Genomic DNA, 45900 nt, shown 5'->3' on the forward strand with positions numbered 1-45900 from the left:
GATGCTGACCATATAGCCGCGATCGGTCGCGATGGTGAGATATGCGGCAAGGCAACCGATGTGATGGCTGTCGGCGATTGCGATCGTCGCCGTGCCGTAGGTCGCCGCACGCTCGCAGGCAAGCTTCACCGCCTCCGATGTCAGCCAGGCACCGGGCAGGCGCTGCCCCTGCCACGCAATGGCCGGCCCGCGGTCGGAGACCACCTCCGGCAGACCTTCGCGCTTCATCACGCCATCGGCGATACTTTGGAGATACCAGCCGGCCAATGCCAAACCATGCGTCGTGTGTCCCATCAGATCGGCTTCGAGGAGATAGTGGGCGACGGCGGCCGCTTTCTCCTCCTCGAGCCCGGCAGCGGCAAACACCGCCCGTGCAAATTGGCGCAGCCTATCTGGCGCGTAGCGGATGTCGGATGTCTCGCCCATGGCTTACTCCATTATTTGCCGGCACCGGGCCGCCGGGTCAGCGCGCCAGAAAGCGCGGGTGAAGCGTCACACCGTCGAGCGCGGCAAGCACGTTCTCGGCCGACATGATGGAAACGGCGCGTTTCGCGTCGAGCGTCACGCCCGCGACATGTGGCGTGACGAGCGTGTTCGAAAGCTCTAACAGGGGATTGTCGATGCCCGGCGGCTCGACGGCGAAACTGTCGAGACCGGCTCCGGCGAGGTGCCCATCTTCGAGGGCAGCGACCAATGCCTTCTCATCGACGACTTCGCCCCGCGCCGTGTTGATCAGGAACGCACCTTGTTTCATCAGGCCGATGCGGCGGGCGTCGATCAGGTCTTGCGTCTCAGGTGTCAACGGACAGTGCAAACTGACGATATCGGAGTCCGCAAGAAGCGTATCGAGATCTGTTTCGCGGCTGACCTCATCGCCAAAGGCGCTGTCCGGCGCGTGCGGATCGAAGGCTGAGACGGTCATGCCGATCGCGCCGGCCATTTTCGCCAGCGTCTGGCCGATGAAGCCGAAACCGACGAGGCCAAGCCGCTGGCCGCGCAGCTCGCGTCCCTTGTACTGGTTCTTGTCCCAGATGCCGTCCCGGATCAGCGCGTCCTGGCGCGGCAGATCCTTGACCAGCGCCATGATCAGCGCGAGCGCATGCTCGGCAACGGAGTGCCCGTTGCTGCCCGTAGCCATCGACACCGGAATGCCGAGCGCAGTGGCTGCCTTCACATCGATGTCATTCGTCCCGACGCCGTGCTTGGCGATGTGCCGGAGCTTTCCGCCCGCCTGCATTTCCTCCGAACTAAGAAGATCGGCCAGCAATCGCACGATGACGGCATCCGGTCGGTGGGCCTTCATTGTTTCGATAACGGCTTGCCGGTCGATATAGGGCGGTGTGGCAATGACGCTTGCTCCGGCCTCTTCCAGAAGCGAGCGACCTTCCGGCGCCAGTTCGCCACCGAGAATGACAACAGTCTTTTCCATCGCTCATTTCCTCCAACGAGCAAAGCGGCAGGCGGCGCAACGCTGCGCCGCTGACAATGCAACAAGCACCCGAAGCGTTAAGCCGCCCGTCGGCGTGGAGACCGCGCCATCAGCCGCGCATAGGCAATGGCCGAGAGCATATTCACGTGGTTGGCCTTGCCCGTTCCGGCAATATCGAAGGCCGTCCCGTGGTCGACCGACACGCGATCGATCGGCAAGCCGAGCGAGACGTTGACCGCCGTGTCGAAGGCAATGAGCTTGATCGGGATATGGCCTTGATCGTGATACTGCGCGATGACGAGATCGAAGGCGCCGTTATAGGCACGGGCAAAGACCGTATCCGCCGAGATCGGACCAACGACATCGATCCCCTTCGCCTGCGCCAGCTCGACGGCCGGGGCTAGGAACTCGGTATCCTCGGTGCCAAACAGACCGTTTTCGCCGCAGTGCGGATTGAGGCCCGCGACCGCAATGCGCGCCTTCTTGCCAAGGCGCATGAAGTGGTTGTGGCCTGCCTCGATCGTCGCCAGCACGCGCTCGGTCCTCGCGCGCTCGATCGCGCCCTTCAGCGAAATATGGGTCGAGACATGGATGGTGTTCAGCCGCTCCGAGGCGAGCAGCATGAACGAGCTCTTGGAGCCCGTCAGGTGCGCCAGCAGGCCGGTGTGACCATCATAGTGGTGGCCAGCAAGGTTCATTGCTTCCTTATTGATCGGCGCGGTGACGATGACATCGGCGTCGCCCGACATCGCAAGATCGACCGCGCGGCTGATGTAGCGAACCGAGGCATCGCCCGCCACGGGGCTCACCTTGCCGATCTCCGGTAACGGTGCGCCGAGGTCCACCTCGTCGACGGCAATCTTGCCGGCGACCGCTGCATCCGCCGGCGCAAAGGAAAGTCCGGTTGCTGCCGTTCGATTGGCGCGCTCGAGCGCCTCCGTGTTACCGACGATGACGAAATCGCGCCGCTCCTGTTCCGGCATCGTGGCGAGCGCCTTGACGATCACCTCGGGGCCGACGCCCGCCGGATCGCCGAGCGTCACGGCGACTTTCGCATTTCTGTCCATCACTCACGGTCCTCTTTGAATGGAAGCGCGCCTTAGAAGGCGGCTTCGTAGATCGAGCGGATATCGGCGCGCGACAGGTCGCGCGGATTATTGTCGAGCAGGCGGCGGATGGCAAAGGCATCCTCGGCCATCGCATCCAGATCGCTTTCCGGAACGCCGAGGCAGGAGAGTTTCATCTCAATCCCGAGTTCGGCGCAGAAGGAGTAGGCGGCATCGAACACCGACGCGATCTCGTCGGAGGTCTCGCGACCAAGCGCGTCCATGACGGCACGGGTCTTTGCGGGCACGGCCGGGGTGTTGAATGCGAGAACATGCGGAAAGATCAGGGCGTTTGCCGCGCCATGCGCGACATGCCAGCGTGTACCGAGCGGATAGGCGAGTGCATGGCCGCCAGCCGTATTGACCGGGCCAAGACAGAAGCCGCCATAGAGCGAGGCAAGCGACAGGCCCGCACGCGCCTCGGCGTCGGATCCGTCCTTGACCGCCCGCGCGAGATACTTTCCGACCAACCGCGTACCCTCGATGGCGTAGAGATCAATCATCGGATGCGCCTTGCGATTGGTGAATGCCTCGACACAATGTGCCATGGCATCGACGCCCGTCGCTGCGGTCGTGCGCGCAGGCACGCTGAAGGTAAGCGCCGGGTCGACAACCGCGATATCGGCCAACATGTGCATGCTTTCGACGGCGAGCTTCGCCATCGTCTTCGGGTCTGTGACCAGAGCTCTGATGCCGGCCTCGCTTCCCGTGCCTGATGTGGTCGGCACCTGCGCCAGAGCAACGCGGCGCGGTCCGTGGACCTTGTTCGGTCCTACGACGTCATGAAGCGTTTGCGATGAGCCGGCGAGAACAGCTGCGAGCTTGGCAAGATCCATGGCGCTCCCGCCGCCGAAGCCGACCACAAGCTGCGCATCCGCCGCGTTCGCCGCCGCCAGCACCTTGTCGAGATTGGTAATGTCGGGCTCGGGCGTCACATCGGCAAACACCGTGACCTCACCCTTGAGGGCAAGCGCATCGACCCGCGTCGCATTGAAGGCGTCGGAAATGACGAGAGTCCGGCGATAACCCTTCTCGCCGGCCCACTTGCCGAGCCGCTCCGCCGTACCGACACCGAACTCGATCAGATGCGGCCGAACGATTGTGATAGGCGAATCCAAGCTAACCACCGGACCAGTCCTCCCCTGCAAGTGCTAGCGACACATCAGGTCGCAAAAGATGTAAATTTGTTATACAATGATCGTGTATTTGGCAAGCGACACATTCGATAGTGTCGAAATAAATCGCATTTCTCCTCGAAACCATCGCAGGAAAGAAGATCCATTGCATAAGCTAACATATTGAAATTGATTATAACACTCATGCGATCCGTTGTTTGGCGGCGCCGAGAGAGCCAGCACCGAATCGTCGGAAGTAGGGCGCAAAAGTTGTCAAAAACAAACACGCAATCCAACGCGTTTCATGCTCTGATGAAGCCGGGTCGGATCGATGAGGTTCACAACTGACAACCTGTGAAGGCGTCAGGCAATCATATCCGCCGAAAGCCGGACGTATTTGATGGCTCGGCGATAGTAGGTATAGGCGATGTGCACGGCGCCATCTGGTCCCTGGACAATCGAAGGGTAGGAAAACTCGCGATTCACCGAGTCCTTCGAGTTGTTGCTCAGGCAATATCCATCGCCGGTATCGAGGTCGATACGACGTGGGAAGCTTGCGCCGCCGTCGTTGGAGAAGGCGAGACTGAGCGGGGCGCGGGGAACGCCCCAGACGGCCTTGCGGCGCTCGATCGCCGGTGCTGACGCCGCCTTGATCTCATCGTCACCTTCGATCTCATCGTAGAGCGAAAGGCGCCGAGCGTCCGACATCGACGCATTGGAATGGTTATAAACCATTGCTATCACGCCGTTTTTGAGCTTTGTCGCCTGAATTGACGAGTTGTTGTTCGGCAGATCGATCGGCTGCGGCACACTCCAATGCTCGCCGCCATCACTCGAGCGACTGCACAAGACGGATTCGGCGAACCGATTTCGATAGAAGGCGACAAGGTTGCCATCGTCTGTCGGAACGATGTTCATATGGACCGCCCCAATGCTATCAGGGACCTCGGTCATAGCCCAACTCTCACCTTGGTCGCGGGAGATCAGCACGCCTGCCGTGTCCACGTCGCCAGTCCAGCGCTCGCCGGGCAATCCGATGCAGCGAAAGACCGGCAGGAGCCAAGCGCCGGCCTTGTTGACGATGATCGGCTGGCGAACAAAGGTGCCTGGGATGTCGCAGAGAAGGCGGACCTCTCCGAAGGTTTTGCCGCCATCCTCGGAGGTCCGACATTTGACAACAGAACCATCCTGATTCCCCGAGGTCTGCGAGGTGTAAAGCAGCCAGACTTTTCGATCTGGAGCCGTGAAAATCAGCGGATTCTGCTCGGATTTGGTCGGGTCGTCGGACATTTTCTCCGGCTGCGACCAAACATTGGCATCCGGGGCAAGCCGCGACATGTAAATGGAAATGTCGCCCATCCCCTCCATCGTGCCGCCAAACCAAACGCAGGTGAGCGTCCCGCCAGGCAGAAAGGCGAGGTTGGCGGCATGGTTCTGGATGCAAGGGGAGGGCAGATAGGCATCTGCGCGCCCCCTTTCGTTCGCGTTCGCGACGATCTCTCCGGTCATCAGCGCCGGAACGGCCTCGGCTGGCAAAGCTGTGGAACTCATGGTCGCGCTCCCTACGGCAGCTTGGCGTAGGCTTCGGAAAGCGCGACGTAGTCGGCATCGCTGATCGGCATCAGCGGCGCGCGCGTGCGCTTCCAGGCAGCGTTGCCGGTCTTCAGCCCGACCATGGCCTTGATGGTCGGGATCTGCACGTAGGAATTGGAAAGCGTTCTATAGGCGTTGATGCGAGCCTGGGCGGCCTCGACGGCGCCGGCCTGCGTCTCGTCATGCACCTTGTCGTATACGGTTCGCAGCGAATTCGCGACGAGATTGGAGGTTGCCGTGATGCAGCCCGCACCTCCGGCCTTCAGCAGCGGCAAGAGCAGCGGATCGGCGCCCGCCAACACGGAGAAGCCCGGATAAGCTCCGATGATCGCCTGCATGTTATTGAAATCGCCGGCCGATTCCTTGATCCCGACGACCGTGTCGGGGAAGGCTTCTATCAATCGGCCGATCAGCGGAATCGAAAGCGGAACGCCCGAAACCTGCGGGATATGGTAGAGAATGACCTGCAGCCGGGCGTCGGCGATCTTTTCCAGGACCTGCGAGTAGGCGGCGAATAATCCGTCGTCGGAGACTCCCTTGTAGTAGAAGGGCGGCAGCATCACGACCTTCGTCACGCCGAGCGAAAGGGCGTGCTTGGTCAATTCGACGGTTTCAGGAATGGCAACGACACCCGTCCCCGGGAGCAGCTTGTCGGCCGGCACGCCCGCCTTGAGCGCTGCCTCGAGAATTGCACGGCGCTCGCTGGAGGAGAAAGAGTTTGCTTCCCCCGTCGTGCCCAGCAGGGCGATGCCGTGGCACCCTTCCTGCAACAGTCGCTGGCAGTGCTCGGTGAAAAGGCTGAGATCCGGGCTGCCATCCGCATTGAGTGGCGTCGCGGCCGCGCTAAATACGCCTGTAATCTTGTGATTGCTCATATCGTCCTCCTCGGATGAACGCCGCGAAAAAAGCGGCAGCGACCGGAAATCCGGCCCGCAAGATGGCGTTTTCTTCATCCCCTGAAGCTTTGTTGTCAATATGACAATACAGAGAGCGTCAGTTGTGATTTTTTAACATGTTGAAAAAACTAAAGAAAATATTTCGTTCGTTTTGCCGAGAGCGCCATCGATTAATTTATGTTGACATATTTACATTATCGAGCGAGTGTCTGCGCCATGTCGTGACGCACTTTCGGGAACAGAGTGAAAGTGGTGCCGTCACTGATTTTGTCATGGGAGGACACGATGACTGATCGGAATGAAGGGAATATTGCGCAGAAAGCGCAGATGTCGCGTCGCGACGCGTTGAAGCTTGGCCTCGCCGCCGGCGTCGGCCTCACAATCTTCGGCATGAATGCTCGCATCGTGCTGGCCGATGACGGTCAGGTGTTGAAGGTTGCCAATCCGGCCTTCAACCAGGATTGGTCGCCGTTGCGCGGTGGCGGCGTTCCGTTCCGCTGGAACTCGATCTGGTGGGCCTCGCCGATGTATTTCGACAGCGAAGGCAAGATCAAGCCATACGTCTTCACCAGCTGGGAGTCGCCAGACAACAAGGTCTGGACCTTCAAGATCGATCCCAAGGCTGTCTTCTCGGATGGCAGCAAGATCACCTCGGCTGATGTCAAGGGATCCTGGGAAGTGGCCTCCATGCCCAACACCAAGAGCCAGCGTGCCGACCAGGTACTGAGCAAGGTTCAGGGTTACAAGGAAATCGGCGCCGGTTCCGGCAACGAACTGACGGGCGTCGCCACGCCTGACGAAGGCACCGTCGTTGTGACGCTGGCGGAAGCCGACCCGATCTTCTTCATGCGCCTTGCCAACCATATCGCACCGATCACCAAGGCCGCGCAGTCTCGTGGTAGTGACGGCGAGGAAGTGGCGGACTGGTACAAGCCCGACAGCAGCGCCGTCTATTCCGGCCCGTTCAAGCTGACGAGCATCGACATCGACGCCGGCAAGCTGGTGTTCGAGCCGAACGAGAACTTCTTCGGGCCTAAGCCGAAGCTCGCGCGCATCGAAATCACCTCGATCGAAGACAACGTCACCGCGACGTCGCTCATCAAGTCCGGCGAGTTCAACGCACATACGGAACTGGTCACCTCGACGATTATCCAGGACCTCGGCCCCGAATTCTCCGCCGGTCCGCTGATCCCGACCAGCCAGCACTTCTGGTTCAACGTCACCCGCGCACCGATGGACGATCCGAAGGTTCGCCAGGCATTGATCATGGCGATCGATCGCGACGGCCTCTTCAAGGCTTCCTATCCTGACGGTCCGCACAAGAAGGCCGACCAGATCCTGAATTCCGTTCCCGGCGCCGAAAATTCCGGCTTCGAGCCCTATCCGTACGATCCGGCCGCGGCAAAGAAGCTGCTTGCCGAATCGACCTACGGTGGTCCGGAGCGCCTGCCGAAGATCCTCTTCGTCGGCATTTCCGCCCCGGCTATCGAGGCTGCGGCCCAGTTCATTGCCGAGCAGTGGCGCCAGAACCTCGGCATCACGGCCGTCGACATGAAGCCGCAGCAGGACTCCTATGCCGGTCCGGACCAGAACGCCGTCCAGATCTTCCGCGACGACGTCGGCACTCGTGTTCCCGATGCCGTTTCCTATCTCGCCGGCTGCATCGCCTCGACCTCGTCGAACGCGCAGAACAAGCTTGGCGGCTACAAGAACGACAAGGTCGATGCGGCACTTGCCGAAGCGGCAACGAAAGCCGTCGATGATCCGCAGCGCGTCAAGCTCGCCCAGGATGCCCAGAAGGCATTCCGCGACGATTGGGCATTCATTCCGTGGTATTCTCAGGCGATGTCCCGCTGGGCCACCAAAGAGGTCAAGGGAATGGAGAAGAACCTCGACTGGCAGGTCGTGGCGCCCTGGGACATTTCGATCGGCTGAGCCGGCACGAAACTCTGAAACAGATAGCCCTCGGGCACATTAGCAACCGCGCGAAGACCGCAAGGCCTTCGCGCAAGTTTCAAGAAGACATCGCATGTCCGCCTTGACGCGGAAGGTGTCTGCCAACCGGTGGGAGATGACCTTGTTACGCTATGTGCTGACCCGGTTTGCCATCTGGATTCCGTCCGTGCTGATCGTAATGCTGGCCGTCTACGCGCTGGCTTTCTACGGCGCCGGCGATCCGATCAAGTTGATCTTTCTGCGCGCACCCGGCGACGTCGCCTACAATCCGCAGCGCATCGAAGCCATCCGCGAAAGTGCCGGCCTGAACAGGCCCTTCATCGAACAGTTCGCCCTTTACATCTGGAACCTGCTGCATGGCCAGTTCGGCAATTCGCTGACATCCGGCCGCTCGGTCTGGGCGATGGTGTCGGCCGCAGCCCCCGTTTCTTTCAAGCTTGCGCTCTGTTCCATCATCCTGACGACTGTTATCGCCATTCCGCTTGGCATGATCGCCGCGATGAACCAGAACAGCCGCCTCGATTATACGATCCTCGGCAGCGCGCTCTTTCTGTGGGCGATCCCGGCCTATGTCGCCGGCCCGCTGCTGATGGTCGGCCTTATCGTGCTGCTGCCGATGGTCAAGGTGCCGTATGGCTGGGGTGGTGTTTTCGATGTGCGCATCCTGTTGCCGCTCATCGTGCTCTCATTTCAACCAATCGCGCTGATCGTCCGCCAAACGCGCGCCGCCGTCATCGAGGTGCTGTCTGAAGATTTCGTCCGCACCGCCCGCGCCAAGGGCGTGCCAGAGATGGTCGTAGCGCTGCGCCATATCCTGCGCCCGGTGCTGACGCCCGTCGTGACACAGCTCGGCCTGATCATGATCACCATTGTCAACGGCGCGATCTTCGTTGAGCTCGTCTTCGGTCTTCCCGGCCTCGGTCGCCTGACCGTGCAGGCGCTGACCAATTCAGACTACCCCGTCATTCTGGCGATCACGCTCATCGGATCCTTCCTGGTGATGATCTCGAACCTTCTGGTCGACGTTCTCTATCCGCTGCTTGATCCGCGTGCCAACGATGCAAGAAGGAGCCGCTGACCATGTCCGCCATCCCTCTCTCTCCCGTCGCAGCTCAGGAAGAAGCACCCGTCAGCCTGTGGCGCGACGCCTGGTATCGCCTGAAGCGCAACAAGCTTGCCGTCTTCGGCCTGATCGTCGTGGCAATCCTCGCTTTCACAGCGATCTTTGGCCCGTATCTGACGCCCTATGACTACCTGAGCCAGAATCTGCAGGCCCGCAACGCCGTTCCATCGCTGCAACATCTCTTCGGTACCGACGACCTCGGCCGCGATGTGTTCAGCCGTGTCGTCTTCGGCACCCGCACGGCCTTCCTGGTCGCGGTCATCGTCACAGTCATCGCCGTATTTATCGGCACGATCCTTGGCGCGATCGCTGGCTTCTTCGGCAATCCGTTCGACCGCGTCATCATGTGGCTGACGGACATGACCATGTCGGTGCCGAACCTGCTCCTCGTCGTCGTCATCAATGCATCGCTGAAGTCCCCCATCACCAAATGGATGGAGGCGCAGTATCTGGCGACGCTCAATCCCTTCTATCGCCAGACGGTCTGGGTCGACTTCATTCTGGTCTTCGGCTCGATGGCGTTGATCTCCTGGCCGCCCTATGCGCGTCTCGTTCGCGCCCAGGTGCTGTCGATCCGCAGCCGGCCCTACATCACGGCCGCGCAGGCGCTCGGCCTTTCGAACTGGATCATCATGAAGCGCTACGTCGTTCCGAATGCGCTTGGCCCGTTGATCGTCTCCGTCAGCGCCGGCCTTGGCACCGCGATGGTTCTGGAAAGCGCCTTCAGCTTCCTCGGCATCGGCGTCAACCCGCCGACCCCAAGCTGGGGCAACATGATCTCGGACGGTCTGCGCGTCTGGCAGCACTATCCGCATCTGCTGGCCGCCCCGGCAGCCGTTCTCGGCCTTGCCTCGGTCGCCTTCAGCTTCCTCGGCGATGGCCTCAACGACGCACTCAATCCGCGGGGTTCGAAGTGATGAACACCACCCGATCCAACGAAAAACTCCTCGATGTCCGCGGCCTGACGGTCGAAATCGATGGCAGAAACGGCCCGGCGGTCGTGGTCGATGGCATCGATCTGCACGTCAACAAGGGCGAGACGCTTGGCGTCGTCGGCGAATCCGGCTGCGGCAAGAGTCTGACCATGCTGAGCCTGATGCGGCTTCTACCCAACAAGATCAAGGTCACCAAGGGATCCGCGAGCTTCGACGGCCACGACCTGCAAAAGATGTCGAACAAGGAACTGCGCAAGGTGCGCGGCGGCGACATCGGCTTCGTCTTCCAGGATCCGATGACCTCGCTCAACCCGGTGATGCGCATTGGCGACCAGATCTGCGAGCCCTTGATCTATCACCGTGGAATGAAGAAGGCCGATGCGCGAGTCCGCGCTGTCGAACTGCTGCGCCTCGTCGGCATTCCCGGGCCGGAAGAGCGCCTGCAAGCTTATCCGCATGAACTCTCCGGCGGCATGCGCCAACGTGTGATGATCGCGATCGGCCTTGCCTGCAACCCGAAACTGCTGATCGCTGACGAACCGACGACGGCGCTCGACGTCACCATTCAGGCGCAGATCGTCGATCTGGTGAAGGATCTGCGCGCCAAGCTCGGCATGTCGGTTGTCTGGATTACCCATGACCTGGCGCTGATTGCCGGTCTCGTCGATCGTGTCGCCGTGCTTTATGCCGGAACCGTCGTCGAGGATGCCCCGGTTGACGAGCTTTATGCCCGCCCAAGCCATCCCTATACGCGCGGTCTGCTCGCCTCGATTCCGAAGCTCTCGGATGCGCCCGCAAGCCGGCTCTCGTCCATCGGCGGTACGCCGCCGGAGCCGGGTCGCCGCCCCAAAGGCTGCCCCTTTGCCCCACGCTGTCCGCTGGCGGAAGCCATTTGCCACGAGCGCGTACCGAAACTCGAACCGCTGTCAGGCGCCGGAAACCACCGTACGGCCTGCTTCGTCGTCCAGAAAATGCAGGAGGCTGCGTGATGGGTGCACAACCGCTGCTCAAGGTCGAAAACCTCGTCAAGCATTTCCACGTCAAGCTCGGCGCCTTCGGCGAGCGTTCGGCGACCGTCTATGCGCTGGACAACGTCAATCTCGACATCATGGAAGGCGAAACCCTCTCGCTCGTCGGCGAATCCGGCTGCGGCAAGTCCACCACCGGCTTCACCATCCTCAACCTCTACAAGGCGACATCAGGCAAGGTCGTCTACAAGGGCCAGGACCTGGCGACCCTTGATGAAAAGCAGATGCGGCCCTTCCGCCGCGACCTGCAGATCGTCTTTCAGGATCCCTATTCGACGCTCAACCCTCGCATGACGATCGGTGAGGCAGTCGGCGAACCGATCCTCTTCCACAAGCTCTGCACCAAGGCGGAGCTCAAGGACAAGATCGCCAACCTGCTGACCGACGTCGGCCTGCCAACCCGCTTTGCGCAGCGCTATCCGCATGAACTCTCCGGCGGCCAGCGGCAGCGCGTCGTCATTGCCCGCGCGCTTGCTTGCCAGCCGAAATTCATCGTCTGCGACGAAGCGATCTCGGCGCTCGACGTCTCGATCCAGGCGCAGATCATCAATCTCCTGCTCGACCTGCAGGAGAAGTATGGCCTGACCTACCTGTTCATCGCCCACGATCTGGCCGTCGTGCGCCATATCAGCACCCGCGTCGGCGTCATGTATCTCGGTCGCCTCGCGGAACTTGCGACGCGCGAGGAGCTGTTCGAGAACCCGCTGCACCCCTACACCAAGGCACTGCTGTCAGCCGTTCCGGAAACCGATCCGGAGCTGGAGCGCACGCGCAAGCGCCAGATCCTGCAGGGCGACGTGCCGAGCCCGCTCAACCCACCGAGCGGCTGCCGCTTCCACTCGCGCTGCCCGATCGCCATGGACGTGTGCAGCAAGGTCGTGCCGGAATGGAAGGAAGCCAAGCCTGGCCATCTCGTCGCCTGCCACGCTGTCAACTCAGGACAGACTGCATGACGCTGAAGGTCGCGATCATCGCTGACGATTTGACCGGCGCGCTCGACACGGGAACCCCCTTTGTCGACGCCGGACTTTCCGTCGCTGTCGCGATCGACGTCAGTGCCATATCGGAAACGCTTGCGACCGGTTGCGAGGTCGTGGTGGTCAACACGGCTTCGAGAGCTCTCCCGGAGGAGGAAGCGGCAGGAAGGGTCAGCGCTGCGGCGAAGGCCCTTCTTGCCGCCTCGCCTCAAATCGTTCTGAAAAAGATCGACTCCCGGCTCAAGGGGAACGTTGCAGCGGAAAGCGTAGCTTTGGCTACCGTCTTCGGTCACGAGACAATCGTGGTGGCGCCGGCCATTCCCGATCAGGACCGTTTGACCCACAACGGTCACGTCGTCGGTCGTGGTGTCGACAAGCCGCTGCCGATTGCCGAGCTTTTCGATGCAAGTGGTGGAACCGAAGTGCTGGTCCGCGATGCCGAAACGGACAGCGATCTCGACCAAGTGGTTGAGGCACGCGATTGGAAGAGGGCCCTTGCTGTCGGCGCCCGCGGTATCGGAGCTGCACTTGCCCGCAAGATCGGACAGTCGAACAGGACAAGCAACGCTTTTGCCGCATCGAGCCGGACCGTCTTTGCCTTCGGCTCCCGCGACCCGATCACAACAGCACAAATGGCCAGGCTGGAGGGTACCGGCTGCCTCGCCGCTGCCATCGATGCATCCATGGGAGCAGTGCCTTCCGACGCACAAGTTGGCTTGCCGTTACTCGTCCGCTGTACTGGCGAAATCAGCGGCGAAGCCGTGGCAGTTGCCGACCGCTTCGCAAAAGGCGTAAAATCCATCATAGAGATGACGCGCCCGGACATGCTGATGGTCGGCGGTGGCGATACGGCACTGGCAGTTTTTCGCGAGCTCGGCATTCGGGTTCTGAGGCCGCAGGGCGAAATCGAGGCGGGTATTCCGTGGTTCGACGTCGTAACGGCAGACGGCCTGCGTCTGCGCTGCGCGGTGAAGTCCGGGGGCTTCGGTAATTCGGATAGTTTGGTAAGACTGATCGCGCAGAATCAGGCGGCATAGGACATGCCGACGGGGAGAGTGAAGGTGGACGAAGCAAACGGTGTACCGGCGAATGCGCAAGCGGCGCCTGCGGCAAAGCCGGAGCGCGGCAAGGCCGTCAAGCTGGTCGATCGCGTCTTCGACCAGTTGCAGGAGCGTATCCGCTCGGGAAACTATCCGCCGGATTCGCGGCTTCCCGGTGAGCATGAGCTTGCATCGATGCTCGGCGTGTCGCGTCCGATCGTGCGCGACGCCTTGGCACGGTTGCGCGATCAAGGCATCGTCTATGCCCGTCAGGGAGCCGGCACCTTCGTCAGCGCCCACGGTTCGCCGACGACGCAGCTTTCCTATTCGCCGGTCAAGACGATCGCCGATATCCAGCGCTGCTACGAGTTTCGACTGACGATCGAGCCTGCCGCCGCCTACTTTGCTGCCAAGCGCCGTGACGAAGCGGCGATCCAGAGGATTGCCGCAGCGCTCGCCGATCTGCGCGAGGCGACCAGCCACCAGCTCCATCGCACCGACGCCGACTTCACCTTCCATCGGGCCGTCACCGAAGCCGCCAACAACCACTATTACACAGCCTCGATCGATGCCCTGAAGGCCCACATCGCCGTCGGCATGCACCTTCACGGCCTATCGCTGCTTGGTCCGCGTCAGGGCCTCGAGCAGGTCTACGAGGAGCACAACAAGATCTACCTCGCCATCGTCGAAGGACGTGCGGAAGACGCGCGGGCTTTGATGAAGGCGCATCTTGAGGGTTCGCAGAGCCGCCTCTTCGAAGGCCGCGCTCTGGACCTTTCCATGTAGTTGCGGCAGTCGGCTTGACAGCTTTGCTGCTCTGGCTCTAACCTTTTGACATTCACCAGGGGGGTCCCGGCAAGGGGCTGAGATACTGCTATCGTGCGCAGTGACCCGTTGAACCTGATCCAGTTCATACTGGCGTAGGGACGGTGCAAGCGCTCGAAAGCATTGGATTCACGCGTGGAATCCGTGCCGGCGTCTTTTCATCATTCCGGCTGAGGACTGGGTCTCCAAACTTAAAACTTGGAGCCTCAAACCATGAATATTGCCGCAAAGACCATCACCCCGACCGTTACAACAGGCCCCCTACCGGCCTCTCGGAAAATCTACATCCCTGGGGACATTCACCCCGATGTCCGCGTGCCGATGCGCGAAATCAGCGTCCACCCGACATCGGGCGAGCCACCGGTCACGGTCTATGATTCCTCCGGCATCTATACGGTCGAAGGCGCTGACATCAGCATCGAGCAGGGGCTTCCGGAACTGCGCCGCAGCTGGGTGCTCGCGCGCGGCGACGTCGAAGCCTATCGGGGTCGCCAGGTGCGCCCCGAGGATAACGGCTTTGCCAGCGGCGAGCGGCTGACGCCGGAATTTCCCGCCAAGCGCCAACCGCTCCGCGCCAAGGACGGCAAGGCCGTGACCCAGCTCGCCTATGCGCGCGCCGGTATCATCACGCCCGAGATGGAGTTCATCGCCATCCGCGAAAATCTCGGCCGCAAGGCTAAGGCCGAGGCAATTGTGCGCGACGGTGAGAGCTTCGGCGCCCATATTCCCGATCACGTCACCCCGGAATTCGTCCGACAGGAAGTCGCCGTCGGCCGCGCCATCATCCCCGCCAACATCAACCACCCGGAAGCCGAGCCGATGATCATCGGCCGGAACTTCCTGGTGAAGATCAACGCCAATATCGGCAACTCCGCCGTCACCTCCTCGATGGCCGAAGAGGTCGAGAAGATGGTCTGGGCCGCGCGCTGGGGCGCCGACACCGTGATGGATCTCTCCACCGGCCGCAACATCCACAACATCCGCGAATGGATCATCCGCAACTCGCCGCTGCCGATCGGCACCGTGCCGCTCTATCAGGCGCTGGAGAAGGTCGAGGGTATCGCCGAGAACCTGACCTGGAAGGTCTATCGCGATACGCTCATCGAGCAGGCGGAGCAGGGCGTCGACTATTTCACGATCCATGCCGGCGTGCGGCTTCACTACATCCCACTTACGGTCAACCGCGTCACCGGCATCGTTTCACGCGGCGGCTCTATCATGGCCAAGTGGTGTCTTCATCACCATCGCGAAAGCTTCCTTTACGAGCATTTCGAGGAGATCTGCGACATCTGCCGCGCCTATGACGTCTCCTTCTCGCTCGGCGACGGCCTGCGTCCGGGTTCGATTGCCGACGCCAACGACGCCGCACAATTCGCCGAGCTGGAGACCCTCGGCGAACTGACGAAGATCGCCTGGGCCAAGGACTGCCAAGTCATGATCGAGGGCCCGGGCCATGTCCCGATGCACAAAATCAAGGAAAACATGGACAAGCAGCTCGCCGTCTGCGGCGAGGCGCCTTTCTACACGCTGGGACCACTGACGACAGATATCGCCCCGGGCTATGACCACATCACTTCGGGCATCGGTGCTGCGATGATTGGCTGGTTCGGTACGGCGATGCTTTGCTACGTCACCCCGAAGGAGCATCTGGGTCTCCCCGACCGCAACGACGTGAAGACCGGCGTCATCACCTACAAGATCGCCGCCCACGCTGCCGATCTCGCCAAGGGTCACCCGGCAGCTCAATCGCGCGATGATGCGCTGTCGCGCGCCCGCTTCGAATTCCGATGGGAGGATCAATTCAACCTGTCGCTCGATCCGGAGACGGCCCGCAGCTTCCACGACGAGACGCTGCCGAAGGAAGCGCACAAGGTGGCGCACTTCTGCTCCATGTGTGGCCCGAAGTTCTGCTCGATGCGGATTTCGCACGACATCCGCGCTGAAGCGCAGAAAGAAGGGCTCGACGCCATGGCGGCGAAATACCGCGAGGGTGGCGATCTCTATATGCCGATCGATACCATCCAAGAGTCGCGTGACTGAGATGCATGTCCTCGTCAAAGGGGCCGGCGTTGCCGGCCTCACGGTCGCGCACGAACTCACTCTTCGAAGTGCTGACGTCACCGTTATGGATCCGAATCCAGATTTCGGCCAGGCAGCATCATGGCTCGCGGGCGGCATGCTGGCACCGTGGTGTGAGCGTGAAGGCGCGGACGAAGCCGTCTTGCTGAGTGGCTGCGGTGCCATCGATCGGTGGGACATGATGCTGCCCGGCGAGGTACACCGAAACGGCACGCTGGTCGTTGCCCCCGCGCGCGATCAGGGTGAACTCGATCGCTTTGCCAGCCGCACCAGCGGCCATGAATGGCTGGGCGAGGAGCAGATCGGCCCATTGGAGCCGGCTCTCGCAGGCCGCTTCAGGCGTGCTCTGTTCTTCCCGCTGGAAGGACATCTCGATCCGAGACGAGTGCTGGGTCTGCTGCGAGAAAAGCTCGCCGCTCGACATGTTGCATTCATCGACCAAGTGGCCGAGACCACCGGCTACGACGACATCGTCGATTGCACGGGCGCAGCACGCATTGGGCAAACGAGTGGGCTTCGCGGCGTGCGCGGCGAAATGCTCTATCTACACACGCCCGAGGTCGACCTCGCCAGACCCGTTCGCCTGCTGCATCCGCGCTTCCCCGTCTATATCGTTCCGCGTGGAAATGGCCTGTTCATGGTGGGCGCCACCATGATCGAGACCGAGTTCGCCGGTCCCATCTCGGCGCGTTCGATGATGGAACTGCTGAACGCCGCCTACGCTGTGCATCCCGCCTTTGCGGACGCTACCGTTATCGAAACCGGCGCGGGCATCCGGCCGGCATTCGCCGACAATTTTCCACGCGTGACCCGCGAGGCCGAGGCGGTCGTGCTCAACGGCCTCTATCGCCACGGCTTCCTGCTGGCGCCTACCATGGCGCAGGAAGCTGTGGACCTTGTCTTCTCCAGAACCGAACCAGGAGGAAATTGCCGATGAAACTGATCGTCAACGGCGAGTATCACGACCTCGCTGCGCCAACCTTGTCCGAACTGCTGACGCTGATGGAATACGAAGGCGACTGGCTGGCGACCGCCGTCAACGGCGAAATCGTCCACCGTGAGGACCGCGCCGACCACGCGCTCAACGACAACGACCGGATCGAAATCCTGTCGCCGATGCAGGGAGGCTGACCATGCTGACGCTCTACGACACCGTAGTCTCCTCCCGCCTGCTTCTCGGCACCGCACGGTATCCTTCACCTGCGACCCTCGCGGAGGCCGTCAAGCGATCGGGAACGGAGATCGTCACCGTCTCGCTCCGCCGCGAGACCGCGGGCGGACGGAGCGGCAGTGCCTTCTTCGAGATGATACGGGCATTCGGCGTTCGAGTTCTGCCGAACACCGCGGGCTGCCATGGCGTCTCCGAGGCCGTGCTGACAGCCAAGATGGCGCGCGAGCTCTTCGGCACCAGTTGGATCAAGCTGGAGGTGATCGGCAATCACGATACGCTTCAGCCTGATGTTTTCGGCTTGGTGGAAGCCGCCCGCATCCTTTCCGCCGAGGGCTTTGAGGTCTTTCCCTACACGACCGACGACCTCGTGGTGGCCGAGAAGCTGCTCGAAGCGGGTTGTCGGGTATTGATGCCATGGTGCGCCCCGATCGGCAGTGCGGCGGGACCGCTCAACCTCTCGGCGTTGCGTTCGATGCGCGCACATTTCCCCGACATTCCGCTCATCGTTGATGCCGGGATCGGGCGGCCATCACATGCGGCGACCGTCATGGAGCTCGGCTTCGATGCCGTCCTCCTGAACACCGCCGTCGCCGGTGCCGGCAACCCGGCTACCATGGCGGGCGCGTTTGCCAAGGCGATCGAGTCCGGCCGCGAGGCTTTCGGTGCGGGCATGCTCGAACCGCGCGATGTCGCGGTTCCCTCGACACCCATCATCGGAAAGGCCGTATTTGCATGATGCTAGATCCCTTCTATCTCATCGTCGATAGCGCCGAATGGATCGCACGGCTGGTGCCGCTCGGCGTCAAGCTCGTGCAGCTCAGGATCAAGGATAAAGAGACGGCCGAGCTGCGCACCGAAATCCGAACCGCGAAGGCGATTTGCGCTAAGCATGGCTGTCAGCTCATCATCAACGACTACTGGCAGCTCGCCGTCGAAGAAGGATGCGATTTCGTCCACCTCGGTCAGGAGGATCTGGAAGCGGCCGATCTCGGCGCCATTCGTGTCGCCGGCCTGAAGCTTGGGCTGTCCACCCACGACGATGCGGAACTTGAGACGGCGCTAGCGGCAAAGCCGGACTACATCGCGCTCGGTCCGATCTATCCGACCATTCTCAAGCAGATGAAATGGTCGCCGCAAGGACCGGAACGCCTGCGCCTATGGAAGTCGCGCCTCGGCGACCTGCCGCTCGTCGCCATCGGCGGGTTGAACGTCGATCGAATCGAGGGCGTTTTTTCTCAGGGCGCCGACAGCGCTGCCGTCGTGACCGATATTACCCTGAACCCCGATCCGGAGACACGAACGCGGCAGTGGCTTGCTGTCACCGCACCTTGGCGAAGTGTGGAAATGCCATTGGGTCGGTAGCAGAATAGAACGGTCGATGGATCGTTCTGTCGCAACACCTTCAAAAATGATTGATTTGCGGATCGTGCTTCACCATGTTGAACCGGGGACTGGACAACAAGTTGGGCTTGGCACGTATGTTACAACGGACCGAGGAAACGGATGCCGCGCTGATCGACAGGCTTCAGCAAGGCGCATTCAATTATTTCCCGAAGCACTACAATCCCGAAAACGGGCTGGTCGCGGACACCTCCATCGCGGGCGTTCCCTGCAGCATCGCCGCGGTCGGCTTTTCCCTGTCGTCCTATCCCGTCGCAGTCGAGCGCGGCTGGATGCAGCGTTCCGACGCGATCGAATACACGCTGAAGACGCTATGCTTCTTTGCCAACGGCCACCAAGGTCGTGAGCGGCACGCGATCGGCTATCGCGGTTTCTTCTATCATTTCCTGCACATGGACACCGGCCACCGCGCCTGGAACAGCGAGTTGTCGACGATCGACACCACGCTTCTCGTCGCAGGCATGTTGACCGCGGCGGCCTATTTCGACCGCAACACCGAAGACGAGACGGAGATTCGCAGGCTCGCGAGTTTGGTCTACGAGAGAATCGACTGGCACTGGGCGCTGAACAAGGGCCAGACCGTCTGCATGGGCTGGAAGCCGGGCAGCGGCTTCCTGCGTTGGCGCTGGCAGGGCTACGACGAAGCGATCCTGCTTTATACGCTGGCCCTCGCTTCCCCGACGCATCCGATTCCGGCGTCGAGCTACGATGCCTTTACCGCGAGCTATTCGTGGATGCTGTTCGGCGACCAACCTTACGTCTATGCCGGCCCGCTCTTCATTCACTTCTTCTCGCATGCCTGGATCGATTTCCGTGGAATCCAGGACAAGGCGATGGCCGAACGAAACTGGGATTATTTCCGCAACACGCAGATATCGATCGCCGTGCAGCGGGACTACGCCGAGCGCAATCCCGGCCACTTCGTCGGCTACAACAAGGACATCTGGGGACTGTCCGCTTCGGATGGTCCGCCTCCGACCCGCAACATGCGCGGCGGTCGCCATCCGCGCGTGCTCGGCTATGCCGCGCGTGGCGCACCGCTCGGGCCCGATGATGGCACAATCGCACCGTGGGCAGCGCTTGCATCGCTCCCATATGACCGCCAGGCCTCGCTCGATGGCCTTCGCGCCCTGATGTCCACCTATCCGAACCTGCTCTACGAGGATCGCTTCCCCGGTGGATTCAACCCGACTGTCAAGACCAAGCGACTTGAAGGCTGGGTCGACGATCGCTGCGTCGGCATCGACCAAGGCCTACTGGTCATGACGATCGAGAATGACCGCTCGGACTTCATTTGGGGTCTGATGCGACGCTCACCGGTCATCAGGCGCGGTCTCGAGCTAGCGGGATTTAGCGGCGGCTGGTTGTCGGAAGACGAGAACTCTGAACGTAAGATCGCCTGATTAGCGGCTTCCGAGAACATGCGCCTTGCCGGCGATGTCGAGGCGGACATGATCTCCGCGCTCGGGAAGCGCCACGCTTGACGTCTTGATCATGATCGGCGGAAGGGCAACGCCTTCAAGCGACACGGCGACGGTGCAGGTCGCCCCGCCGAATTCCACTTCGACGACCCGTCCGCGATAGGTCTGCGCGCTTTCATCGGGAACGACCCTGATCTGTTCGGGCCGCAGCATGATCTCGACCTTGCCTTTGTGGCCGCCGTCGACGGCGACCCGGCCGAGCGCACAATCGGCAAAGCCGTCGCGAACGATGGCTGGAAGCATCACCGCGTCTCCGAGAAACAGAGCTGTCTCCCGATCGAGGGGCTGCAGGTAAACCGATTGCGGCGACCCTGCCTGGATCAACTTCCCTTCCCGCAGGACGGCAACCTGATCCGCAAAGGAGAGAGCCTCCGCCTGATCATGCGTGACGAGGATCGCGGTGATGCCTGCGGACTGAAGAACGCGGGCCACGGCCTTGCGCATATTCTCACGCAGACCGGTATCGAGCGCCGAAAACGGTTCATCGAGCAACATCAGACGCGGCTTGCGGCCGAGCGCGCGGGCAAGTGCCACACGCTGCTGTTGGCCGCCGGAAAGCTGGTGTGGCCGGCGGGTGAGCATGTTGCGGTCAAGCTCGACCATATCGAGCAGGTCGATGATGCGTCGTTCGCGATCGGGCGCGCCACGCTCGAAGCCAAAACCGATATTGTCGGCAACGCTCAGATGCGGAAACAGCGCGCCGTCCTGCGACACGATACCGATGCCTCGCTTGTGCGCGGGCACCGCTACCGGACCATCCGCCAGCAGCTCGCCGTCAAGCGTCACACGCCCTTCGTCGGGGTGCTCGAAGCCGGCGATGATGCGCAGCAGCGTCGTCTTGCCCGACCCTGACGGCCCGACAACGGCCGTGCGGCTTCCGGCGGCGACATCGAGTGAGATGTCCTGCAATGCCTGGACATGCCCATAGCGCTTGCTGATGCGATCGATCGTAAGCAGCGTCATTGTCCGGCAGTCCGTTTCGATTGGGCATAGAGAAGAAGGGTGAGGGGCAGCGATAGCACGACCATCATGAATGCGTAAGGCGCCGCCGCCACGTAGTCGATCTCGCTGGTCAGCGACCAGAACTTCGTCGCAAGTGTCTCCACCCCATTTGGCGCCAGCATCAATGTCGCGGTGAGCTCATTGGTAATGCCGAGACCGACGAGCGCAACGCTGGCGGCCGCGCCTGGCGCGGCCAGCCGCATGGTGATCTGTCGCACGGCCTGGGCAGGTGTCCGGCCAAGACCCATTGCAGCACGCTCAAGCTCCACGGGCGCTTGGGCGATGCTGGCGCGCAGGCCCACCATGGCGCGCGGCAGGAACAGCAGGATGTAGGCAGCAACGAGGGTCGCGAAGGTCTGGTACAGGGGCAGAACAAGCCGGACGGTAATCGTCACCAGCGCGAGCGCGACGACCACGCCCGGCAGCGAACCGACATAGTAGTGGCAGGCCTCGAGCAGGCGCTGCAGACGCCCTGGCGCTCGGACCGAAAGCCAGGCCATCGGCGCGGCGGCAATCGTGGCAAGCACGCCGCCGGCGATGGCAAGAATAATGGTTTGCACAAACGCATTGCCGACCGTGTCGACGCGCCAGACCTCGAGGCCGCCGAGATAGAGCCACCGCACCAGCGTCACCAAGGGAACACCGAGCGTCAAAGCCGCCAGACCCACCTGCAGTATGATCGCAGGCACTATGAACCCGCCGAGCCGACGGCGATCCGCGGGCCGCGCAGAACCGGATCCAACGCGGGCATACCGCTCATTGCCGCGCAACAGGATTTCGAGACACAGCAGAAGCAGGCAGCAAGCGACGAGAACGCCACCCAGCATGTTGGCGGCCGGGCTATTATAGGCGGATTGGAACTGGTCGACGATCGCGGTTGCGAAAGTGTCGAAACGGATCATCACGAAGAGGCCGTACTCCGAGAGCAGGTGCAGCCCGATCAGCAGCGAACCGCCACAGATGGCGAAACGCAACTGCGGCAAGATGGTGCGGAAGAACAAACGCCAGGGGCCGAGGCCAAGGGAAGAGGCCGCATCCTCAATGGCTGGATCCAGCCGGCGCAAGGCAGCGGCGACCGGAAGATAAAGAAACGGAAAGTATGCCAGTACGGAGACGAAGACACCGCTCTGCAGCCCACGCATGCCGGGAACGACGCTGATCCAGGCGTAGCTATGGACAAAGGCCGGCACCGCCAGCGGCGCAACCGCCAACCACGACCAAAGCCGGGCGAAGGGGATGTCCGTCCGTTCGACCAACCAGGCCAGCGTTACGGCAAGGGCGATCGACAGCGGAATGGTAAAAGCTTCCAGCAGCACCGTGTTGACAAGCAGTTCGCCAACGCGCGCACGAAACACCAATTCCTTGACGGTCTGCCAACCGACATCAAAGGTTATCCAGCCGATGAAACCAAGCGGAACCAAACTGAACAGCGCCACGACGGAAGCAAAGAGGATGACGGAAGCGTGGGGCAAACGCGCCCGCAGCCGATCTATTCCCGCCACCGGCCGCACCATCGGCCTTTCATGACCGGGAACAAGCAATCTGTTGTCCTGCAGCAAGGCCTGCCGCCTTTATACGCTGAAAAAGGAAGGCAACCGCCTATGAAAGGCGGTTGCCGATTTCGTCATGCCCTACGTTTTTCTTGAGCCAAAAGCAACAGTTTTAACCCCCGGGCCCGTGACAGAAAGACTTAGATGATGCCGGCGGCAGTCATCAGTTCCGTCACCTTCTTGCTGTTCAAGTTGGCTGCATCGACCGTCGGTGCATCGAGATCAACCAGCGGAACGAGCTTCTCATTCGATGCTGCATTTTTGCCGACCGCATATTCGTAGGACGTGCCGTTCTTGAGGATGTCCTGGCCCGGCTTGCCGGTGACGAACTTGAGGAAGGTCTGAGCCTCCTTGGCATGCTGGCTCGACTTCAGAACGCCGCCGCCGGAAATGCTGACGAAGGCGCCGGGATCCCGGTTCTTGAAGTAGTGGAGGGCAACGTTCTTGCTGTTCTCACCGGTCTTCGCCTGATCGCCGAACCAGTAGTAGTGATAGATCACCGCACCCTCGACTTCGCCGGCATTGACCGCCTTCATGGCGACGCTGTTGCCCTTATATGGCGTGGAGTTTTCCTTGAGCGCCTTGAGCCAGGCCGCGGTCGCTTCCTCGCCCTTGAGCTCGAGCAAAGCGCTGACGATCGCCTGGAAGTCAGCACCAGCAGGTGCAGCGCCCCAACGACCCTTCCAGACCGGATCCGCGAGGTCGAGCAGCGATTTCGGCAACTTGTCTTCGGTCAGCTTCGTCTTGTCGTATGCAAAAACCGTCGAACGGGCGGCAATGCCGGTCCACATGCCATCAGACGGACGATATTGCTCTGGAACCTGCTCGAGCGTTTCCTTGTCGACCGGTGCAAACAGGCCGGCGGCATCGACCAGCGTCATGGCCGGAGAGTTCTCGGTCAGGAATACGTCGGCCGGCGACGCGTCCCCTTCCTGCACGATCTGGTTGGCGAGCTGCATGTCGCTGCCCTGGCGCACCGTTACCTTGATGCCGGTTGCCTTGGTGAACGCATCGATCCACTCGCGCCCGAGGCTCTCGTGTTGCGCATTGTAGACGACGATACCTTCGGATTCCTGCGCGACAGCGGCGCCGGTGGCCAGCGAAGTTGCGGCAACGAGCGAGGCGGCAAGCGCCAGCGCGCCGGAAAGGCGATTAAGGGAAGTTGTCATGAAGCCCTCCATTGTTTCACCGGGGATCCCGGGATGATGAGCCGTATATTTTTGTTGATTTGGAATTTCAAGTTTTAGTGATGGCACAAATATCACAAATACTTGAAACCATTGATCAACTTTAGAATCGTTCTAGAGCTCGCAGATCGTCGCAATCACTTCGTCCTCGACATCGATGCCATGCTCCAGCGCCTGGCGTCGGGCAGTCTGGCCGCGACGCCCCGGAAGCCGCACTCCGGGGTCGGATGAAATCTCGTCCACCAGCCTGGCCAGCCGTTCCGCCACGCCCTTTCCACCGCTGGCGACAGGGTTGATCACGACAAGCATCTGCCCGAGGCCGGGCGCCGAACCCTTGTCGTCAAAAAGCGAGGAGGACTCGAAAGAGAAATTGGCCCCGGTCAGTGCGCCGGCGAGGAATTCGACGATCATCGCCAGCGCTGCCCCCTTGGCTTCGCCGGATGGGGCCATCGTCCCCTCGAGTGCCGCAACCGCATCCGTCGTCGGCTGGCCATTGCGGTCAAAGGCCCAATCCGCAGGGATAGCGACGCCTTTCTGGCGCGCAGCCATCACCTTGCCGCGGGCGACGCGCGAAAGCGCCAGGTCAATAACGAGCGGGTCGGCTGCCGGGATCGGCGCAGCGAACGCGATCGGATTCGTTCCAAAGACGGGTTTGCGCCCGCCCCAGGCGGCCATGGACGCCGTGGCGTTGGCAACCATCAGAGCGACAAACCCCATGTCCGCAAAGCGCTCGACGGTCAAGGCAAGCACGCCGGCGTGGTGCGAACGATGAACCGCTGCCAAGGCGATACCCTGCTCCCTGACGATCTCCGGAAGCGCCGCAGCGGCAAGATCAAAGGCTGGATAGGCGTAGCCATGGCAGGCATCGATGCGCACGACGGCGGGAAACTGCCGTTCGAGCTGCGGCCTGGCAAATCCGTCGACCTTGCCTGCCTTCGCCTGCTTTGCGTAGGCCTCGACCCGGCGCAGGCCATGACCGCCTTGTCCGGCAGCTTCGGCGGCAACGAGTGCCCTGGCGACCGAGCGCGCATTGGCCTCGTCCACACGATTGCGCGTCAAGGCATCGACAACGAGCGTTTCCGCCACAGCTAGGGTGAAATGCATGGCAACCTGCAAAACGAAATAGGGTGATGACGTGTTATGTCATCACCCTTTCGGCTGCAATGCAGCAATGATCATTCGACGTCGAACTTGACGCCCTGGGCAAGCGGCAGCGTCTTGCCGTAGTTGACCGTGTTCGTCGCCCTGCGCATGTAGGCTTTCCAGGCATCCGAACCAGATTCGCGACCGCCGCCAGTTTCCTTTTCACCGCCGAAGGCACCACCAATTTCGGCCCCGGACGGACCGAGGTTGACGTTGGCAATACCGCAGTCCGAACCGCGAGCAGAAACGAAGGTCTCGGCCTCCCGCATATCGTTCGTGAAGATCGAAGAAGACAATCCCTGCGGCACCGCGTTATGGAGTTCCAGAGCCTCATCGAAATCCGTGTACTTCATCACGTAGAGGATCGGCGCAAATGTCTCATGCTCGACGGGGCCGGCCTGAACAGGCATTTCAACGAGCGCCGGCCGGACGTAGAAGGCGTCTCCCGCACCGTTCTCGACGCGCTCGCCACCGGTAACCTTGCCACCGGCAGCCTTCGCTTGCTCAAGAGCCGACTGCATGTTCGCAAAGGCCTGCCTGTCGATCAGAGGCCCGACAAGCGTCCCCGTTTCCAGTGGGTTGCCGATCGACACCGAGCCATAGGCCTTCTGCAGGCGTGGAACGAGCTTGTCATAGACGCTCTCGTGCACGAACAGGCGACGCAGCGTCGTGCAGCGTTGACCGGCCGTGCCCATGGCCGAAAAGGCAACGCCACGCAGCGTCAGGTCAAGATCGGCCGTTGGGCAGATGATCGCTGCATTGTTGCCGCCGAGTTCGAGGATCGATCGCGCAAAGCGCTGTGACAGGCGGGGACCGACAACGCGGCCCATGGCCGTCGAACCGGTCGCCGAGACGAGCGGCACCTTGGGATGGTCGACGAGCACTTCCCCGACATCGCGGCCACCAATGAGCAACGTCGACAGGTTCGAAGGTGCTACGCCCCCTTCGGCAACGAACCGCTTCAATGCCTTCTCAAACAATGCCTGAACGGCAAGCGCTGTCAGCGGCGTCTTCTCAGAAGGCTTCCAGACTGTCGAGTTACCGCAAACCAACGCCAGGGCAGCATTCCAGGACCAGACGGCGACCGGGAAATTGAAGGCCGAGATGATGCCGACCACGCCCAAGGGGTGCCAGCTTTCCATCATCCGATGCTCTGAGCGTTCGGTGGCAATGGTCAGACCGTAGAGCTGACGCGACAAGCCGACGGCAAAGTCGCAGATGTCGATCATTTCCTGGACTTCGCCGAGCCCCTCGGAGGCGATCTTGCCAACCTCGATCGAGACCAGGCGGCCGAGTGCGGCTTTTGCCGCGCGGAGTTCTTCGCCGAGCAGGCGGACGAGTTCGCCGCGCTTCGGAGCCGGGACAGCCCGCCATTCGAGGAATGCCTTGTGTGCCGCCTCTATGGCGTCCTTTGCTTCCGAGGCAGAATGCTCCTTCAGCGCACCGATCTCCTTGCCGGTTACCGGCGAGGTAACGCGAAGGGTGCCGCCGGTATAGCGGTCGGCGCGGACGCCCAGTTCCGTGAGCAGTTTTTTCGTCTCAGTGGCGAGATCAAGTGCAGAGATGGTCATGGGGTCAACCTTGGTTCTCAAAATCGGGCGTCTGCGAAATGGGCCACTTGGGCGCCGGCTTCGTACCACATTTCCTTCACCGCGCGGAAGCTAGGTTCGGACGGTGCTGTAAGGGGCAGTGGCAAGTCCGCTTCCGTCGTCTGCCCCAGGATGAGCTGGGCGAGCGTGCGGCCAAACACTGTGCCGGGCGCGATCCCGCGACCGTTGTAGCCGGAGAAGCCCACAACATTCGGCGCAAACCTGTGGAAGCGGGGCAGCGCATTGTCGGTCATCCCGATCTTGCCGTACCACTCGCATTCGAACTCGACATCGCCAAGCTGCGGAAAGAGCTTTTTCAAGGACCGTTTGGCCCAGGCCGTGTGGATTTGAAGCCCGGTGTTGCGCAGCGCACCGACGCTGCCGAAGACCAAGCGTCCCGCCTGGTCCATGCGGTAGGAGGAGAGGATTTCCTTCGTATCCCAAACGCCTTCGCGCCCGGCAAGGATCGAGCGGCGCAAATTGTCGCTGAGCGGCCGGGTTGCAAGATTGAAATAGGGCAGATGGACCTGCTCGTTGCGTACCGCTTCCCAAGGGCCGGTGCTGTAGGCGTCCGTCGCCACGATGATCCAGTCGGCCGTAACCTCTCCCTTTGCGGTCCTCACGGTCCAGCGATTGCCCTTCCGCTCAGTTCCGATGACCGGGCTCGACGTGTGGATTGAAACGCCAGCCTTGACGGCCGCATGCGCAAGCCCGCGGGCGTAGGCGAGCGGCTGCAGCGTGCCTGCGCGCATGTCGAGCAACGACCCGGTATAGGCGCTGCTGCCGACACGCTTGGCCGTCTCCGCCGCGTCCAGCAGCGTCACCGGAGCGCCGCGTGCCGCCCATTGCCGCGCGCGATCCTCGATTTCCTTCAAGCCACTTTCGCCAACGGCGACGTGAAGCGTGCCGTTTCGTTCAAGCTCGCATGCGATGCCGTGCTTGTCGATCAACTCCATCACGAGCCGCGGCGCGTTGCCCAACAGGTCTAACAACCGCTCGCCATAGACCGGGCCGAGAACACCGGGAAGGTCATCAGGCATGACCCACATGCCGGCATTGATGAGGCCGACATTGCGGCCCGCACCGCCGAAGCCGATTTCCTTGGCTTCCAGCAACACGACCTTCGAGCCCGCTTCCGCCAGATGGAGACTTGAGGAAAGGCCTGTATAGCCTCCGCCCACGACTACGACGTCGGCGTTCACAGCGCCTGCGAGCGCCGGTGTCACGGGCGGCTGAGGAGCGGTTTTTTCCCAGAGGCCGTGGGAGCGGGGATCGTTCAGCATCGATCAAAATCCATCCATTAAGCAGGCGGCATTCTAGCGCCGTGCGATTGCTTGTTAAACCGCTGATCAGGTTGCCGATCGTAGCCAGGAGTGCGTAACAGGCAGTTCGATCGTATTTTCAGTTCATTCCGATTCTGTCAGATGGATGACTTTACAAAGCCGAATAAGGCGTAAATATCGACATTTAGGAAATAGCTTATTCTGAAATGGAATGATTGATGCTGCCATCACGACGTTTTCTTCCGTCGACATCCCTGCTTATCGCCTTCGAGGCTGTATCCCGCACCGGCAGCGTGACGGCCGCCGCGCGCGAACTCGACCTTACTCAGAGCGCTGTCAGCCGCCAGATCAAGGCATTGGAAGAGCAGCTCGGGGTCGAACTCTTCGTGCGCGAGCGCCAAACCGTGCGGTTGACGCTGGCCGGCGACGGCTATGCCCGCGAGATACGCGAGGCGCTGCGGCGCATTTCGAGCGCATCACTCAATCTTCGTGCCAATCCGCATGGTGGTACGCTCAACCTGGCGATTCTTCCCACCTTCGGGACGCGCTGGCTGGCACCCCGGCTGGGAGGTTTCCTTGCCGCCAATCCGGGAGTGACGATCAATCTTGTCACCCGGCTGTCACCCTTCGACTTCCGGCTCGATTCGATCGACGCGGCCATTCACTTCGGCCACGCTCATTGGCCGGGCGCGGAGCTGACATTTCTAATGTCGGAGAAGACCATTCCGGCCTGCAGCCCCGAATTCCGCAGCCGACATGCGATCAACGCGGCACAGGATCTACTCGAAGCCCCGCTGCTGCACCTGACGACGCGCCCGGATGCATGGGAGCGCTGGTTTGCGGACAACGGCGTGAGCTTTCAAACCGTGCACGGCATGCTCTTCGATCAGTTCGCGACGGCAGCCCAAGCAGCGATGGCCGGTCTCGGCGTTGCGCTGCTGCCGACGTTCCTGATTCAAGATGAATTGAAACGCGGCGACCTTGTTGCAGCCGTTGATCGCGAAACGGAAAGCCGCGAGCACTACTATCTTGCCTATCCGCCAGAACGGGCCGACTACGCGCCGCTGGATGCATTTCGCGACTGGATCGTTCGAGAAGCCGCGATCTGAAGCCTTGCGCCGACATGGCGCTTTCGATCATTATGCGCCGAACCAGAATATGATGCAGGAAACTCCGATGAAGCCAATTTTCGTTCAGCTCCAGTGCGCGCCAGGCAAGACCTACGAAGTCGCCGATGCCATCTACCAGACCGAGCGCGCTTCGGAGCTCTATTCGACGAGCGGCGACTATGATCTCCTGCTCAAGGTCTACATCGAAGAGGGGCAGGACATTGGCAAGTTCATCAACGATAACATCGCCAACATCCCCGGCATCGTGCGTTCCCTGACGACACTGACCTTCAAGGCCTTCTGAACTGCCGTTCCAGCCCGCTCAACAAGGAGCAGGCTGGAGGTGTCAAAAGGAAAGCGCCCGCGTGCCGCCAAGGCTTGTGACCTCACCCGAGGGTGCCTCTCCGTCTGTCCTTCCAGCCGTCGGAAGCAGACTGACGCGTTTGCTAGCGCCAGGCGCAAGATGAAACCAATCATCCTCCGGCCGATAGCCATCGACGTTGAGGTGGACCGACTGGGCGAACCTGTCGGCTGCGAGATCGACGACCCACCCTTCGTCCTGTGGCGCCACCGACACTTGGATTTCGGCGTCGTGGAGGGCCTTGGAGCGCCCCAACGGAAAATGAAAGGCATCGGCGACCACAGGACCTCCGTCCGGCAGACGCAAGCGCGCGACGGTGACGTCGTGAGACGGCGGGCCGAAGCGGAAGGCGTAAGTCGTGTCAAAAAAGGCGCCAAAGAGATCAGTGGCGGCAAAGGTCTCACAGCTTCTCGGCGCCAAGGTCAGAATGCGGCCGCCGCTGACGGCGTGCTGCCTGCCATGCCGCAAGCAAACCAGCTCGAGATCAAGCTGGAGAGCATGCTCGGTCTCATTCAGGACGTGAACGTCGAGGCCATTTGTGCCCTCGTCGGTCACGACGACCTGCACAGGCCGGAAAGCGCGGCGCAGGGCATACCACACCGGCTTGGGCTCGCCGGTTGAATCGATCACACCCCAACCAGCTCCGGGCATTAGATCCTGCAGGGTCCAGACCAGCGCACCGTTGCAGCTCGACCCCTTCCGGCGCCATTCGGCAAACGTCGCTTCCGCAACTTCACCGGTGACGACGCGGGAGAGATCGAGGTATCGATCACGATCCTCACGACGGAGACGCGCCGGATCCTCGCCATAGAGTTCCGCCAGATAGAAATCCCTGACGTCCTCGAAATCCCACGATGCGCCGCGATCGCGGGGGACACGTGATTTCCATAGCGGACTATGGACCGGCGGTACATCCAGATGGCGTTGCAGCGTTCGCTGCTGTGGAACATGGGCGAAAGCCAGGCTCTCGGCCGCGAAGCGAACGTTGGCACGGCGCGCGTCGTCAAGCGGGCGCATATAAGCGCCGACCCCGTAATAGTGGGTGACTCCCGCATTCGGAGAAAACGGCATCGCGCCGCCCGAAGGCGAATTTGGCACATAGGGGACGTCGGGGCGCATACGCCCGGCGATCGCCGGAATAATCTCCTCCGTGATCGGACCCGACCAATAGTCCTGCGGCAATCCCAGCATCGCGGCCTGCTGATAGATCTCGCTGCCGCCGCAAACCACCGCCAACGACGGGCACCCCTGAACGGCATGCAACAATTCCTCGACTTCCGCGTGGACTTGCGCAGTGAGAGCCTTGTTGTTCTTCGGATAGTCGAAATTGGCAAACATGAAGTCCTGCCAGACGAGCAGACCAAGCTCGTCGCAGAGCTCAAAGAACTCCCGCGTTTCGTAGGCCATCGTGCCGCCAATGCGGAGCATGTTCATGCCTGCCTGCGCGGCAAGGCGCAGGAACGGCTCATAGTCGGCCTTGCCACCCGGCAGCCGGACGATATCCGCCGTGGTCCAGACCGCACCGCGGCAAAAGATGCGCTCGCCGTTGATCAACAACGCAAAACCCTCTCCGTCTTTTCCGCGGTCGACGTCGATGCGCCGAAAGCCGATTCGGCTGGCGTGATGCTCAACGCCGTCGACGAGGATCGAGAAATCATAGAGGCACTGTGCGCCGTGAGTATGGGGCCACCAGAGATCGACGTTCTCCAGCCTGACGATTGCCGAATAGTGATTCTCGCCGATCTTCTCGAATGTCTGCTGAACGCCTCCGCACCGGAGCACTAGATCCGGATTGTTGACATTTGCATGAAGCGAAACGCTCAGTCGCCCGGTGTTATCCGCCTCGAGCACGGCGCGGACAGAGACGTTGTCAATCGAAACGACATCGCGCCGGACAAGCGTGATGGGGCGCCACGGACCGACAGCATGAACTTCCGGACACCAACCCGGCATGCGCCCGAGCAGCGTTGTTCGAATATTCTTCAAGCCTTGCGGCGTGATCATCTGCGGCCGCCAACGAGCGCGCGGGCCGGGCTCGGCAAGCCGCGGTGCCAGCGCCCGGAAGCAAAGCGCCAGTTCGTCGCCACCGGAAAGCGTCACCGGTATCTCGTGCATGGTGAACATGCTTCCCGATGACAGGATCTCCTGCCCATTGAGGAAAACATGACACAGCGTCGCCAAGCCCTCGAAGCGAAGAAGCGCGTCGCCGGGTTGTACGTCAAAAAGTCGGCAAAGATACCACGCATCGCGCGTGTCGAGCGGCTCCGGGTTTTCACGATCGAAGTGCCCGGCCTTCTCCAATGCCGCGGCAACGGTCCCCGGCACCTCGGCGGCGATAAACTGCGCGGACAACGGAATGTCATGCGGCGTCGCACAAGCGCCCGGTTCCGTCAGAACCAGATTCCAACCTTCGGCGAGCAGAGTTTCCTCCGCACCGACACTCGCCAACCGTCCCCGCATGCTTAGACTCCCGGCTTCACAAGCGCTCCTTGAGAGAAGCCATCATGGAATCCCACGCATCGGCTGCCGGATCAAGCGCCGTGCGTAATGGCTCGTATTTCTTCCGGGTGACCGCCCGGGCGAGCTGAAACTGCACGGACTTCGCGACTTCGGAAATTCGGCACGCGTCTTCAATTGCGGACGCGAATTCGCTCGCAGAAAGCCAAGCCAGGTGATCTCCGGCAAGCTCGAAATTGGCACCGAACTGGCGCAGCGTATTGAATGCGTACTTGTGAAAGAAGCCAAACGGCCGCTCTGCGACTGCTTCCACCTGCTGCGGAAACACTTCGGCAAAGGCGCGAATCGGATTCGAGACTGGGCGGCGACCGAAGTGAGTTCCTAGAAGCCTGCGTGCCATAGTGCTGACATGCGCCGTATCCGGCATGCGAACCGGAAATTTCGCGAACTCGGTGTAGGGAAGGAACGACGGATCGTCCGCCGTCAGTTGCAGCTGGAACAGCCCCTCGAAGTCTTCACCCTCAAGCTGGAAATAGCCGCCATTGTGGAAATACTCCACGCGCTTGCCGGTGAGATCGAGCCTGTTGATCGCCACGGTGGTCTTGCCATGCTCGGTCCGATAGGCGGTACCCTGAGTATCGGGCATATAGAACGAGTCCATCTCGATCAGGCAAAGGCGCCCGCGTGCGATCTGCACCTCGATATGCCGTTCGACGCGGTCGAAAATGGCAAGCTCAGTGACGCGGATGTCATAGAGTGACTCTAGATCCTCGAGCGGCACCTTGAAGAAGGTGAACTGATCGCCCTCGAAGTCCTGCGTAAGCGTAAAGCCAAGCATCGCCTCCGGTACTGCACCGCAGCCGCTCAGCACTTCGATCCAGAGGTCGACATAGCAATTGGTTTCAGGCCACATGCGCTCGCCGGAATGGAGCGGATGCGGTTGATAGCCGTCCGGGCGGACCCGCGGAAAGACGGCTCTCATCGTTTCATTCAGCCCCACAGCGCTTGACGCACCTTGGAAGGCCAATGCTTGACCTCGAGCCCGTGGTGATGAAACAGCGCGAGCGCGATGCGCTCAAGCCCGAAGCCGACGCAAGCGGTGTGCGCAACGCTCTCGTCTTCGAGGTACAGGCCCCATTTCGCACCAAATGCGTCCTGGTGGTAGTTGAAGCTCATGCAGGCCGTCGGCTTGGCAACCGAGGTGATCGGGATAAGCAGCTCGAACTTCAGGTTCTGATCGCGCTGATTATTGGCCAGCATCTTGCCGGCACGGCCGAAGAACGGGTCGTTCGCGACATCAATGGTCACGCCCAGACCGACCGCCTGCATCATTTCGACGCCGCGATCCATCCAGCGTTGACGGAAATCCGTGACGTGCTGCTCGGTCCCCATGCAAATATATTCGCGCATGCGGAAAAGCTGCTGCCTCGCAGGATCCTGCGAAGGCTCGTGGCGGAAGCAATAGGATTGCAGATCGAAGAGGCCGCCGCTCATCGGCAATTTGCCGCGCCGAGCGACAGTTGGATAAAGCGGATAGCAGGCCGCAGGCGTCAACACGATGTCGGTTGCCTGTTGATCCTTGGTCCAATCATCGCCCACTTCCATGCATTGAAGGAGGCTGATGTGGTCGAGTTCGCTGCCGCAGAAACTGTGAACGGTGCCGGCAAGCTGCGGGAAGCTCTTCATGTAACCGCTCTTCTCGAAGAAGGCGCGGTTCATCCCGGGCGGAAAGCGCATCGCTTCCGCACCATCGGCGCCGCCGAACCTGTCGATCAGGCGCTCGAAGGCGGCGATCACGTCTTCGAATTGTCCGCTGCGCCCGTAAAGACCGTCAACGCCCGTATCGATCAAGAGACCCGATTCGAAGAGCCTGTCCAGAAACGTTGTCTGCACGTCCATATCGTCACCCCAGTAAGCTAGTGTCCTGCTTGTGAACAAGAAGCATGCTCGACGTATTGCCGAGGATGCGGTCGTTCGAGATCATGAGTTGCGCCGAGTGGGCATCGCGCAGATGGCGGCCGACGCTGAATGGCGTGCCGTTCTTGTAGCCCATGATCCCGCAAATCAGCATCACGTGATTGACGATCTCGAGGATCGTCTCAGATGAGGCAATCTTTACGTTGTTCATCGTGACGGCGAAGCCCATGGAAGAAAGCTTGTCGGCGTCGCTCCTGACGTCCTCGTAGGCCTTCAGACCGGCGACAACGTTCGATCGAACCATCTGCAGCAAGTTTGACACCTCGGCGAGCCTCAAGGCTCCGGGCGGTGGCGTACCCGGCGACTTGCGCGCTGCGGCGCGCACGAACGCCTGTGCACGGCCAACCGCGTCGACCGCGATGCCATACCACACGCTGCTCCAAAGAAGGTGCGACGATGCCAGCATCGATTGCGCCGCGATCTCTGCGAAAGGCTTCGGCAGGATCTGTTCGGCCGCAGCCTCGCCCTTGAAGAGGAAACCATCCGAGCAGGTACCGCGCATGCCGAGCGTGTCCCACGTATGCGTTTTTTCCAACGTGTACTGCTCCTTCAAAAAGACGGTCAGCACCTGATCGGAAGAGGCGGCAGTTGCGTGGGCACGCGAGGTAACCATGATCGCATCGGCGTGGGAGCCGTAGGATATGACGGTCGCATCTTTCTCCAGACGGCAAATGTCACGATCCACCTCGATCGCGCAGATGCTATTCCTGAGATTGCCGCCGATCCCGCCTTCCGTCGTTGCCGACGCGACCAGCAATTGCTCGGCAGCAACACGTAGCATGAAGGCCCGATGCCACTCGCTCTCGCCGCCGTGCTCAACAAGGCTGCAAAGCTTGATGTGATGCATGGCGAAGACCATGGCAGCCGCAGCACAAGCCTGACCAAGCATCGAGCATAACTCGGCGATCTGTGCGATCGTCGCGCCTTCGCCACCGAAATGGCGTGGGATCTGAACGCCTAGCAAGCGCTCGGCCCTCATTGCCTCCACGGCTTCGTGCGGGAACCTCCCTTCAAAATCGACGGAGTCTGCATGCTTTGCCGCAATCGCTGACACGCGCGCGGCTCTGGCGGCAAGATCCTCTTGCGCGATTTTGACCGGAAAGTTCATTCAGGCGACCTTCCGGCTATCTTTGATCTGGTCAACGGTCCTTGCGATCGCCGCGATGCTGGCGAAAGACTTGCGATTCAAGAGATTGTCGGGAAACTCGATATCAAAGGCTTCTTCGATGCCAAGCATAAGCTGCACGGAAGCGAAAGACGTTAGGCCGACCGCATAGAGGTCGGCATCATCGGCAACCTGGTCGACAGAGACAGGGAGCTTTCCAAATTTGACCAGGAGCTCACGGATCGTAGTATTCATTATGACTTCTCCAAGATGATCATATCTCGAGTGGCGAAACCGCCTTGTTCTCGGAGTACGCGTAGTCTGGAAAAGACAAAATTGTCCTAAATGACGTAGTTAAAGTCAGCTAAGCTTCTCAGCTAAATTCCTACGAAAGAAACGGGGAAGAGGGGGGCTTGTGTTAGATTTCAACATCTTGCTCGAGAGCTGTATTTTTGGGTGACCAACGGATCTTGTGTCACATTGTCCAATAACAACACTTCTTTCGCCCATTTTTGACTAGGCGACCGGCGGATACAGGTGCTCGCCGCCGCGATAATCCGAAACCGAATAGCAGCCTTCGCCCATCTCACTGATCGACTGAGGAGCGATCACTGCTTTGCCATGGCCACCGGGTATGTCGAGTATGTAGGTGGGCTGGCAAAGACCTGAAATCCGGCCACGCAATGCGGCGACGATCTTCTGCCCCTCTTCGATCGTCAGCCGAAAATGGCTCGTGCCGGGCGCCAGATCGGGATGATGCAAATAGTACGGCTTCACACGCGTCTCGACGAAGGCCTTCATCAACTCCGTCAGCACCGCCGGATCATCATTGACGCCCTTCAGAAGCACCGATTGGCTGACCAACACCATGCCGGCATCGATCAGGCGAGCGCATGCTGCGCGCGCCTCGGCGGTCAGTTCGCGAGGATGATTGGCGTGCAGCGCCACGTAGACGGTCTTGCCACTCGCTCTCAGGGCCGCAATCAGGGCCGCATCCACCCTCGATGGATCAACCACGGGAACCCGGGTATGGAACCGCACGATCTTGACGTGGTCGATCGATGCCAGTTCGCGAAGAATTTCTTCCAGCCGTCGCGGCGACAACACGAGCGGATCGCCGCCCGTCAGGATCACTTCCCAGATTTCCTTATGGTCACGGATATAGGCAAAGGCCGCAGACATTGCCTTGGGGTCAAGCGTGCCCAAGCCTTGCGGACCAACCATCTCGCGGCGAAAGCAGAAGCGACAGTAGACGGGGCAGACATGCACGGCCTTCAACAGCACCCGGTCGGGATAGCGATGAACGATCCCCTGCACGGGACTATGGGCTTCGTCGCCGATGGGGTCGGCGCGCTCTTCGGGCGCAACGATCAGCTCGGCTGCGTCAGGCACGAATTGCCGGGCAATCGGGTCCGAGCCATCGGCGCGGTCGATCAAACCTGCAACGGTCGGAGTCAATGCAACGGCGTAGCGTGCGGCGACATCAGCCAGCGCGTCCCGGTCTCTCTGACCCAGCAGCCCTGCGCGTTCCAGCCCTTCGACGGTCTTGATAGGCCCGATACTGTTCATCTGCCGTACTCCGCGACCGGCGCCCACATTACCTGATCGATCCGCGACGCACCGGTTGCCAGCATCACCAACCGATCGAAGCCGAGAGCGATGCCACTTGCCTCGGGCATGATGGCAAGCGCTTCCAGAAAATCCTCGTCCAGGGGATAGCTCTCGCCGTAGATGCGAGCTTTTTCAGACATCTCGATCTCGAAGCGACGGCGCTGTTCCGCCGGATTGGTGAGCTCGCCGAAGCCGTTTGCAAGCTCGACGCCGCAGGCATAGACCTCGAAACGTTCCGCAACACGGGGATCAAGCGCCGATGGGCGCGCCAGTGCCGCTTCCGACACCGGATATTCGTCAAGAATGGTCACACGGTCGAAACCCAGATGAGGCTCGACCTTTTCGACAAGCACGCGGCTGAACAAATCCGCCCAGCCATCGTCGTCTGCAACGCGCATGCCGATCCGCTTCACTTGGTCAGCGAGATGCGCCCGGTCCGTCGCACCATCGGCGGAAACGGATGCCAACAAATCAATGCCGGCATAGCGCTCGAAAGCCGCGGCGACACTGATCCGGTCCGGTCCGGCAAACGGATCGCAATCCCGGCCCTTATAGGTGAGCCGCGTCGTCTTCATGGTTTCCGCAGCAAGCGCCAGGATCCGAACGCAGTCCATCATCAGGCTCTCATAGCTTTCGCCCACGCGATACCACTCGAGCATGGTGAATTCCGGGTGGTGCAAGGGGCCGCGCTCGCGGTTGCGATAGACGTGGGCGAAACAGGTGATGCGCTTTTCGCCGGCCGAAAGCAGCTTCTTGCAGGCGAACTCAGGCGAGGTATGCAGGTAAAGCGGCGCCGCCGTCTGGCCGTCCGTCGTCAAGGCTTCGGTGGCAAATGCATGGAGATGCGCCTCGTTGCCGGGCGAAACCTGCAGCGTCGCGGTGTCGACCTCCAGAAAATCCTCGCGCAGGAAATAGCCGCGCAGCGCGGACTGGATCGCATTGCGCCCGATCAGGACCGGACGGCGGTCCAAATGCACGCTCGGCGTCCACCACGGCGATACTTTGGCGATCGAGGGATTCATTGGCATCGTCCTGACCGGCCTTCCAACGCTAGGGCTGGCTATTTGCCGGATTTTAGGTTAGTTGCGCCCCCAAAGAACAATCAATCGCGTCTTCGGGGCAGTATCGACAGTCCTCTACGACGCCAAAAGCCGAGTTACAAGGAAGTCTTAATGGTCAAGGTCATCGCCTCTTCCGTCCGCAAGGGCAACGTTCTCGACGTGGACGGCAAGCTCTACGTCGTTCTGACGGCCCAGAACTTTCATCCGGGCAAGGGCACGCCGGTTACGCAGGTCGACATGCGTCGTATCGTCGATGGCGTCAAGGTCTCCGAGCGCTGGCGTACGACCGAACAGGTCGAGCGCGCCTTCGTCGAAGACGTGAACTTCCAGTATCTCTACGAAGATGGCGAAGGCTTCCACTTCATGAACCCGGCGACCTACGACCAGGTGGTCGTGAACGATGAAACGATGGGCGATCAGAAGGCCTATCTGCAGGAAGGCATGACCTGCATCCTGTCGATCCATGAAGGCGTTCCGCTGGCTCTCGAGCTGCCGCGCCACGTGACCCTCGAAATCACGGAAACCGAACCGGTCGTTAAGGGCCAGACGGCTTCGTCCTCTTACAAGCCGGCAATGCTGTCGAACGGCGTGCGCACTATGGTGCCGCCGCACATCAACGCCGGCACGCGCGTCGTGATCGCCACGGAAGACAATTCCTACGTCGAGCGCGCGAAGGACTGATCGTCCACCGCATGCACTGAGAAAATTATGCCGCTTCGGAAACGAGGCGGCTTTTTTGTTGTCGGCAGTTACGCTGATCCGGCGGGTGTTCAAACAAAAAGCGCCGGTCGGGCCGGCGCTTTCGATCTCAAAAATAGTAATCCTATCGCCTTAGTAGCGCGGGCAACGTGCCTCGTAGCGGCGGCCGTAGCGGTCTCTGTAGACACAGTAGCCGCGACGTTCAACGGACTGGCCGATCAGTGCGCCAGCGAGACCGCCGGCAACAGCACCGATTGCAGCACCGCCCCAGCTATGGCTGACGGCACCGCCGATAATAGCGCCGGAACCCGCGCCGATTGCGGTTCCCTGTTCCGTCGCCGTGCAGGAAGCAAGTGCGCCGACGAGGGCGCCAATGAGCACAATCTTCTTCATCATGACATAACTCCCAGTTTTTTCGTCGCTTAGATGCGACCCATTAGCACAAGAATAACAATAATCAGGAGAACTAGCCCTAAACCGCCGGAAGGTCCATAGCCCCATCCGCGGCTATAGCCCCAATTTGGTAAGGCGCCGATCAAAAGCAGAATAAGGATAATGAGCAGTATGGTGCCAAGCATGGTTCAAGTCCTCGAGGTCATTACACCTGGAATGGACGAGAAACACACCTCACCGATTTTTGTTCCATCTGTATCAAATGTTTGGATTTAAGGGCAAAACGATCTCATCGTGCGCCGTTTTCCGTCCCGCCGCGTAATATTAACCCATGACAAAAGATACGGCAGATGTCGCTCGTCTTTTTCGGGCAAAACGACATTGACAGCCTGGACATAGATCGCGTTGCACGTATGCCGCGAATTTCGCGATTCAGCATCTTGTGGGAAAAAGTGATTCAAAATCAATACTTAGCCGTGAACAAACACTGAATCATGCGGAGTCTGCGATTCGTCTCCGATTCGTTCTCAAGCTGTTCCGAATCGCAAAACGAGCAATCTGCAAGCTATTCGCGCAACAGAAAACTGCAGAGTAAATTCAAATCGGCCCTTGCGTTTGAGACAACGGCTGTCCATGTGTGTGCTGCTCGGAGAGGAGCTGACTTGACCTGGGGCACCCTCGCCTCATCTGCAGGACCATGACACTGACATCGCAGCCGATGATACTGAGTGGGCGCGGAGTAACCGCGGTGCTCGGACCAACCAATACCGGCAAGACGCATTATGCCATTGAGCGCATGGTTGCCCATGGCACCGGCGTGATCGGGCTGCCGCTGCGGCTGCTGGCGCGCGAGGTCTATACACGCGTCGCCGAAAAGGTCGGAATTCAAAACGTTGCGCTGGTAACGGGCGAAGAGAAAATATCGCCTCCCAACGCCCGCTTTTCGGTCTGCACCGTCGAGGCAATGCCACGCGAGACGAAGGCGGCGTTCGTCGCCATTGACGAGGTTCAACTCGCCGGCGACCTCGAGCGAGGGCACATCTTTACGGACCGGATCCTTCATCTGCGCGGCCGCGACGAGACGCTGTTGCTCGGCGCCGGTACAATGCGTCCGATCCTGCAGCAACTGCTCCCTGGAATTACCATCGTCGAGCGTCCCCGGCTTTCCCACCTGTTCTATGCCGGACAGAAGAAGATTACCCGCCTCCCGCAGCGCTCGGCGATCGTCGCCTTCTCTGCCGACGAAGTCTATGCGATTGCCGAGTTGATCCGCAGGCAGCGCGGCGGGGCCGCCGTCGTTCTCGGAGCCCTCAGTCCGCGCACCCGCAATGCGCAGGTGGCACTCTACCAAGCCGGCGATGTGGAATATCTGGTCGCCACGGATGCGATCGGCATGGGCCTCAATCTCGACGTCGACCACGTCGCCTTCGCGCAGGATCGCAAATTCGACGGCTATCAGTTTCGTAACCTCAACCCCGCCGAACTTGGGCAGATTGCCGGCCGTGCCGGTCGACATGTTCGCGACGGGACGTTTGGCGTCACCGGTCAGGTCGATCCCTTTGATGAGGAATTGGTTGAACGCATCGAAGGCCACGAGTTCGACAATGTGAAGGTGCTGCAGTGGCGCACGAAGAACCTCGACTTCAGCTCCCTGCATGCGCTCCGCGTGAGCCTTGAGACCGGCCCTACGGTTTCTGGCCTGACACGCGCGCTCCCCGCCGTAGACCAGCAAGCGCTGGAACATCTGTCGCGCTACCCCGAGATCATCGACCTTGCGAACAATCCGGCGCGCGTCGAGAAACTGTGGGAAGCCTGCGCGCTTCCTGACTATCGCCGCATTACACCGGCCCAACACGCCGATCTGATCTCCACCCTCTTTTCCGATCTCGTCCGCTATGGCACGGTAAACGAGGACTTCCTTGCCGAGCAGGTATATCGCGCGGATCGAACAGACGGTGAGATTGACACGCTTTCGGCGCGAATCGCGCAGATAAGGACTTGGACCTATGTATCGAATCGGCCCAATTGGCTTGCCGATCCGACACACTGGCAGGAAAAGACGCGGGAAATCGAAGATCGATTGTCCGATGCGTTACATGAAAGGTTGACGAAACGCTTTGTTGATCGCAGGACATCTGTGCTCATGAAGCGCCTGAGAGAGAATGCGATGCTGGAAGCTGAAATCAGTGTAAATGGCGATGTCTTCGTAGAAGGACATCATGTGGGGCAACTGTCGGGATTCCGGTTCACGCCCATTTCGGGAGCGGAGGGACCGGACGCTAAGGCTGTCCAGTCTGCTTCGCAGAAGGCGCTCGCTCTGGAATTCGAGGCACGTGCGGCTCGCCTCCATGCGGCCGGCAATGGCGATCTCGCGATCAGCTCCGACGGTTCGATCCGTTGGTTGGGCGACCCGGTGGCGCGCCTGGCAGGCAGCGATCATGTCATGCGCCCGCGTGTCATCATTCTCGCCGACGAGCAGTTGACCGGCAATGCCCGCGACCACGTGGCCGCTCGGATCGAGCGCTTCGTAAATCATCACATCAGCACCGTTCTGAAGCCGCTTGACGATCTGTCCCGCGCAGAGGACCTGCAGGGCCTTGCAAAGGGCCTGGCATTCCAGCTTGTCGAGAACCTCGGCGTACTGTTCCGGCGCGACGTGACCGAAGAAGTGAAGTCGCTGGATCAGGATGCGCGGGCCTCAATGCGCCGCTACGGTGTCCGCTTCGGCGCCTACCACATCTTCGTTCCGGCACTTCTCAAGCCCGCCCCGGCAGAGCTCATCACGCTCCTCTGGGCGTTGAAGAATGATGGCCTCGACAAGCCAGGTTATGGCGATCTCATTCCCGTGCTGGCGGCAGGCCGTACCTCGGTCGTTACCGATCCGGGCTTCGAGCGCACCTTCTACAAGCTGGCCGGCTTCCGGTTCCTTGGCAAACGCGCGGTCCGTATCGACATTCTGGAGCGCCTGGCCGACATTATTCGCCCGCTCCTTCAGTGGAAGCCGGGCCAGGCCAATCGTCCCGAAGGCGCTTATGACGGTCGCCGTTTCACGACGACAACCGCCATGCTTTCGATCCTCGGCGCAACGCTGGAGGACATGGAAGAGATCCTGAAGGGGCTCGGCTATCGCGCCGATGCTGTCAAGGCGGAAGAGGCAGCTGCCCATCTGTCGGCTCAGGACGCTGCCGCAGCGCCGGCGACCGAGACGGCGGTTGAGGATAATGCAGAGAAGGCAGATCACGACGATGCCGACAGCGCATCGGAGGAAGCCCCATCCGAAGCCCCAGCTGCTGTTGAAGCAGTGGCAGTCGAACAGCCGGTCATCGCAAATTCCGAAGAAGCCGAGGAGCCGAAGCCGGTCCTTCTCTGGCGCCTTGGTGGCCGTACGGACAACCAGCGTCAGGCTCGCAGCCCGGGCGAACGCCGTGGCGGCAACAATCGCGGCCAGGACCGGGGGTCCGAACATCGCCGCCAGGGTGCTGCGAATGGCGAGGGCCGCGACGGCAACCGCCAGCATCGCGGCAAGGATGGCGGCAAGCCACAGCAGGGACGCGGTGACCGCAACGAACAGCGTGGCGACCGTCAGGACCGTGGCGACCGCAAGGATCGCAACAACAACCGTGGCGGACCACAGCCGTTGCGCTTCGAGGCAAAGCCACCGCGCAAGGAAAAGCCGATCGATCCGGATTCTCCTTTCGCCAAGCTCGCTGCCTTGAAGGAGCAGATGAAGAAGTAGGCGGATGAGCAGTGAGACACAGCCAGGAAGCGGTTCGCGGCAGCGCATCGACAAGTGGCTGTTCTTCACGCGCATGGTAAAATCGCGCTCGCTGGCACAAAGCCACATTCAATCCGGGCATGTGCGGATCAATGGCGAGCGCGCCCTTCAACCGAGCCAGATGGTCAAGACGGGCGACAGGGTCGAGCTGGCGCTGGAGCGCCGCGATGTTGTCCTCATCGTCAAATCGGGCGGCGAGCGACGTGGTCCCTACGAGGAAGCCCGACTGCTCTATGAGGACCTGACTCCGCCACCCGACGAGGCAAAGCGCCTGACACCTTACGAACAGGCGATGCGCGCTACGGGCACGGGCAGACCCACGAAAAAGGACCGCCGTGCAATCGACAAGCTGATGTCGGACGAGGATTAGAAAACTCTGTCCGAACAGCCGGGTTTTGCGACGTCTTTATTCTTGAAATCCGCAGACAAAGCCGATACGTCACAATCAACTTGCCGGATAGCGTAAATGCCTCCCCCGCATTTCACTGCTTCCTTTCCGGTTAGGGGAAAGGCGCGACGTTCCAGGTTGCCCGGCCCCATTGTGTGGAAGTCCTGGAGTTCTTCATGACCTATGTCGTGACCGACAATTGCATTCGTTGCAAATATACCGATTGCGTGGAAGTCTGCCCCGTCGACTGTTTCTATGAAGGCGAGAACTTCCTCGTCATTCATCCTGACGAATGCATCGACTGCGGCGTTTGCGAGCCGGAATGTCCTGCCGAAGCCATCAAGCCGGATACGGAGCCGGGCCTCGACAAGTGGCTCAAGGTCAACGCCGAATATGCGAGCATTTGGCCGAACATCACGATCAAGAAGGATGCCATGCCGGAAGCCAAGGAAATGGACGGCGAAACCGGCAAGTTCGAGAAGTACTTCTCGGAGAAGCCCGGAGCGGGCGACTGATCTTCCGGCCCCAAACCTCGGCCTGAAACCGGGTTCAGTGACGTAGAAAATGCCTGAAGCGTGCCTGCAGCATATGGGTGTCATGTGTTGCGCGCATGACTCAGGTGCAGCAAATTATTGATTTCGTCATATTTTTGTGATAGCTTGCCGACACTGATCCATTTGCGGCATGAAGTATGCCCAAACCACCACGAAAGCAAAACAAATCCAAAAACGCGGTTTCCGTGACATATCAACGCCTTGAGCTGTGAGGCTCTAAGCTTGTGCGCATGGAGATGTTTGTTTTTGTCCGGTGGGACCAGAAGTAAGTCACCCGACGGATCCGACCGTCTCATCCGGGCTTGACTGACCCGGCTCCGGCTGCAGCCGGGAGCGTAACAGGGAGTGTTTGAATAGAATGACGACCCAGCAGAAAAAACCTTCTTCCGCACGTCACGGCTTCAAGACCGGTGAATCGATCGTGTACCCCGCACATGGCGTCGGTACCATCAGCGCCATCGAAGAGCAAGAAGTAGCAGGCATGAAGCTTGAACTTTTCGTTATCGATTTCGAGAAGGACAAGATGCGCCTGAAAGTGCCGGTCGCCAAGGCCATGAGCATCGGCATGCGTAAGCTCTCCGAAACCGATTTCGTCGAGCGTGCATTGAAGGTTGTGCAGGGCAAGGCGCGCGTCAAGCGTACCATGTGGTCCCGTCGCGCCCAGGAATATGATGCGAAGATCAATTCCGGCGACCTCATTTCCATTGCTGAAGTTGTCCGCGATCTCTATCGCGCCGAGAACCAGCCGGAACAGTCCTATTCCGAACGCCAGCTGTATGAAGCTGCACTTGATCGCATGGCACGCGAAATCGCTGCCGTGAACAAGATGTCGGAAACCGAAGCCGTTCGCCTCGTCGAGACCAACCTCAACAAGGGTCCGAAGCGCGGCAAGGCAATCGAGGAAGACGAATCTCAGGATGAAGCTGCATAAGCTCTCCTTGTTTTTCCTGCAAAAAACCCGGCCTTGTGCCGGGTTTTTTATTGGAACTTTTTCCGACGTGGCGCGTTTTAAAGATGTAGCTGCGGACCGCGTCGGGAACTGACATTACCCTCCTCGAACGCTCGCATCCTGGAAACGATCGATGAGGAGCGGATCATGCCTTCCACGTTCTGCCTATCCGGCAACTTGAAGAAACTGGTCCTACCCGGCCGTATTACCGGCGCATAACCCTAAGCTAGGGCCCCATCTGGAAACGTCCAGAGTTCGGGGCCTTTATACGTTCAAGACATGAATTTGATCTGGGCAGCCAATGTCCGGAAGCAAGATTTCTTTGCCCTTTTTTGGCGTCACGCCTCAGGAGACCGATATGAAGAACATGTCAGCAGACCGGCGCATGATCAAAATCGCCATGGCGGCTCCCTACCTTGCTCGCGAAGAGGAACACGATCTCGCAATCCGCTGGAAGAACAATGATGATCGTGGTGCCCGCAACCAGATCGCCATGGCCCATATGCGTCTCGTTATCTCCATGGCCGGGAAATTTCGCAATTTCGGCCTGCCCATGAGCGACCTTGTCCAGGAAGGATACGTCGGTCTGCTGGAGGCCGCGGCCCGCTTCGAGCCCGAGCGCGATGTCCGCTTCTCCACCTATGCAAGCTGGTGGATCCGCGCCTCTATCCAGGACTACATCCTTCGCAATTGGTCGATTGTTCGCGGCGGTACGAGTTCTGCCCAGAAGGCCCTGTTCTTCAATCTTCGCCGTCTGCGCGCCAAGCTTGCCAGGGGCGACACGCAGCTCACGCTCCAGTCCATCCACCAGGAAATCGCGGCAGCCCTCGGCGTCAGCCTTTCAGACGTCCAGACAATGGACGCCAGGCTCTCGAGCAATGACGCCTCGCTCCAGGCGCCCTCAGTCTCGGGTGATGCCGACAGCGCCGAGAAGATGGATTTCCTCGTGAGCGACGATCCTCTGCCTGACGAGCAGGTATCGAACATGATCGACGGCGAGCGCCGTCGCAATTGGCTCGCTTCGGCCCTGAAGCACCTCAATGAGCGGGAAATGAAGATCATCAGCGCCCGCAGGCTCGCCGAAGATGGCGCTACGCTTGAGGAACTCGGTGCAGATCTCGGCATTTCCAAGGAGCGCGTCCGGCAGATCGAAAGCCGGGCGATGGAAAAACTCCGCAGCGCTCTCGTGAGTGCTGACCCGTATATGGCCGCATCGGCCTGAAAGAGCTTACTCCCCCAGTGATGCAATTGGCCCGGTGAAAACCGGGCCTCAGATTGCTGACAAACCCCTGGCACCGTCTGGGGGTTTGTGATTCATTGGGACATGTTGAAGAAACCTGCCCCCACCCAGACGGCTCTTGAGATGGTGACGCTCGACAGTCTGGTGCCGAAGGATCACCTGCTGCGCAAGATCGACGCGGTGATCGACTTTTCCTTCATCCATGATCGTGTTGCGGGGCTTTATTGCGCCGACAACGGCCGCCCGCCGCTCGATCCGACCTTGATGTTCAAGGCGCTGTTCATTGGCTACCTGTTCGGCATCCGCTCGGAG

General features: G+C 60.7%; 42 protein-coding genes, 1 pseudogene and 1 riboswitch (1 of these 44 cut by a window edge). Of the genes and pseudogenes, 22 read left to right on the forward strand and 21 right to left on the reverse strand.

What is annotated here, in order from left to right; genetic code table 11:
* The 6 genes from AF71_RS22435 to AF71_RS22460 all read right to left on the reverse strand — a co-directional run.
* On the reverse strand, positions 1-426 hold the 5' end (the start) of the coding sequence (locus tag AF71_RS22435; RefSeq protein ID WP_169683152.1) for an Ldh family oxidoreductase. Its footprint begins 624 nt before the window's first position; 426 of the gene's 1050 nt are visible here — the first part of the coding sequence; the start codon lies at positions 424-426; its stop codon lies beyond the left edge, outside the window.
* 37 nt (positions 427-463) lie between these two features.
* Positions 464-1429: a hydroxyacid dehydrogenase gene (locus AF71_RS22440; RefSeq protein ID WP_018855848.1), complete on the reverse strand. Its 966-nt coding sequence runs from the start codon at positions 1427-1429 to the stop codon at positions 464-466.
* A gap of 77 nt (positions 1430-1506) precedes the next feature.
* Positions 1507-2496 carry a 4-hydroxythreonine-4-phosphate dehydrogenase PdxA gene (gene pdxA / locus AF71_RS22445; protein WP_018855849.1) on the reverse strand — a complete coding sequence of 330 codons (990 nt, stop codon included), beginning with the start codon at positions 2494-2496 and terminating at the stop codon, positions 1507-1509.
* A 32-nt stretch (positions 2497-2528) separates the two neighbouring features.
* Positions 2529-3662: an iron-containing alcohol dehydrogenase gene (locus AF71_RS22450; RefSeq protein WP_113469716.1), complete on the reverse strand. Its 1134-nt coding sequence runs from the start codon at positions 3660-3662 to the stop codon at positions 2529-2531.
* 351 nt (positions 3663-4013) lie between these two features.
* Positions 4014-5201: an exo-alpha-sialidase gene (locus AF71_RS22455; RefSeq protein WP_169683153.1), complete on the reverse strand. Its 1188-nt coding sequence runs from the start codon at positions 5199-5201 to the stop codon at positions 4014-4016.
* An 11-nt stretch (positions 5202-5212) separates the two neighbouring features.
* Positions 5213-6118: a dihydrodipicolinate synthase family protein gene (locus tag AF71_RS22460; RefSeq protein ID WP_018855852.1), complete on the reverse strand. Its 906-nt coding sequence runs from the start codon at positions 6116-6118 to the stop codon at positions 5213-5215.
* A gap of 306 nt (positions 6119-6424) precedes the next feature.
* Here AF71_RS22460 and AF71_RS22465 point away from each other — a divergent pair, with 306 nt between their 5' ends.
* From AF71_RS22465 to AF71_RS22525, 13 genes are all read left to right on the forward strand, one after another.
* Positions 6425-8074, forward strand: a complete 1650-nt coding sequence (locus AF71_RS22465) for an ABC transporter substrate-binding protein (protein ID WP_018855853.1) — start codon at positions 6425-6427, stop codon at positions 8072-8074.
* 142 nt (positions 8075-8216) lie between these two features.
* Complete coding sequence (locus AF71_RS22470; protein WP_025658110.1) at positions 8217-9173, forward strand: ABC transporter permease; 957 nt, start codon at positions 8217-8219, stop codon at positions 9171-9173.
* A gap of 2 nt (positions 9174-9175) precedes the next feature.
* On the forward strand, positions 9176-10135 hold the full coding sequence (locus tag AF71_RS22475) for an ABC transporter permease (RefSeq protein WP_169683155.1): 960 nt from the start codon (positions 9176-9178) through the stop codon (positions 10133-10135).
* Positions 10135-11142 (forward strand): ABC transporter ATP-binding protein, encoded by a 1008-nt coding sequence (locus AF71_RS22480; RefSeq protein ID WP_018855856.1) that lies wholly within the window; start codon positions 10135-10137, stop codon positions 11140-11142. Before AF71_RS22475 ends, AF71_RS22480 begins: the two co-directional genes overlap by 1 nt.
* On the forward strand, positions 11142-12134 hold the full coding sequence (locus AF71_RS22485) for an oligopeptide/dipeptide ABC transporter ATP-binding protein (protein ID WP_113469714.1): 993 nt from the start codon (positions 11142-11144) through the stop codon (positions 12132-12134). Before AF71_RS22480 ends, AF71_RS22485 begins: the two co-directional genes overlap by 1 nt.
* Positions 12131-13195: a four-carbon acid sugar kinase family protein gene (locus AF71_RS22490; RefSeq protein WP_169683157.1), complete on the forward strand. Its 1065-nt coding sequence runs from the start codon at positions 12131-12133 to the stop codon at positions 13193-13195. Before AF71_RS22485 ends, AF71_RS22490 begins: the two co-directional genes overlap by 4 nt.
* Before the next feature lie 3 nt (positions 13196-13198).
* Positions 13199-13984 (forward strand): FadR/GntR family transcriptional regulator, encoded by a 786-nt coding sequence (locus tag AF71_RS22495; protein ID WP_192242058.1) that lies wholly within the window; start codon positions 13199-13201, stop codon positions 13982-13984.
* A gap of 47 nt (positions 13985-14031) precedes the next feature.
* A riboswitch (TPP riboswitch) is annotated at positions 14032-14143 on the forward strand.
* Positions 14144-14236: 93 nt separating this feature from the next.
* Positions 14237-16063 (forward strand): phosphomethylpyrimidine synthase ThiC, encoded by a 1827-nt coding sequence (gene thiC / locus AF71_RS22500; protein WP_169683159.1) that lies wholly within the window; start codon positions 14237-14239, stop codon positions 16061-16063.
* Between the two features lies 1 nt (position 16064).
* Positions 16065-17039 carry a glycine oxidase ThiO gene (gene thiO, locus AF71_RS22505; protein ID WP_169683188.1) on the forward strand — a complete coding sequence of 325 codons (975 nt, stop codon included), beginning with the start codon at positions 16065-16067 and terminating at the stop codon, positions 17037-17039.
* Positions 17036-17233: a sulfur carrier protein ThiS gene (gene thiS / locus AF71_RS22510; protein ID WP_018855862.1), complete on the forward strand. Its 198-nt coding sequence runs from the start codon at positions 17036-17038 to the stop codon at positions 17231-17233. Before thiO ends, thiS begins: the two co-directional genes overlap by 4 nt.
* A gap of 2 nt (positions 17234-17235) precedes the next feature.
* Entirely contained in the window at positions 17236-18009 is a 774-nt protein-coding gene (locus AF71_RS22515) for a thiazole synthase (protein ID WP_169683161.1), read from the forward strand.
* Entirely contained in the window at positions 18006-18635 is a 630-nt protein-coding gene (locus tag AF71_RS22520; protein ID WP_169683163.1) for a thiamine phosphate synthase, read from the forward strand. Before AF71_RS22515 ends, AF71_RS22520 begins: the two co-directional genes overlap by 4 nt.
* Before the next feature lie 116 nt (positions 18636-18751).
* Positions 18752-20077 (forward strand): glucoamylase family protein, encoded by a 1326-nt coding sequence (locus AF71_RS22525; RefSeq protein ID WP_169683165.1) that lies wholly within the window; start codon positions 18752-18754, stop codon positions 20075-20077.
* On the opposite strand, the gene AF71_RS22530 is transcribed toward AF71_RS22525, so the two are convergent.
* The 6 genes and pseudogenes from AF71_RS22530 to AF71_RS22555 form a co-directional block, all read right to left on the reverse strand.
* Positions 20078-21118, reverse strand: coding sequence for an ABC transporter ATP-binding protein (locus AF71_RS22530; RefSeq protein ID WP_169683168.1), 1041 nt, complete (start codon positions 21116-21118; stop codon positions 20078-20080). It abuts the gene before it with no gap.
* A pseudogene (locus tag AF71_RS22535) lies at positions 21115-22732 on the reverse strand (iron ABC transporter permease). The gene AF71_RS22530 and the pseudogene AF71_RS22535 overlap by 4 nt, the downstream one beginning before the upstream one ends.
* Before the next feature lie 115 nt (positions 22733-22847).
* Positions 22848-23876: an iron ABC transporter substrate-binding protein gene (locus AF71_RS22540; RefSeq protein ID WP_169683170.1), complete on the reverse strand. Its 1029-nt coding sequence runs from the start codon at positions 23874-23876 to the stop codon at positions 22848-22850.
* A 132-nt stretch (positions 23877-24008) separates the two neighbouring features.
* Positions 24009-24998 (reverse strand): Ldh family oxidoreductase, encoded by a 990-nt coding sequence (locus tag AF71_RS22545; RefSeq protein WP_169683172.1) that lies wholly within the window; start codon positions 24996-24998, stop codon positions 24009-24011.
* A gap of 71 nt (positions 24999-25069) precedes the next feature.
* Positions 25070-26608, reverse strand: a complete 1539-nt coding sequence (locus tag AF71_RS22550) for an aldehyde dehydrogenase family protein (RefSeq protein WP_113469708.1) — start codon at positions 26606-26608, stop codon at positions 25070-25072.
* 17 nt (positions 26609-26625) lie between these two features.
* A complete protein-coding gene (locus tag AF71_RS22555; protein WP_062374004.1) occupies positions 26626-27909 on the reverse strand; it encodes an FAD-binding oxidoreductase in 1284 nt (427 codons plus the stop codon).
* Positions 27910-28127: 218 nt separating this feature from the next.
* On the opposite strand from AF71_RS22555, the gene AF71_RS22560 reads away from it, so the two are divergent.
* On the forward strand, positions 28128-29018 hold the full coding sequence (locus tag AF71_RS22560; RefSeq protein ID WP_169683175.1) for a LysR family transcriptional regulator: 891 nt from the start codon (positions 28128-28130) through the stop codon (positions 29016-29018).
* Between the two features lie 67 nt (positions 29019-29085).
* The gene (locus AF71_RS22565; protein WP_007794587.1) at positions 29086-29322 is read left to right on the forward strand and encodes an Lrp/AsnC ligand binding domain-containing protein; all 237 of its coding nucleotides are present in this window, start codon (positions 29086-29088) and stop codon (positions 29320-29322) included.
* Positions 29323-29364: 42 nt separating this feature from the next.
* On the opposite strand, the gene AF71_RS22570 is transcribed toward AF71_RS22565, so the two are convergent.
* The 7 genes from AF71_RS22570 to epmA form a co-directional block, all read right to left on the reverse strand.
* Positions 29365-31839, reverse strand: coding sequence for a glycoside hydrolase family 2 protein (locus AF71_RS22570; protein WP_169683177.1), 2475 nt, complete (start codon positions 31837-31839; stop codon positions 29365-29367).
* A 16-nt stretch (positions 31840-31855) separates the two neighbouring features.
* A complete protein-coding gene (locus tag AF71_RS22575) occupies positions 31856-32818 on the reverse strand; it encodes a DUF1839 family protein (RefSeq protein ID WP_210258349.1) in 963 nt (320 codons plus the stop codon).
* Positions 32819-32826: 8 nt separating this feature from the next.
* Positions 32827-33735, reverse strand: coding sequence for an amino acid--[acyl-carrier-protein] ligase (locus tag AF71_RS22580; protein WP_169683181.1), 909 nt, complete (start codon positions 33733-33735; stop codon positions 32827-32829).
* Between the two features lie 4 nt (positions 33736-33739).
* Entirely contained in the window at positions 33740-34921 is a 1182-nt protein-coding gene (locus AF71_RS22585; protein WP_169683183.1) for an acyl-CoA dehydrogenase family protein, read from the reverse strand.
* Positions 34922-35173 (reverse strand): acyl carrier protein, encoded by a 252-nt coding sequence (locus tag AF71_RS22590; protein WP_018855877.1) that lies wholly within the window; start codon positions 35171-35173, stop codon positions 34922-34924.
* Positions 35174-35434: 261 nt separating this feature from the next.
* Positions 35435-36487, reverse strand: coding sequence for a lysine-2,3-aminomutase-like protein (locus AF71_RS22595; RefSeq protein ID WP_169683185.1), 1053 nt, complete (start codon positions 36485-36487; stop codon positions 35435-35437).
* Positions 36484-37551 (reverse strand): EF-P lysine aminoacylase EpmA, encoded by a 1068-nt coding sequence (gene epmA, locus AF71_RS22600; protein WP_018855879.1) that lies wholly within the window; start codon positions 37549-37551, stop codon positions 36484-36486. Before epmA ends, AF71_RS22595 begins: the two co-directional genes overlap by 4 nt.
* Positions 37552-37701: 150 nt before the next feature.
* Between epmA and efp the strand changes: the two genes are divergently transcribed.
* Positions 37702-38271, forward strand: a complete 570-nt coding sequence (efp, locus tag AF71_RS22605; RefSeq protein ID WP_018855880.1) for an elongation factor P — start codon at positions 37702-37704, stop codon at positions 38269-38271.
* Between the two features lie 150 nt (positions 38272-38421).
* Here efp and AF71_RS22610 read toward each other — a convergent pair whose 3' ends face one another.
* On the reverse strand, positions 38422-38685 hold the full coding sequence (locus tag AF71_RS22610; protein WP_018855881.1) for a YMGG-like glycine zipper-containing protein: 264 nt from the start codon (positions 38683-38685) through the stop codon (positions 38422-38424).
* Positions 38686-38711: 26 nt separating this feature from the next.
* Complete coding sequence (locus AF71_RS22615) at positions 38712-38867, reverse strand: DUF3309 family protein (RefSeq protein ID WP_018855882.1); 156 nt, start codon at positions 38865-38867, stop codon at positions 38712-38714.
* Between the two features lie 512 nt (positions 38868-39379).
* Between AF71_RS22615 and AF71_RS22620 the strand changes: the two genes are divergently transcribed.
* From AF71_RS22620 to AF71_RS22645, 6 genes are all read left to right on the forward strand, one after another.
* Positions 39380-42418, forward strand: coding sequence for a helicase-related protein (locus tag AF71_RS22620; RefSeq protein ID WP_026371605.1), 3039 nt, complete (start codon positions 39380-39382; stop codon positions 42416-42418).
* A gap of 4 nt (positions 42419-42422) precedes the next feature.
* Positions 42423-42827, forward strand: coding sequence for an RNA-binding S4 domain-containing protein (locus AF71_RS22625; protein ID WP_062373987.1), 405 nt, complete (start codon positions 42423-42425; stop codon positions 42825-42827).
* Between the two features lie 194 nt (positions 42828-43021).
* A complete protein-coding gene (fdxA, locus tag AF71_RS22630; RefSeq protein ID WP_025658085.1) occupies positions 43022-43360 on the forward strand; it encodes a ferredoxin FdxA in 339 nt (112 codons plus the stop codon).
* A 397-nt stretch (positions 43361-43757) separates the two neighbouring features.
* On the forward strand, positions 43758-44330 hold the full coding sequence (locus AF71_RS22635) for a CarD family transcriptional regulator (protein ID WP_007528356.1): 573 nt from the start codon (positions 43758-43760) through the stop codon (positions 44328-44330).
* Positions 44331-44706: 376 nt separating this feature from the next.
* The gene (locus AF71_RS22640; RefSeq protein WP_018855886.1) at positions 44707-45570 is read left to right on the forward strand and encodes an RNA polymerase factor sigma-32; all 864 of its coding nucleotides are present in this window, start codon (positions 44707-44709) and stop codon (positions 45568-45570) included.
* Positions 45571-45672: 102 nt separating this feature from the next.
* A partial coding sequence (locus AF71_RS22645; RefSeq protein WP_169683187.1) for a transposase occupies positions 45673-45900 on the forward strand: 228 nt, incomplete at its 3' end.

The sequence above is a fragment of the Rhizobium sp. 57MFTsu3.2 genome (assembly GCF_012932765.1).
In the GTDB taxonomy this organism is placed as follows: Bacteria; Pseudomonadota; Alphaproteobacteria; order Rhizobiales; family Rhizobiaceae; genus Rhizobium; species Rhizobium altiplani.

Coding starts and splice junctions, on each gene's coding strand:
- AF71_RS22615 (WP_018855882.1), bottom strand. CDS start 38,867: ATGCTTGGCACCATACTGCTCATTATCCTTATTCTGCTTTTGATCGGC.
- AF71_RS22580 (WP_169683181.1), bottom strand. CDS start 33,735: ATGGACGTGCAGACAACGTTTCTGGACAGGCTCTTCGAATCGGGTCTC.
- AF71_RS22520 (WP_169683163.1), top strand. CDS start 18,006: ATGATGCTAGATCCCTTCTATCTCATCGTCGATAGCGCCGAATGGATC.
- AF71_RS22635 (WP_007528356.1), top strand. CDS start 43,758: ATGACGACCCAGCAGAAAAAACCTTCTTCCGCACGTCACGGCTTCAAG.
- AF71_RS22560 (WP_169683175.1), top strand. CDS start 28,128: ATGCTGCCATCACGACGTTTTCTTCCGTCGACATCCCTGCTTATCGCC.
- AF71_RS22545 (WP_169683172.1), bottom strand. CDS start 24,998: ATGCATTTCACCCTAGCTGTGGCGGAAACGCTCGTTGTCGATGCCTTG.
- AF71_RS22565 (WP_007794587.1), top strand. CDS start 29,086: ATGAAGCCAATTTTCGTTCAGCTCCAGTGCGCGCCAGGCAAGACCTAC.
- AF71_RS22625 (WP_062373987.1), top strand. CDS start 42,423: ATGAGCAGTGAGACACAGCCAGGAAGCGGTTCGCGGCAGCGCATCGAC.
- AF71_RS22460 (WP_018855852.1), bottom strand. CDS start 6,118: ATGAGCAATCACAAGATTACAGGCGTATTTAGCGCGGCCGCGACGCCA.
- AF71_RS22490 (WP_169683157.1), top strand. CDS start 12,131: ATGACGCTGAAGGTCGCGATCATCGCTGACGATTTGACCGGCGCGCTC.
- AF71_RS22585 (WP_169683183.1), bottom strand. CDS start 34,921: ATGAACTTTCCGGTCAAAATCGCGCAAGAGGATCTTGCCGCCAGAGCC.
- AF71_RS22480 (WP_018855856.1), top strand. CDS start 10,135: ATGAACACCACCCGATCCAACGAAAAACTCCTCGATGTCCGCGGCCTG.
- epmA (WP_018855879.1), bottom strand. CDS start 37,551: ATGAATCCCTCGATCGCCAAAGTATCGCCGTGGTGGACGCCGAGCGTG.
- AF71_RS22475 (WP_169683155.1), top strand. CDS start 9,176: ATGTCCGCCATCCCTCTCTCTCCCGTCGCAGCTCAGGAAGAAGCACCC.
- pdxA (WP_018855849.1), bottom strand. CDS start 2,496: ATGGACAGAAATGCGAAAGTCGCCGTGACGCTCGGCGATCCGGCGGGC.
- AF71_RS22595 (WP_169683185.1), bottom strand. CDS start 36,487: ATGAACAGTATCGGGCCTATCAAGACCGTCGAAGGGCTGGAACGCGCA.
- thiS (WP_018855862.1), top strand. CDS start 17,036: ATGAAACTGATCGTCAACGGCGAGTATCACGACCTCGCTGCGCCAACC.
- AF71_RS22575 (WP_210258349.1), bottom strand. CDS start 32,818: ATGAGAGCCGTCTTTCCGCGGGTCCGCCCGGACGGCTATCAACCGCAT.
- AF71_RS22485 (WP_113469714.1), top strand. CDS start 11,142: ATGGGTGCACAACCGCTGCTCAAGGTCGAAAACCTCGTCAAGCATTTC.
- AF71_RS22610 (WP_018855881.1), bottom strand. CDS start 38,685: ATGATGAAGAAGATTGTGCTCATTGGCGCCCTCGTCGGCGCACTTGCT.
- AF71_RS22440 (WP_018855848.1), bottom strand. CDS start 1,429: ATGGAAAAGACTGTTGTCATTCTCGGTGGCGAACTGGCGCCGGAAGGT.
- thiO (WP_169683188.1), top strand. CDS start 16,065: ATGCATGTCCTCGTCAAAGGGGCCGGCGTTGCCGGCCTCACGGTCGCG.
- efp (WP_018855880.1), top strand. CDS start 37,702: ATGGTCAAGGTCATCGCCTCTTCCGTCCGCAAGGGCAACGTTCTCGAC.
- AF71_RS22455 (WP_169683153.1), bottom strand. CDS start 5,201: ATGAGTTCCACAGCTTTGCCAGCCGAGGCCGTTCCGGCGCTGATGACC.
- AF71_RS22465 (WP_018855853.1), top strand. CDS start 6,425: ATGACTGATCGGAATGAAGGGAATATTGCGCAGAAAGCGCAGATGTCG.
- AF71_RS22640 (WP_018855886.1), top strand. CDS start 44,707: ATGAAGAACATGTCAGCAGACCGGCGCATGATCAAAATCGCCATGGCG.
- AF71_RS22620 (WP_026371605.1), top strand. CDS start 39,380: ATGACACTGACATCGCAGCCGATGATACTGAGTGGGCGCGGAGTAACC.
- AF71_RS22530 (WP_169683168.1), bottom strand. CDS start 21,118: ATGACGCTGCTTACGATCGATCGCATCAGCAAGCGCTATGGGCATGTC.
- thiC (WP_169683159.1), top strand. CDS start 14,237: ATGAATATTGCCGCAAAGACCATCACCCCGACCGTTACAACAGGCCCC.
- AF71_RS22495 (WP_192242058.1), top strand. CDS start 13,199: ATGCCGACGGGGAGAGTGAAGGTGGACGAAGCAAACGGTGTACCGGCG.
- AF71_RS22590 (WP_018855877.1), bottom strand. CDS start 35,173: ATGAATACTACGATCCGTGAGCTCCTGGTCAAATTTGGAAAGCTCCCT.
- AF71_RS22570 (WP_169683177.1), bottom strand. CDS start 31,839: ATGCGGGGACGGTTGGCGAGTGTCGGTGCGGAGGAAACTCTGCTCGCC.
- AF71_RS22515 (WP_169683161.1), top strand. CDS start 17,236: ATGCTGACGCTCTACGACACCGTAGTCTCCTCCCGCCTGCTTCTCGGC.
- AF71_RS22540 (WP_169683170.1), bottom strand. CDS start 23,876: ATGACAACTTCCCTTAATCGCCTTTCCGGCGCGCTGGCGCTTGCCGCC.
- fdxA (WP_025658085.1), top strand. CDS start 43,022: ATGACCTATGTCGTGACCGACAATTGCATTCGTTGCAAATATACCGAT.
- AF71_RS22550 (WP_113469708.1), bottom strand. CDS start 26,608: ATGACCATCTCTGCACTTGATCTCGCCACTGAGACGAAAAAACTGCTC.
- AF71_RS22525 (WP_169683165.1), top strand. CDS start 18,752: ATGTTACAACGGACCGAGGAAACGGATGCCGCGCTGATCGACAGGCTT.
- AF71_RS22555 (WP_062374004.1), bottom strand. CDS start 27,909: ATGCTGAACGATCCCCGCTCCCACGGCCTCTGGGAAAAAACCGCTCCT.